Raw genomic sequence first — 57,671 nt, forward strand, 5'->3', positions numbered from 1 at the left:
TCGCTCAGCTAATCATTATCTGAATATCTGGCTTGGTTGTTTGTGTTTAATTCTTTAAAAAAGAATTTTTATAATTAACCTACTGTTTAATTTTCAAAGTTCATTTTTTCTTTTGTGTTTCGTCCGTTTCTTAAGGACAAGTAATACTATATCACCTTTATTAAATACCGTCAACACTTTTTATAATTTTTTTTAAATTATTTTGCAATTTTTTCTTGATAATATTCTCTATTTCTTTTAACCCTAGTATTTGCAACCCTCTTACCTTTAGTATTCGCATTAATTTTTTTAGATTTAATACTATTAAAATCTCTTATAATTTCTGAACTTATATGAATCATAACTTGTACAACCAATCCCATAACAGATAAAAGACACATCCAATTAATTAAATTTTTCATATCAAATCCCCCTAATTTTTTATTAATACTTACTTCTAAATTTTTATTCCATTTTCCTTTATATACTTTTCATCATTACTTCTCATTTTCTAATATTATCTTTCAGTTTTTTTCAGCATTTAATATTTGTTCTCAAAATTATATATCAGTATTAATTTTTTACTGTTGAATTAAACATAAAAAAACCTTTCTAAAATATTATTTAGAAAGGTTTTAATCTATTATTTACTCTTCTATTTCATCTGCAGAGTTTTCTTTTATAGGTTTCATTGTAGGGAATAATATAACGTCTCTTATAGATGGAGCATTTGTTAATAACATAATAACTCTATCTATTCCTATTCCTAGACCACCTGTTGGAGGTAGACCTACTTCTAGTGCATTTACAAAGTCTTCGTCCATATCACAAGCTTCATCGTCACCTAATTCTTTCTTTCTTAATTGATCCATAAATCTTCCTTTTTGATCTATAGGGTCATTAAGTTCAGAGAAAGCATTTGCTAACTCCCACTTATTAGCGAAAGCTTCAAATCTATCTGTTCTTCTAGGATCCTCTACGTTTCTCTTAGCAAGCGGAGAAACTTCTACTGGATGATGAGTTATAAATGTAGGTTGAACTAACTTATCTTCACCAAATTCTTCAAATAAGGCATTGATAACTTCTCCTCTTCTCATACCAGGAGTTATTTCTATACCTTTTTCTTTAGCTACTTCTAATGCTTCTTCATCAGTATCTATAGTAGAGAAGTCTACTCCAGCATACTCTTTTACACATTCTTCCATAGTCATTCTTCTCCATGGAGGTGTAAAGTCTATTTCTGTTCCTTGATAATCTATTTTCATGCTTCCAGTTGCAGCTTCAGCCATATGAGCTATTACATTTTCAGCTATTTCCATCATATCTGTATAATCTGCATATGCTTGGTATAATTCTATAGCAGTATACTCAGGATTATGTTTAATTGACATACCTTCATTTCTAAACATTCTTCCCATTTCATACACCTTATCAAATCCACCAACTATAAGTCTCTTTAAGTATAACTCGTTAGCTATTCTTAAATACATTGGTATATCTAATGTGTTATGATGAGTTATAAATGGTCTAGCATTCGCTCCACCAGCTATAGTGTTTAATATAGGAGTCTCAACTTCTAAGAATCCTCTTTCATCTAAATAAGATCTTAAAGCTTTCATAGCTTTAGTTCTTGTAACGAAAGCATCTTTAACTTCTGGGTTAACTATTAAATCAACATATCTTTGTCTATATCTTAAATCTTGATCTTTTAATCCATGGTATTTTTCTGGAAGAACTTGAAGAGACTTAGTTAATAATTTTACATCATTAGCTTTTATAGATATCTCTTCTTTCTTAGTTTTAAATACTTCTCCTTCGATACCTATTATGTCACCTATATCATATGTAGAGAACACAGCATATTCTTCTTCACCTATTCTATCTAATCTTACATAACACTGTATTCTTCCTTCTTGATCTTGTATGTCTATAAATCCAGCTTTACCTTGTATTCTCTTACTCATTATACGTCCAGCTAGTTTAACAACCTTACCTTCAAAAGCTTCAAAGTCATTCTTTATATCTGTAGAACAGTTAGTTCTATCATATCTACTTATATGGAATGGATTTCTACCCATCTCTTGTAATTTAGCTAATTTTTCTCTTCTTACTTTAAGTACTTCTGTAAGTTCTTCTTTAGCTTGATCATTAACGTTTTGTTGATCATTATTCATTTGTATACCTCCAGATTATCTTCTTATTTCTAATATCTCGAATTTAGCAATACCATCAGGAACTTGAACATCTACAACTTCTCCTTTAGCTCTACCTAAAAGAGCTTTTCCTACAGGTGATTCGTTAGATATCTTACCTTCATATGGATCAGCTTCTGCAGAACCAACTATTGTATATTCTACTTCTTCTTCAAACTCCATATCATTAACTTTTACTATAGATCCTATAGTAACTATATTTGAATCTATTTTAGATTCATCTATTATAACTGCTTTTCTAAGCATATTTTCAAGCTTCATTATTCTTTCTTCAACTTGTGCTTGCTCATTTTTAGCCTCATCATACTCAGCATTCTCTGATATATCTCCGAAAGATATAGCTACCTTTATTCTCTCTGCAACTTCTCTTCTTCTTACTGATTTCAGATGCTCAACCTCATCTTCTAATTTTTGATATCCTTCTTGAGTTAATAATATTTCTTTATTATCTTCCATAACCCCTACAACTCCTTCTCTTTGATTTTTATTTAACATTAAACAAAATTAATTTTATATCGTAATCATTTATGCGCTATATTATAAATTACTATCACCCTTATGTCAAGGAGTGCGATAAGTAGTCACGTAGCTTGTTTACTACTTCTTCATAGCTTTCTATCTTGTTAATTTCATCTCTTAATCTAGCTGAACCTCTAAGCCCTTTTAGGTACCATGCAATATGCTTTCTCATTTCTCTTACCGCTACATATTCTCCGTGTTCATCTATTGCCAATTTAAGATGTTTTAAAGCTGTATTTATTTTTTCTTCACCTGTAGGCTCCGGTAAAATTTCTCCTGTTTTCATATAATGGTTTATTCTTTTGAATATCCATGGGTTACCTTGAGCTCCTCTACCTATCATTATAGCATCACAATTGGTCTTATTTATCATATTTATAGCATCTTCAACTTCAAAAACGTCTCCATTACCTATTACAGGTATGTTTATACTTTCTTTTATTTTAGCTATTATATCCCAGTCTGCTTTTCCTGAGTAATACTGTTCTCTAGTTCTTCCATGTATAGCTAACGCACTTATCCCAGAAGCTTCTGCGATTTTAGCTATTTCAACTGCATTTATATTATTGTCATCCCAGCCTTTTCTAATCTTTAAAGTAACAGGTTTTTTAGAGTTCTTTACAACAGACTTTAAAACTTCTTCAGCTAACTTAGGATTTTTCATAAGCGCTGATCCATCTCCATTTTTTATAACCTTAGGAGCTGGACATCCCATATTTATATCTAGTATTTCATTAGGGTATTCATTTAGTATTTCTGCTGCTCCTCCCATAAAAGCTGGATCAGAACCAAAAATTTGCACTGCTACCGGATGTTCTTCCTCTTCTATTTTAAGCATTTTTTTCGTGTTTTGATCATCATAACAAAGCGCTTTTGCATTTATCATCTCTGTGTATAGCATTCCACAGTCTTGTTCTTTACATATAAGTCTAAAAGGTAAATCTGTTACTCCTGCCATAGGAGATAAAAATACTTTATTGTCTAACGTAACATTTCCTATTTTCATATACGGTCTCCTTTATTAATATATTTTATTATAAATATACCCAATTTATTTAATAATCTTATCATAAAAAAGGAACTGGATGTAAAATCCAATTCCCTGTTACTATTCTTTATTTTTATTGTAAATAATTTTTAATCCCTCTAGGGTTAAATTTTTATCTACACAATCTATACTATCAGTTTCTGATGCTATCAATGATGAAAGTCCTCCAGTAGCTATTACCTTTATATCGTCATTTCCTAATTCCTTTTTCATCATAGCTATAATCTTGTCTACTAATCCTACATATCCATATATTATCCCCGATTGCATAGCTGAAACTGTATTTTTACAAATTGTCATTCCAGGTTTTAACAGTTCAACTCTAGGAAGTTTTGATGCTCTTTGGAATAAAGCTTCACTTGATATCTTTATACCCGGCGCTATAGTTCCACCTAAGTATTCTCCCTTTTCTGATATTGCACAAAATGTTGTAGCTGTTCCAAAATCTATTATTATCATCGGCGATTTATATTTTTCTATAGCAGCTACAGCATTTACTATCCTATCCGCTCCTACTTGTTTAGGGTTATCATATTTAATATTTAATCCTGTTTTTATACCAGGTCCAACTATTAAAGGTTGTTTATTGAAATATTTCACACAGAAATTTTCAAGTGAATGCATAACATTAGGTACAACTGATGATATTATTATATCTTTTATTGAATTTTTGTCTACATTATCATATTGAAATAAATTATTTATTAACATCCCATATTCATCAGATGTTTTTGCTTTATCCGTACTAATTCTCCAATAATTTTTTAACTCTGTTCCCTCATATATACCTAAGACCATGTTTGTATTACCAACGTCAAATACTAAAAGCATCTACTCTAACCTTCTTTCTATTTTTTGCTTTTCTTTAGTATAGCTACAACTCCTGATACTACTAAAGCTCCAATTATAGCTTCGGGGATTCCATTAGTAGTAGCAATACCTAATATTACAGCTCCAGCCGTGGATGTGTCTCCTCCTATAGCTTCTACGTATCTTTGTGCATATAAGAAATATACCATTCCTAAAACACCAAATGTATTTATAAGAGAACCTATCAGTCCCGAAAAAGCACCTGCAACTGATGTTTTTTTCATTATTTTAAACACACCTTTATATACATAGAATGACACAATTCCCATTATAACTCTAGGTAGTATAGATATAAAAGGATTCATAAATACAAATGAAGTTGGTTTTGGCATTGTAATAGCTCTTATAAAGCTTGTAAATCCAAAAATAAATCCTATTATTCCACCTACCACAGGCCCTTCTATTATAGAACCTATTATTACAGGTATATGCATTATAGTTGCATCAATGGGTCCAATTGGTATAAATCCTAAAGGTGTCATTGATAGCATTATCGATATGGCAGATAACATACCTATTATCGCCATTTGTCTAACATTTATTTTCTTTCTTGTTTGAACCTGTGTTTTCATCATAAAATATACCTCCGTTCCAGCTCTTATAGATGCCGGACTTTTTGTTTTTAACTAATCAATTATCTATACAATAAATCAGTCAGGCTCCTATTTTTTTATGGATGCCAGCTGCAACAAAACAATTTTATCAATATGAAATAACATTGTCAATAATTCTTATTTCAAATTAATTTCATTATACGATAGTATGTCATTAGTTTTTGAGGCATTTTTTATTGCGCTTATTACACTTTTTTCCACCACTTCACTTGCAATCGAACCTAATAATGTTATATCTGTTTCAACTTCTCCCGTTGCTAATGTGAATATCGTATCTCCATCATGAGGGGTATGTATAGGAAATATAGATTTAGCAAATCCATTATGAGCCATTTGTGATATTTTTTTACATTCAGCTTTTGATAATTTAGCATTTGTTACAACCGCACCTATAGTAGTATTATCTATATTAAAACCACCCTTATTAACACCTTTTTTCATTAAATCATACGTATTTAAAAAATCATTTTTATCATCATTTAAAACACCAGCTATAACTTGTCCATTTTCATATACATCACCAAATGCATTCACAGCTATAATCGCAGAAACCACCAATCCATTGTCTAATTTAATTGAATAACTCCCTATACCTCCCTTTGTACAAAACTCACTTCCTCTTATCTTTCCAACTGTAGCTCCACATCCAGCACCATAATTTCCTTGCTTAAGTTCAATGTTATTAGCTATTTCGCAAGCTTTATACCCCATTTCTATATTTGGTCTACATTTAGGATTTCCTACTCCTAAATCAAATAAAACCGCACCAGTAACTATAGGAACTTTCGCTACTCCAACATCAAACCCTATTCCTTTTTCCTCTAGATATCTACTAACCCCACATGTAGATTCCAGTCCAAATGCAGAACCTCCTGATAACACAATAGCATGGACTTTCTGAACCATATTTATAGGATCTAATAAATCAGTTTCTCTAGTTCCTGGAGCTGAACCTCTAACATCAACTCCACAAACCCCTCCATCTTCACATATAATAACGGTGCACCCTGTTAATCCTTCTTTATCCTCTACCTGTCCAACTTTTATACCTTTTACGTCTAAAATATTATTAAACATATCCATGCTCTCCTCTTATAGAAACTTCTCCAGATATAATTTCTTTTAATTTTCCATTTTTATCTTTAACTACTAAATCTCCACTTTCATTTATATCTATGCAAGTAACCTGTTCTTTAACATTATTTTTTATGGTATATATTTCTTTACCTATAATCGCAGAGTAATTTTTACACACATCTAGAGTAGAACTTTTATCATTTTCATTTATATACGAATTATACTTTACTTCAAATTCACTAAGTATATTTCTAACAATATCAACTCTGGATATTTCATATCCTTCTCTTTGTATTGATGTTGCAATATTTCCTATCTCCTCAGGAAAATTGATAGTTTTTACATTTATTCCAATCCCTACCACAATATAATTAACTCTCTCTATCTCCGCCGAAAGCTCTGTTAGTATCCCACAAGTTTTCTTTCCATTTAATATAATATCATTAGGCCATTTTATAGTAGCTTCTACCCCTAAGTTTCTTAATGCTTTAACTATACTCGCTCCAGCAACTAAAGTTATAAAAGGGGCATCCATAGGAAGTATATTTGGCTTTAGAATTATACTCATCCATATTCCTTCATGCTTTTCAGAGTGCCAGCACTTTCCTAATCTACCTCTTCCACTCACTTGTTCTTCACTTAAAATCACAGTTCCATCTGTAGCTTCGTTAGCTATTGACTTAGCATAATTATTTGTAGAATCTATAGAATCAAAATGTATTATTTCTTTTCCTATAAACTTAGTTTTAAGATTATGTAGTATATTTTCTTTACTTAAAATATCATTTGGTGATTCTTTTAATCTGTATCCCTTTTTATTAACTGACTCTATTTCATATCCTTGTTCTTTTAAAACATTAATATGCTTCCATACAGCTGTTCTAGAAATTCCCAATTGCTTTGAAATTTCTTCTCCTGATATAAATTCTAAATCACTATTTAATAATAAATTAACAATTTTCTCTCTCAAAATAACACCTCTATCTAATTAATAATTAAAGTAAAGGCTAGGGAAAACCCTAGCCTCATTTTTTATTACTCATCTATTTGATCTTTGTCATTATTTACATTATTGTTATTGTTAACATCTACATCCTGAATTTCATCTTTCTTAGCCTCTTTAAAATCAACTTCAATAGCATCTTCTTTATTGATAGTTTCTTCTGTTGCAGCATTTTCTAATTTAGGATCTAATGATAACTCTTTATTAAATGCTTTTATAAACTGATCTGCATCTAATGTTTCGTATATTAACAATGCTTGAGCTACATATTCTAATCTATCCATATTATCAGTTAATAATTGTTTAGTGTTTTTATAAGCCACATTAACGATGTCTTTTATTTCTTTATCTATTTCAAATGCAACTTCTTCAGAATAGTTTCTCTTGCTACCTATACTATTTCCTAAGAATACTTCTTCTTCTCCATCTCCAAATGTCATAGGTCCTAGTTTAGAACTCATTCCATATTTTGTAACCATTTGTCTAGCAGTTGCTGAAACTCTTTCTAAATCGTTTGAAGCTCCTGTAGATATATCATCTAAAGTTAACTCTTCTGCAACTCTACCACCAAGTAAAACAATTATGTTTTCTTTCATTTCATTCTTAGTAGCATAGAATTTATCTTCAACTGGAAGTTGCATTGTAAATCCACCAGCTCTTCCTCTAGGAACAATTGTCACTTGATGGACAGGACTTACATGTTTAAGAACGTGTGCACATACAGCATGACCTGCTTCATGATACGCTGTTAACTTTCTTTCTGGTTCACTTATAACTCTAGATTTTTTAGCAACACCTGCTATTACCTTAGTTATAGCTTCCTCTATAGTTTCCATATGGATTTTCTTTTCTCTTTTTCTAGCTGTAAGTATAGCAGCCTCATTCATTAAGTTTTCTATATCCGCAGGTGTAAATCCTGGAGTTCTTCTTGCAAGAACTTCAATCTTAACATCCTCAGCTAAAGGTTTGTTCTTAGAATGAACCTTAAATATAGCTTCTCTACCTTTTACATCCGGTGCTCCTACAACCACTTGTCTATCAAATCTACCAGGTCTTAAAAGTGCTGGGTCTAATATATCAGGTCTATTTGTTGCAGCCATTATTATTATACCTTGGTTAACACCAAATCCATCCATTTCAACTAGTAATTGGTTAAGAGTTTGCTCTCTTTCATCATGGCCTCCACCAAGACCTGCACCCCTTTTTCTACCAACCGCATCGATCTCATCTATAAATATTATAGCTGGAGCATTTTTCTTTGCGTCTTCAAATAAAGATCTAACCCTTGAAGCTCCTACCCCAACAAACATTTCAACGAAATCTGATCCACTTATACTAAAGAATGGAACTCCCGCTTCTCCTGCAACTGCTCTTGATAAATATGTTTTACCAGTCCCTGGAGGTCCAACCATTAATATACCTTTAGGTATTCTAGCTCCTAAATCAATATATTTTTTAGGGTTTTTCAAGAAATCAACAACTTCTTGTAAGTCTTCTTTTTCTTCATTAAGTCCTGCTACGTCTTTAAATGTAACTCTTGTTTTATCATCATCCTTATGAACTTTCGCTTTTGATTTTCCAAAGTTCATAACTTTTCCGCCTCCACCTTGAGACTGATTCATAAATACAAACCATAGTATTAATACAAAGAAAAGCATAAGTAGCGATGGTATTATATCAAAGAACCAAGGAGTTGTTGGTTTTGGTGCCCCAATTAATTGTAATTTACCTTCGTTAGCCTGTTTTAATAATTGATCTGCAAGCTTTTCTGATTGAATCTCTTGTGGTATGTATGTTTTAAACTTTTTATTCGTACTCTTTATAGTTCCCTCTATAACCGTGTCTTCTACAATCTTTATACTAGATATGTTTTCTTTCATAAGTTCTCTGTAGACACTTGAAAACTTCATTTCTTCTACTTTCTCTGTTGGACTACCTGAGAACTGTACTATCCCCACGATAATTATAAATATAAGTAGATAGAAACCTGCTCCCTTTAAAATCTTATTCAAAAGAAGCCCTCCTTTCGTAAGTTGTTTTAATTTATAGTTTCTTAAAGGTAATCTTTAAGACTTCTTTTGTATTTGCATCAATTTTATAATTTTCACTAATCTTATAATCTCCAACACAAACTACTTCTTCATTATCTACCAACACAGGAATTTTACTTCTTTCTTCCCTAGGTATCTTCAAATCTATGAATAAACTTTTTAATTTCTTGCTTCCTCCAGCAAGTTTTATTTTATCCCCAGATTCTCTATTTCTTACTACTATCCCTCCTTTAAATTTATCTAAGTCAAATCCTTTAGAGGATTTATCAGCTTTCATACTTTTAAATCTTTCAACACTCATTGTTTTAGTTTCTATAAAGACTCCAGTTTCTTTTATTTTTATAACTCCATCTTTAGGAACGTTATAATTAAATTCGAAATCTTCATATGTTATTTCTTCATTTGTAAATAATATACTATCATTGTTTCTATATACAAACAAACCTCTAGGTAAAACTAATTTTTTATTTATTTTATCTTCATTCTCTAAATCAAATACATCTTCTATATGCTTTTGATCTACAAAATTAGTATCTCCTAAAATATACTTAATAGAATTTCTAATTATTCTACTTTTTATTGCTTTGTGTAAATCAATATATTTATCTAATATGATTTCAACACTTGTATTATTATTTAATTTTGAAACCTCTTTAAACTTTTTATTTCCTTCTTCTTCAATATAATCATTATCTAGCTTTAAGTTATTACCCATCCTACATATAGATTCAATCACATTAGTATTAAAATTTTCTTGCATATACGGAATTAAATCTAATCTTATTTTATTTCTAGTATATATGTTTTCTAAATTTGTACTATCTATTCTCGGATTTAAATTATATTCTTCACAATATGCTTCTATACTACTTCTTTCTATATCAAGAATAGGTCTAATTATAGTTTCATCTCTCTTATATTCAATACCTTTTAATCCTTGTAATCCAGTGCCTCTCATCATTCTCATAAGAATAGTTTCAGCTTGATCGTTTAAGTTATGTCCTATTGCTATTTTATTTGATTTAGTTTTTTGTTTTATCTCATAAAACATTTCATATCTTAATTTTCTAGCACCTTCTTCTATTGATAATCCATTTTTTTTGCAATATTCAGGCACATTTATTGATTTAACAAAAAATTTAACACCTAAACTATCACATAGTTGAGATATATACATAACATCCTTTTGTGCTTCTATACCTCTTATTTGGTGATTTAAGTGTGCTGCATATATGGAAATATCGTATTCTTCCTCTAGTTGCTTTAATATATGCAATAAACACACAGAGTCTGGTCCTCCTGATAGACCTAATACTATTTTATCACCCTTTTGTAATAAATTATATTTATTTATAGTACTTCGTACTCTATCTACTATCATAAATCATACCTCTTATACTTAGTTTTTTGACTCAAGTATACTTTCTATAAAAACTTCTTAAATCCTTGTATAAATTATTTTATTTTAAAACCTTGTTAAATAATATAATACCAAATAAATTAATCCAGGGGTAGTTTTTTTACATACATTTAATTCCATCAATACAAAATTCACATTACTTAAATATAATTAAAATAATATCATACAATAAGAGTATAAAATACCATTTTACAAAATTAATTTTTTATAAGTAAGGAGTAATCAAAATGAAAAAAATTTTATCAGTTTTAATTACATCATTTGTATTTGTATCTTTTATTTCAATTAATTCCCATTGTTTAGAAAACACACAGGTTGATAAAAAGACCGCTTATATTACATTTGACGATGGTCCAAATAAAAATACTCCTGAAATATTAGATTTATTAAGCAAGTATAATATGAAAGCAACTTTTTTTGTCTTAGAAGATAGAATAACCTTATATCCCGACATCGTCAATAGGATGCTTAGAGAAGGTCATTCAATAGGCTTGCATGGTCAAAGCCATGAAAAAGCAGTATTTTATTCTTCTGGTTCATCTGCTTTAAACGAAATTAATAATACAAGACATACACTGAAAGATTTAACAGGTTACGATACTAAACTAGTCAGAGTCCCTTATGGTAGCAAACCCTACCTAACAAAAAACCAATACGATAGTTTAGTTAACTCTGGTTATAATCTTTGGGATTGGAGTATAGATAGCACAGATACACATAAAAATGCAACTGTATCATCTATAGTTTCTAACACTAAGAATTCCCTAAGTGAATCTGGAAATTCAGTTATCTTATTTCATGACAAACAAACAACTGTAAAAGCTTTACCTAGTGTATTGGAGTATTTAAAAAATAATAATTATGAAATTAAAGTCATAGACCAAAATCAAACTCCAATGAATTGGTGGAATAGAAATTTCTATTAATTTTAAAAGCTGACTAATTATTAGTCAGCTTTTAATTAAGCTCTTCTGCGTTTATACTCACTTTATTTATTCCTTCAAACAATCCATCTATACACATATTATACTCTATATTTAACTGTATAGATTTATTTAATTTGTTTATTTCTAGTTTTTGAGTATTTATTTTTATATCAAATAATCCTTGAGGAGTTCTATATTTAGTTATTGTCTCTGATCCTTGAACAAACTTCATATCTGATTTAACAGCTCCAAATCTTTTTATAAAAACTTCATTTTCTGAAATTTTTATCGTAGTTGTTACATGAAGAGAACCCTCTTCTAATTCTTCTTTATACACTATATATATATCATTATTTTTCTCATACATACTTCCTTTAGATGTAACTTCTATTAAATCTTCATTACCTAAATTATCATATTGTTTTGTATGCATAGATATATTTACATCTATCATATTTAACCTCCATAGCAATATAAACCTTAGGGGAAATCCACCTAAAGTTTATACTTTAACTAATATTTTTGAATTTCAACTTGTTCTATATCCGTTATTTCTCGATTAAGAAACTCTTTACCTATAGATGCAAATCTTTCAGGTATATCAGATACATAATATTTATAGTATCCTTCTTTATCTACATTATTATTTAACAAATTATTTTTAGTTAAAACATCTTTTAAATCTTTAGCTGTTTCTCTAGCAGGATTTACCAAAGATATTTTTCCTTCTAATACTTTATTTATAGTTCTCTTTAAAAGCGGGTAATGAGTGCATCCTAAAACTAACGAATCTATATTTGAAGCCTGTAACTCTTCTAAATATTTTTTAGCTGTTAATTCTGCAACTTCAGTATTTGCCCATCCTTCTTCAACTATAGGCACAAATAATGGGCATGCTTTCCCAATTATTTTTATTTTATCGTCTAACTTATGAATTTCGCCCTCATAAGCTTTTGAATTTATAGTTCCCTCTGTTCCTATAACTCCTACAACTTTGTTTTTAGTCGTATAAGCCGCCGTTCTAGCTCCAGCTTCTATAACACCTATTATTGGTATATCATACTTTGCTTGTGCTAGTTCTAAACTTCTAGCTGTTGCTGTATTACAAGCTATTACTATCGCCTTAACACCTTTAGATATTAAAAAGTTAATAGCTTGAAAAGTGTATTTAATAACTGTTTCTTTAGATCTTGATCCATAAGGAACTCTAGCCGTATCTCCAAAATACACTATATTTTCACTAGGAAGTATACTAGTTATTTCTTTTAAAACTGTAAGTCCTCCTAATCCCGAATCAAAAACTCCAATTGAATTATTATTCATCTAACATGCACCTTCTTCTATTGTCTATCCTCTATAGCTAATTTTATTAAATTGTCTATAAGGTCAGTGTATTGTATTCCTGTTGCATCCCAAAGTTTCGGATACATACTTATATTCGTAAATCCTGGTAAAGTATTTATTTCATTTATATAAATTTCTCCATCTTTTTTATCAACAAAAAAATCTACTCTAGAAAGACCTTTACCATCTATAGCTTTAAAAGCATCTATAGCCATTTGTCTTATTTTCATCATAGTTTCTGCATCAATACTAGCAGGTATTTCTAGCTTAGATACTCCATTTATATATTTATCTTCATAATCATAAAAATCTTTTGCAGGTATTATTTCTCCAGCTATTGATGATTTTACTTCATCATTTCCTAAAACAGCAACTTCAATTTCTCTTGCATCTATACCTTGTTCTAATACTATTCTTCTATCATACTTTAAAGCTTCATTTATTCCACTTAAAAGTTCATTTCTATTAGATACCTTTGATATACCTACACTAGAACCCATGTTAGCTGGTTTAACAAATATAGGATAATTTAAAGTTTGCTCTATTCTATTAAGCTCATCATTCTTACTTATATCAAATTGCCATTTAGTTGTATAAGTATAATCTACTTGAGGTAAGCCAATTTGAGTAAATACTTTTTTACATATAAGTTTATCCATACCCACACTAGATGCTAAAACACCGCATCCAACATATGGAATATTACTTATCTCAAATAGTCCTTGTATCTTTCCATCTTCTCCATAAGGTCCATGAAGTACAGGGAATAAAACATCAAAATGCTTAAAGGTTCCATCCTTAAATTCTAGACCTACTTTAGAATTTCCATTAGGTATTAAATTAATTTTAACAGTTTCATCCGCTAATTCTTCCCATTTTCCATTAGCTATATTTTCTGCAGAACCACTATAATACATCCATTTTCCGTCTTTATTTATTCCTATTGTGTGTATATCATATTTTTCTTTATTTATATTCTTAAATATAGATGAAGCTGAAATTCTTGAAACATCATGTTCACCGGATTTTCCACCGAAAATTAATGCTACACTTAATTTTCTCATCTTATTTCACCCTTCTAATTTAATTTGTATTTTTATAATTATATGCGTTTTTATTATCTAAGTGATTATTATAGTTCATTTAACAAAAAAAATAAAGGAGTAGTTACTCCTTTATTTTTAATATTTATCTATTTCGCAAATACATGATTTCCTATTCTTTTATATGGATCTAGTTTTTTAATCCAGTTGCAAGTTGAAATTTCGGGATTCCAAAAATATATTGCTCCACTCGTAGGATCACTTCCATATAAAGCTTCTCTAGCTGCTTTATATGCACTATCTGTTGGATCCTTATAAATTTCCCCATTATCTACTACTGAAAATGCATTTCTTTGATAAATAACATCTTTTATATTATCTGGAAATCTAGGATCTAAAACTCTATTTATTACAACCGCCGCTACGGCAACTTGTCCTTCATATTCTTCTCCTCTAGCTTCACTAGATACTAATTTGGATAATAAATACAGTTCATCATTTGTAATACTTATAACTTCTTTTGGTTCTGATTTATCTTCTTTATTATTGCTAACGAACTTATTACTTTCAATTCTATAGCTATTTTGTGTATTACTATCAGCAAATACACTATTACTATTAAATGTTAAAATTAGCAGAGTATACATCGCTAAAAAGAATTTGGTGTGATACTTCATGTCGTAAAATCCACTCCTTTAAAATATATTATTTCTTATTAGACTTTAAATCCTCTAGTATTTCTAATATTTTAAATTTGATTTTTTTATTAGATGCCTTTTCAATATTTTCTCCTGATATCAACTTATATTCTTCATCTGTTAATACCTTTTTTAATTTTTCATCTGTCTCTTTATCTATAACACCATTATTTTCGTCAACAAAGCATAGAGGAGGAAACATTACACACCACCAATTTCTACCTTGTCCTTCACCTATAATGATTCTTAAAGCTTTATACTCTCCTGCTGGTAAAACTATATTTGAATATTGTTTTGCAGGAAAATTAGTATATTCAAGATTAACCTTCACTTCATAAGTATACCCATTTTCCTCAATAATATTTTTAGATATTTTTTCTAAGTTTTTTTTCTGAGATAAAATTATTTTTTCACTCTCTTTTATACTATTAGATTTTTTTAACATCGGTTGTAAATACTTAATAACTTCATCTCTTACTTTCAACTTTAATGCCTGATCTTCATCACTATCACTATTTGCTAAAACATGAAATCTTATTAATTTATCTTTATAATTGCTTGAAACTCTTTCAACTTTATTTACTTCCCCAAAAATATATATAGTACTCATTATAATCATAGTTATTAATAAAACACTTAACCCCAATATTCTTAACTTTATCCTTTTCATAATATATATCCCCCTAATATATTTTAATATCTTGATTATCTCCTAATATAGATTTTTTATTCTTAAAGTTTTAAAAAAACATAAAAAAATAGACTGTTTAATTTAAACAGTCTATTTTTTATATATTTTTATTATTCATAGCTCTCTCTATTATAAATTGTTCAGCTTTTTCTATATGCTCTATAGCATATTTTTTAGCATCTTCATTATTACCAGATATTATAGCTTTTAAAATTCTCTCATGTTCTTCTACTAAATTATATGATGTGTCAAAATCAGATATATATGTTGCTCTGAATCTATGAACTTGTTCCCAAAGTGAATTTATTATTTGACTTAACTTTTTATTTTTAGTCGCGTTGAATATACATTCATGAAACTCAACATCTTTTTTTAATAGTACATCAATTTCATCTTTTCTTTCGATGCTACGTTTAAAATCTTCTGCTATATCTTGTAATTTTTTAGCATCTTCTTCATGTATTCTCTCTGCCGCTAAATATGCAGCTAAACCTTCTAAGCTCGATCTTATCTCTAATACATCTATTATATCCTTTAATGACATATTAGCTACATATGCACCTTTCCTCGGTAACATAACTACAAGCCCTTCTAGTTCTAGTTTTCTAATAGCCTCTCTTATAGGAGTTCTACTTACACCTAATTGTTCAGCTAATTGAACCTCCATAAGTCTTTGTCCTGGTTTTAATTGCCCCTCTAAAATAGCTTCTCTTAAGTTTTCAAAAACTACATCTCTTAACGGTTTATAATTGTCTAAATTTAATTTTGTTAAGCTATCCATAAATTTCAACTCCTTTATTGCTGCTTTTAACTAGATAAACCTGATTGTACTTAGCCTGTAAGTCTTTTTTGGCTTTAATTGCACAATCTTTATTGTCAAATAGCCCAAAAACTGTAGGGCCACTTCCACTCATCATAGATCCTAATGCTTTATTTTTGATCATTATATCTTCTATTTGTCCTATTTCTGAATATTTTAAAGAAGTAACTTCTTCCAATACATTCACCATATTCTCAGAAATAAATTTGACATCTTCCTTTTGTAAAGCATCTATAAGTTCTTTATTTTTAGGTCTTCTTTTAACTTTGTCCATATTCAAAGATTGGTAAACTTCCTTTGTTGATACAAATATATTAGGTTTACATACCAAAATATTTAAATCTTCAGGTAAACCTTTTATATTAGTTAATTCTTCCCCTATACCTTCTGCTAATGCACTTCCTCCAGTTATACAAAACGGAACATCCGCTCCTAACTTCAACCCAATATCCTTTAATTCACTTTCACTTAACCCCAAGTTCCATAATTTATTTAAACCTACTAAAACTGCAGCCGCATTAGAGCTTCCTCCTGCCATTCCTGCTGCTACAGGTATATTTTTTTCTATAGAAATTTCTATTCCCTTTTCTATATTAAACTGGTCTCTTAATAAATTTACAGCTTTATACATAATATTATCTTCATTTAAAGGTATATCTAAACTATTACTTTTTATTAATATTGAGTTTTCTTCTATTTCAGTTATTTTCAACTTATCATATAGATCTATTGTTTGCATTATCATCTCTACAAGGTGATAACCATCTTCTCTTTTTCCAAGCACATCTATTGATAAGTTAACCTTAGCTCTGCTCTTTAAATCTATAGAGTTCATGCTTTCCTCCTTATTGTGCTATAACGACCATAAATATTTATAGTATACATTATACTACAAAAAATAAAATAATAGGGAACTATAATTCCCTATTATCTTATTTTGTACATAATTTTATACTTCTACTGGAGTTTTTTTCTCAATTATTAAACATTGCCCTACATCTAATTGATCATCTGTTTTTATTTCATTTATCTCAGCTATATCATCTATTGTTGTATTATATTTCTTAGCTATATTCCATAATTTATCGCCTTCTTTAGCAACATATATCGTTATACTAGGTCTTTGAGATAAGTCTATAGGTCCTTGATCTTCTCCCTTAACAATGAAGCTATCTTTTTTCTTATCTAAAACTTCGCAGTATCTTCTAACTTTAACAGTTACATCTATTTGATCTCTATTTAAATCAAACTCTACCCTATCTATATTTACATGATTAAACGCATTAGCACTGTCTTTTACATTTCCAACTTCAACATCATGAGTGAATGGTATTTCTTCTGTTAGTCTATATACTGGTCTTAAACCTTCTACAGGAGTATATAAAACATCAATTAAAACTACACCTTCTACTATACTCTTTCCACCTTCAAATGATGAGTTTTCAACTATTATATTTGAATCTACACTTACTATATCTTTTATTTGTATATCATCACTATTATTTTTTATAGTATCTCTTATATTGAAAAATTCACTTCCACTACTTACAACTTTATTAAGCTCAACATTTCTGCTTTCAAACTTAAGAGTTCTATCAGGTGAATATGCGTCTTGTAATACCTCTCTCGTAACATCTTCTGATACTTTAACTTTAGCTCTTGCTGTACAATCTACTTCTAAAGCACCTGTATTTGTTTCTTCATTTCTCTTGAATATATAGTTTAAGTCAACTATTTCTACCATAGCCTCTTCTTTCATACCTTCGCATGCACCTGGAACTTCTATAAATTGAGTGAAATCTAACCCAACTCTATCTAGTTCTACTAGTTCCCCTTCATAAGTATAAGCTACTGGATTCAATTCTAAAACTCCACCAACTATAACCTTATTGTCAGATACCCTAGTTTCTTTTAATTTCATTCTAGGCCCTATAGAAACTATATTATCTATATCTTCAGTACTTATGTTTATAGTATCTCTAACTACACTTTCAGATTTTTCTATTCCAACTATATCTTCGAACTGAACTTCTTTTCTATGTTTTTGAACATTTTCTATTTGAGAAACATCTTTTACTATATCTATAGTATTTTTTTCAAATAAACTACCTCTTATATTTAAAAGCGCTCCTACTCTTATCTTTCTTTCATTTATAACTGTACAATCTATATGTTCTACATCGTAGAAAAGCATATTTTCCATATCAGCTACTATATTATCTTTTTCTACTACTTCATTTATTTCTATTCTTCCCTCTACATTTGATACAGTGTTTTTATCTTCAGTTAGATAAATCACATTATAATTAAAATTCCCTCTAAATATTATTTTACCATCTAATATCTCTTGTTTCTTTAAAGCTATGTACCCCTCTGTTTTTATTATTTCATATACGTCGTCCTTTTTATCTGATACAACAGCTTCTGTTTCTATAAAAGTTTGAAACCTTCCAAAATCAATTCTGTTGTCAACTTGTAAAATATCTTTTATAAGATTCATATGTTACCCTCCTAAATTAAATATAACTATCACACTATATTTATATTTAGAAAGTAAAAAAAAAATTACACCTATTTTTAATAGGTATAATTTTTTAACTTACATTTAATTTATTTGGTTCTTTAATTACTTTCAATTTAACGTTATCAGTTAATAGGTCTGAATAGCTATATGATACTCTAGAATATCCATTATCCTCATCATCTAGCTTAACAACAAATATACTAGGATATACTTTTTCTAGTACGCCTTTTTTAGTAACTATTTGTTTTCTTCCTTTATTAGCTTTTAATAAAATCTTTCTTCCCAGGTGCTTCTCTAAAGTCTGTCTTATTTTATTCAAAGTTTGAACAGTGGCCATTACATCACCTTCTTTAACATTATATGTTTGTCATTGTAATATTACCACAATCAAACTTTTTTGTCAAACCCAAACTAAATATTTTATATATTTTTTGATAAAAAGTCAATACTGTTTTTTTTTCTAAATTTGGATTATAATCTATATATTTTTTTATACATAAAATCAATACCCATTATATATAGCCAACGGCATGGTTAATCTAAATTTACCTCTGGTTTCTATACCTCCGACACCTTTAATCCCTGTAACTGTATGGTTTAATATTTCATCTAAAGGAACAACTTTATCTATTCTAGAGCAAGCAATTTTTTCTACTACCAATAAAGGATCTAGCGCATGTATCATTACACGACTTGGAGAACTTGCAAAATTAGCTCCTGATTTTATTATTTCTTCATAATTAGATTGGCATGCTCCAGCAAATATAACTAAACTATCTAGTGATGGATCATATTTTCTAGCTTCTTTTACTGTTTTTATAAAATTAGCTGTATTTCTATAATTTTTAATATCTTTAAGATTTCCTTTACTATTAACTATAGCATCGTGTCCTGTTATAACTAATATGGACGGATTATGTTGTTCTAATAAATTTCTAACTTCTTTATATTGAAGGCTTTCAGGTATAGCTTTACCCACTGCCGGAATTCCCAATTTAGTATAAACATCTAAGCAAATTTTTAAATATTCAGGATCTCCGTCTATATGAAGTACTTTCCCTGGCATTCCATATGAATTTTGAACTTGATTTTGACCTTGACCTTGAGCTTGCTTACTATTATTATTTGAGGACTTTTGCATAGCTCTGTTTAGTCTTCTATTTCTCTCTCTAGTTTTTTTTATACTTTTATGCAAAATATTTTCAACATCTTTGTCTATTAATGTATCTTTCATATCGTAAAAGTTTACTTTCTCTAAGTCATCTATTCCTGAATCTGCGATTATTCTAAAAGCAACCCCTTTTAAAATAGCTATCTTTTGATTGTTTTCATCTATTTCAAACCCTATTATTCTAAATATAATATCTTTCTCATAAGACTTTCTTACAACGATGTCTCCTATCTTCATAATATAGTTGTCCTCCTATAAAATTTGTGTTCTTACTTTATAATATGACCGTCGACAAATATTGTTACTATGTACCTTTAATTTGTTTTATATTACTAAGTCTCATTTAAATAATTTACAATATATGATATTTATCATTGAAATCAACTTGTTTAAATGATATTATATTCTTAACAAATGCTTATTTATATAAGCAAATATTTAGATATGGTGATACTAATGACTGATAGAGAAAAAGAAATTTTAGATATTTTAAAGAATGATCCTATGGTTTCACAGCAAACATTAGCTGACATGCTCAATATAACAAGATCTTCTGTTGCTGTACACATAACAAATTTGATGAAAAAAGGCTATATAAAAGGAAAAGGTTATATCATAAGCGCAAGTAAGTTTGTAACAGTTATAGGCGGCGCTAACGTCGATATACAGGGTTCTCCTAGTAATACTCTTACAATGTTTGATTCAAACCCTGGAAAGATTGATATTTCTTTAGGAGGTGTTGCTCGAAATATTTGTGAAAATATTTCTAAACTCGGAGTAAATACAAAACTTATATCTGCTATAGGAAATGATATTTATGGAAGTCGTATACTAACAGAATGTAAAAAACTAAATATAGATGCATCAGATTGTTATATATCTGATTCATTCCCAACATCTATGTATTTATCAATTTTAAACAATGACCAAGATATGCAGCTAGCTATATCTCATATGGATATAATCAATAAAATCGATGTTGACTATATTATTTCAAAACACTCAGCTATAAAAGATTCATTAGCTATTGTATTGGATACAAACTTATCTTTCGACGTTATTGATTATATAAGTAAGACTTACACTGATATACCTATTTTTATAGATACAGTTTCTACTCAAAAAAGTATGAAGATAAAAGATATTATAGGAAGATTTAATACTATAAAACCTAATAAGCTAGAAGCTGAGATACTATCAGGAATAGAGATAAATAACGAAGAAGATTTATATGAATGTGCCAAATACTTCCTAGAAAAAGGTGTTGAAAATGTTTTTATAACATTAGGTAAAGATGGCGTATTCTGTGCTAATAAAGAAAACCACTTATTACTTTCAGGAGTTAAGGTTGACACAATTAGTGCTACAGGTGCTGGAGATGCATTTTTATCTGCACTTGTATATGGATACCTGCATAATTTCAATTTAAAAGACACAGCTGAATTCGCGACAGCTGCTTCTATACTTACATTAATGCATAAAAATACTATTAATCCAAGTATGTCTGTTGATAGTGTTGAAAAAATTTTAAAGGAGATGATCTAAAATGTTAGAAAAATACTTAAATGTACATCCAGAGGTTAAAAAAGCTTTAGCAGAAGGTCTTCCAGTTGTAGCATTAGAATCAACTATAATTTCTCATGGTATGCCTTATCCTAAAAATATAGAAATGGCTAAAACAGTTAGTAAAATAATTAGAGAAAATGGGGCTATTCCAGCTACTATAGCTATAATAGATGGAGTTTTAAAAGTAGGTCTTACTACCGAAGAAATTGAATTCTTAGGAACTAGCAAAGATGTTGTTAAAGCTAGTAGAAGAGATTTACCTTTTATTATATCTAAGAAGTTAAATGGAGCTACTACAGTTGCTACTACAATGATATTAGCTAACTTAGCTGGAGTTAAAGTATTTGCTACAGGAGGTATAGGTGGTGTACATAGGGGAGCTCAAGAAACATTTGATATATCTGCTGATTTACAAGAACTAGCAAATACAAATGTTGCAGTAATTTGTGCAGGTGCTAAATCTATACTGGATATAGGCCTTACTTTAGAATATTTAGAAACTAACGGTGTTCCAGTTGTAGGTTTCGAAACTGAAGAATTCCCTGCATTCTACACTAGAAAAAGTGGATTTGGAGTTGATTATAAGGTTGAATCTTCTTTAGAAGTAGCTTCAGCATTAAAAGCTAAATGGGATTTAAATTTAAAAGGTGGTATGGTAATAGGTAATCCAATACCTAAAGAATTTGAAATGGATTATGATACTATAAACAACGCTATTGAATCAGCTTTAAAAGAAGCTGAGGAAAAAAATATAGCTGGTAAGAAGGTAACACCATTCTTATTAGATAGAGTAAAGACTATCACAGATGGAAAGAGTTTAGATGCCAATATAGAACTAGTTTATAATAACGCTAAGGTTGCAGCTCAAATAGCTAAAGACTTATCAGAGTTAAAATAAAAAAAAGGAGCGCTAGCTCCTTTTTTTATTCTTCTTTTAAATTAGGAATTACTTTTTTTACTTCTTCCACTTGATGCCACGTCTTATCGATGTCGTTATCCTTAACGTAATCCTTTAAAGAATTTAATGATGTAAATTCTTTTATAGATAGATTATCATCTTCATCAATGAATTTTAGTAAAAACATTTTATCTCCTTATTTTCCACAACATTTTTTGAATTTTTTACCGCTTCCGCATGGACAAGGCTCATTTCTTCCTATCTTGTCATCTTTAACTACTGTTTTTGTAGCTTTAAAAGCTTTTTGTAATTCTTTTTTCTTATCTTCTGATAATATTCCATTCCATCCTTCTAAGTTATATAACCAGTGAGCTTCTACTGCTACCATATTGTAGTATAACTTTTCCCAGTCTATTTCTAATTTTATTTCTGTATCAGCTTCTATAGTTTCTAATTTTTCTTCTGAAAATTCTTCTTTTAAACTTTCACTTATTCCGTCTATGAATCCCATCATGTATTCAACAGATGTATTGTGAGCATCTGCTAAATCGCTAACTTTTCCTTCTATAACATCTTTTTTATTGTTTAATATTTCATTGTATATTTCTGTTTCTTTCTTTAAGTACTCTTCCCAGAACTTTATTTCTTCTTCTTGGCTATTGTGGTTTTCACTTAATGATCTCCATGTAGTATATAAACTCATTTTAATTTCCTCCTAGTTCATGAATAACTCATGCTTAATTATAAATATCTAACTCTTATATTATATCATAATTGAATAATTCTTTTAATACTTTTATAGCATAGTCCTGTTCTATAAAAAACGGGCTACTTGCAATAGTTATAACCTTAGCTCTATCTATATATTCTTTTATCTTATTTACTCTTAAATCATAGGATATATATTCCATATCTTTAGAAAATATATCTAAATCTATATCTAATACTATTTCACCATCAACATCTAAGTCAAATCCATAAGTGCTATCTATTATTACAGCTTCTGAAAATATATCGTGATGTAATGCAGGTTTTATAAAGTTCCCTACATTTAAAACATAGTTTGTGTACCTAAATACGTCATCCATATTATTTACATCAACGTTATAATCTTCGGGCTCTCTCATGTCTTTATGTTGGTCTATGTGAACTAATTTGCATCCTTTATTAAACATTCCTTTTTTTAAACTTTTAATCCAAAAGTAAAAGGAGTGATTATGGTTATCAAAAATATAGATATCTTTATCTTCATAGTTAAACTTAACCATATTTTCTAATCCTATAGCATTTATTTCTTTATCAAAATCAATTTCACTAAATACTATTTTTTCTCCAACCTTTACAGAATCCAAATTTCCTTCTATCAACTTAGGAACAAATATTTTTTTATTTTTTCTTTCATCATAAGAAAATATATTATTTCCAACAGGTTCCTCTATATAAAATCCATTGTACTTTTCCATATTTAAACCTCAAATAAATTCCAAGGATATTCATTAGGCGGTTCGCAGATAAATTCCATTTTTTCCTTAGTAGTTGGATGATCTATTTCAATTTTATAAGACCATAATGCTATTTGATCTCCAACTTTATTTATATTTTGACCATATCTTTGATCTCCAAATAGAGGGTGTCTTCTGCTTGAAAATTGAACTCTTATTTGATGAGATCTTCCAGTTTTTAAATCAACTTCAACTAAGCTAAATTTATCTTTTTTACCTAACGTAGTATAACTTAATTCTGCATTTTTAGCCTCTTTATGATCTTTATTAACTACACTGACCATATTAGTCTTTTTATTTTTATAAAGAAAATCTTTTAAAGTATCTGCATCTTTTTTCATACTACCGTTTAATACAGCCCTATAGGTCTTTTTAAATGTTTTATTTCTGACTTGTTCCGATAGTCTAGATGCAGCTTTAGATGTCTTTGCAAACACCATCGCTCCACCTACAGGTCTATCTAGCCTATGTACAAGTCCTATAAACACATTTCCAGGTTTATTGTATTTAACTTTTACATATTGCTTCAAAAGATTAACCATATCTTTATCATTAGTATCATCACCTTGCGATAATATATTTACAGGCTTTTCTACAACTAATAAATGATTATCTTCATATAATACTTTTACCATTATTTAGACTCCCATCTTCCAAATATACCACAAGGAAGAACTTTCCCATCTTTTGATGTAGGTAATCCTATTTCTCCTCCATATATATTTCCACCTTTAGCATGCTTAGCAACTGTTGCATCTAATATATGCTCAAGTATAATTGGGGATAATCCTGTTGTGTATGAGTTTATTAAGAAGAATAAAGGCTTATCTGATAAAACTTTTGTGCATAGTTCAACTAATCCATATAATTTTTCTTCTATTTGCCATACTTCACCTTTAGGACCTCTTCCATATGAAGGTGGATCCATTATTATAGCATCATATTTATTTCCTCTTCTAATTTCTCTTTCTACAAACTTAACAACATCATCTACTATAAATCTTACTTTTCTATCTCCTAATCCAGAAGTTTGTAAATTTTCCTTTGCCCAAGTTACCATACCTTTAGATGCATCTACATGACATACTTCCGCTCCAGCAGCTGCACAAGCAACAGTTGCTCCACCTGTATATGCAAATAAGTTTAAAACTTTTATAGGTCTACCAGCATTTTTTATCATATCCATTGACCAATCCCAGTTAGCAGCTTGCTCTGGGAATAATCCTGTATGCTTAAACCCAGTTGGACTTATATTGAATTTAAGGTTTTTATAACTTATTGTCCACTTTTCTGGATATTTCTTTTTATGTTCCCATTGACCTCCACCTCTACTACTTCTGTGGTAATGTCCATGTGGATTTTTCCATAATCCTTTTTCTTCAGCAATTGGCCACATAACTTGAGGATCCGGTCTTCTTAAAACAATATTTCCCCAACGCTCTAATTTTTCTCCGTTACCCATATCTATAAGTTCATAATCTTTCCATTTATCAGCTAATAATAACATTGATTTCCTCCTAAAAAATTAATCTCAATTTATGTATTATATCATATTATTACTTGATATTTTGAGTATTTTAAAGAGTTTATATACTTATTCTTAAAATTTGGTAATACTATTGTATAATAGTATTGTATTAAAATTTTAAATGTTTACTTAGGAGGGGTTTTTTATGGCAAGTCAAAAAATATTAGATGCATTAAACAATCAGCTTCAAATGGAGTTCTTCTCTGAATATTTTTATATGTCTATGGAGGCATACTTCATGGATAACAATTTAGATGGTTTTGCAAATTTCTTTAATGTACAGGCTAAAGAAGAAAGAGACCATGCTTATAAGTTATTTAATTACATAAGTAGAGCTGGTGGAAAAATAGTTTTACAAGCTATTGAACAACCTAAGAGTGACTTTGAAAGTCCTTTAGAAGTTTTTGAATTAGCTTTAAACCACGAAAAACTTATAACTAATTCAATTCATGAGTTAACTGATTTAGCAATATCTGAAAAAGATCATACAACATCTTCTTTCTTAAGATGGTTTATAGATGAGCAATCTGAAGAAGAGGAAAGCATGGAAAAAATAGTTAGAAAGTTAAGATTACTAAAAAATGATCCTGCTGGTCTTTTAATGATTGACCAAGAGTTAGCTCAAAGAACTTACGTACCAATAGCTCCAAATGCTTAAAATAAAAAAAGCTGTTTAATAAATTTATTAAACAGCTTTTTTATTATTAATTTAGTTAGTTAACATTTAAAGTTTCTCTTCTAGAATTGTACCTCTTATATATTATTAAGTCCCTTCTATTTCGCATATCTAATTTAGAAAGAATATTAGTTACATGTTTTTTTATAGTATGTTCACTTACGTATAATTCCTTTGCAATCTCTTTGTTTGTTAATCCAATAGATACTTTATCTAAAACTTGATTTTCTCTATCAGTTAACATATTGCTATCTTCAACATTATTGACTGTTCTATCATTTATCATTTCTTCTAATAAATCTACATCATAATATTTTTTACCCTTGATAACAGTATTTAATATATGAGTTAATTCATCTTTTTCTGGTATATCTACTATATAACTATTAATTCCATTTTTAAAACATTCTATAAAAATTTCTTTATTTTTATCCTTATTAAAAACCATTATTTTTGAATTGCCGAAAACCTCTTTTATATCACTTATAGAATCTTTGCTTTGTTCTATGTCCACAAATACAAAATTCATATTTATTAAGTCATGATGTTGAACCTCATTTAAATCTTTTGCACACCTGACTTTATAATCTTTAAATCTGTTACTAAAAAATAGAGCTAATGCTTCTCTAATTATAAAAGATTTTGATATTATTAACACTTCCATATATCACCCCTATATAAATTTTATAAAGATACAAAATTGGAAGCCGGTTGCACTACTAACTCCATATATTCCAAGTGCCCAGATACAGAATATACTTCTACGTTTCTTTCATAATGTAATAAAATTGTTACACCTTTAGACTATATAATATCATATACTTTAGTGTAAATTAATAGATTTCGCCCTACATTTTTTCTGAAAATTCTATATATTTTTACATCATAATTCTTTTTTCTTCAAAATAAAACAAATTGAGACATTTCAATTATTTTAATTAATATAAATCATTATTTAAAATAATTTCTTTTCTACTTTTGTAATTCAATTTACTCATAACGTGGCTTAAATGTTTTTTTACCGTGAATTCTGTTATATTTAATTTTTTAGATATCTCTCTATTAGATAACCCCTTGCTAGCCTCTATCATTACCTCTTTTTCTCTATCAGTAATAATGTATTTAAAATCTTTACTTTTCATTTTTCCTATAAGTTTATATACTACTTGAGAGTCATAAAACTTACTTCCATTTAATAATTTACTTATTATGTACTTAAATTCATATTCATCTTCAAAGTCAACTACATAACCATCTACATTATTATTCATACATAATTTAAGAACACTCTCGCTTTTTAACTGATCTAAAACCATTAAGTATCTACTATAATCTTTTAATTTAAATATATTTTTTATGTTATTAAGTTTCTCATTATAAATATGACATATAGATAAATCATATTTTTTATGTTCATTTATTTTTTTATAACCATCGATATAAAATATATCTATATTTATATCTCCATATATTTTTATTATTAAGTTCTTTATTATCTCTCTTATAATTGCAGAATTTGATAAAATTAGTATATTCATATTTGCCCCCCTAGAACTTGTAATATACTTTTTATTATTATTAATAGTTAAGTATATTACACTTTTTGCATACTACTTTATATACTCTCCTTTAACTATTAGCCTATGACTTCCTATATATTTAGGCGTACATGTTACTAGAGTTATTTCTTTTTTATTTTTATCAGTTGAATCCACTACATCTACTTTATCTGGTGTAACAACTTCTATATTATTCACTTTATACTTAAATTTTTCGTTTCCAGATAAAACATTTATCTCATCTCCTACTTGTAGTTCATCTAAGTTTGAAAAAAACTTATTACTTGTATATGCCCTATGACCCGCAACTGAAAAATTTCCATATTCTCCTGGCATAGATGTATTTTCAAAATGCCCTACTGCATCTTTTAATATCTCGTTATCTATACCTCTTTTTATTGCTACTTCTAAATCTATTTTAGGTATATTTAAAACTCCTATTACATCTCCTAAATTATATTCATCATTTTTAATATCACTAGTGATTATAGTTTCTTTATAATCTTCTACCATCTTATTATTTATTTTAGATGTTGTGTAATTTAAATATAAAACTCCACATATTACACATGCCCCAAAAGCTATGAGTAACTTTCCAAAAATACGCTTCATATTATCACATCCTCTTTTTAATCTTTATAATAAAAGAATATAAATACTGCTAAAAGAATCATTTCAATAGCTATTGCTTTTGGATTAGATAGTAAGTTCATTACATATCCTACTTTAGGAATACTAAATTTAACTTCTCCTATTATATTTTCTTTTTTTAAAATATCCGCATCATTTACATTATTATTATCACCTTTTGTTATGTATCCTTGATCTGTTTCTTCTATTATTCTGTGAGTTATTATTACTCCTTCATTATCTTTGTACGTTACGATATCATTTACTTTTATATCAGCTTTGTCCTTGTGTTGAGTTATAACCATATCTCCTGGATAAAATTTAGGTTCCATGCTTCCAGATAATACTGTGTAACTTCTAAATCCAATTAATTTAAACATTTTATCTGATTTAGTTGTAATTAAGTTTAATGCTAATACTGTAATTAAAAATACAACTACTATATTTATTATTTTAGATTTATCGAATTTCTTAACTTCTAATTTTGATTCTCCCATTCTCATTCTCCTTATATAGTAAAAGTGGTACCTCTTAGAGATACCACTCTTTGAATTATTCTTGTATTTCTATTTCTTCTTTTGATGGTTCTATTATATCTGTTTTACTTGGTACCACTACTTCTTCCTTTGGTGGTTTTATTTCTTCTGGTACCTGAGGTTTATCTACATCTTCTTCAGGTTTTTGTTCAACACCCGGAAGTTCTATATCTTGTGTTGGTTGATTTTCATCTCCAGTAGGTGGTATTACATCTGAAGATTCTGGTTCAGCTTCTCCTTCTTCCAGTATGTTCATGATAGTTCTGTGCCCATTAGTCACTATATCAACATGACACATTTCACCTCCATCAGTTGGATGATCTGTTCTATCACAATTATTACCTGCATTTGTTATTGTTACATTACATTCTAGATCATAACTTTCTTCATTTGTACCACTTATCACCTTAACTGTTATTGTTATATTTACAACTCCTTGAAATTCAATTGAGCCGTTCTGGTTTTTTGGTTGTATTAAAATATAATCTTCATCTCTATATTTATAATGTTTTGCATCATACTCTCGTGAATTATTTCCACTAGATACTTTTGCCGATAATTCAAATTTATTATCTGTTCCTTTAATTTCAACTGGAACATATGAGTTTGTAAATGTATTCCCATGTTTGCCTGTAAAGTGTGCATTTTTACCTGTAGATATAGTTATTATTTCTCTTTGAGCTAAACTTATAGTATTTTTCTGGATAGCTACATCACGGAATCCATTCTTAACCAAAGTATTATCTTTATTTACCTGTGCAGATTCTATAGCTAAATTTAAATTTAGTGGTTTTCCAGCTAAGCTATTTTGTACTTCTTTATCAATCCCAGCAGATACAATTATATTTATACTCCCAGTTATACTACTTCCTGGAGATAATACAAACAATTTTGTATCATTGTACATAACTCCATCTTTAACATTAATATCGCCAAAATCAAACGGTTCTGGTTCTAAATATGATTTTATTTGATCAGATATATCTAGTTTCAGACTTATATTTTGTTTTAAGGTTCCTTTGTTAGTTATAGTAACAGGTATTTCTATTTTTTGTCCTGGTTGCACATCTGTAAAATCTAAACCTTTACTAACTTCTACATCAATATCTCCAGTGCTTATTGATAAATCACTAGCCATATCTTCAACATCAGTAAACAGAGCATAAGTTCCCATAATTTGAGTACTTCCTATAGCTAAAGCAAGAGCTAAACTAACCATAGTAGTTTTTATTGTTTTTTTTCTTATTTTTTCTTTTAAACTTTTTAATCTACTCATGGTGTTTACCTCCTTTTTCTTTTGATGATTTTTTGTTTAATATAAATCCTGTTCCTATTGCTACACTCCCGAGAACTACTAAACTAGCTCCATTTATAATTCCACCTGTTTGTGGTAATTTACCTGATTGACTTCCATCAACATCAGTTCCTGGTTTATCCGGATCTTTTGGATTATTTATATCTGGATTAATAGGTGGAGTTGTATTTTCATCCATTTTATATGAAACACCTATGTTAAATACATTATCAAGCGCTTGTGCATCATTATTCATTTCTAAATTCATATCTATTGTCATATTTAATAGTTCTTTACTATTTGATTTGATATATATATCTTTTGATAAATTTATTCCATCTTTAGATAAAAGATTTTCAAACTTATCTTTGAATAATACATTATTGTTATGCTTTAATGTAACTGTACTATATTTAGCAAATTCTTTAAACTTACTACTATTAATATCTAACTCCTCGCCTGTTTTCCAGTATTCAGATGATTTTAAACTCATATACAGTCTGTCTATGCTTATATCATTTTCTTTATTATTGTTTATATAAAAATCTTTTGATTCTAATCTTCCTGGATACCAAGTACCTTGTTCTTCTATAAATATTTGATCTATAGTTATACTACTATCTGCATAAGAGTTTTTAGAACCCATTAATATAATCGATGTTATAATTAATATTCTAATAATCTTTTTTCCTATATTCATTCTAATCACCTACTTCTAATTAAAGCACTCTCATAGAGAGTGCCTTAACTAATCTAATAATCAAATATTATTTTATACCTTTAGGATTTTGTTGTACTGCATTTACTATATAAGCATCTTCTAAGTCTATAAATGTTTTTTCTTGATCATCTGTATTTAGAGAATTTTCTTGATTATGTAATCCTCCTCCCGTAACATCTATTGTTAAATCTACTATCGCAAATTCTTCAGAAGCAAATGTTTTTTCGCTATCTATAACATTTCCCTTTGAATCCTTAAATTCTGCTTTAAGGTTTATACCATCTGGCAAGCTTTCTGTAACTTTAGTATTTTGATTTAAAGACACTATAGTACTCAAAGTACCCTTATTTGTAATTTTTATTTGTTTACTAATAACATCTCCTGTTTTTAAGTTATCAAATATTTTTGGCTGCCCTTTTTCATTTCCAGTTCCAACATTAGCTTCTTCTCCATTACGAACTATACTCCATTCTTTTACAACCTCAGCATCAATATCTACATCTCCTGTACTTATGCTTAATTCCCCAACTGTGTCTATCTTATCTGTAAATAAAGCTTTTGTTCCTAAAAAAGTTCCTCCAACTAATAATGTAGCTGCTAAAGCATATGCTACTGTTTTATTTTTTTTCATCCGAAAATTTCCCCCTATAAAGAATTTTAATTATTACATAATTTATTTTATATTCAATCGCAAGTAAAATATATTGACCTCTATTCCCATTTTTGACTCTACTTTTCTACATATATACTTATCTTTTTTTCTACCTCTCTCTTTTCTCCATTGGTATACTACACCTTATACTACTTAAGTTTAATTTGTATAAATTCCTATTATTAAACAATAAAAAAAGCTGTTTAATAAATTTATTAAACAGCTTTTTTTATTATTTATTTATGTAGTAAGTTTCGTTACCTGTAAACACTTTATTCACATCTTGTTGTTGTATTACTTTTCCATTTGCTATTAATTTGAAGTTATTTAACTCCCAATCATCACTTATAGATGTTAATTTTTCTTTTCTTATCCAATAGTTAGATATATTATTTATATCTACTTCTTCTCCATCTTTTGTTTTTAATATATAATTGTCTACTTGATTTCTTTCAAAGTCATTTCCTGCATTGTCTAATTTCCATTCAAATTTCTTACCTTCATTTGTTTCAAATCCGAAATATACATTATCATCAGTTCCTGCGTATTTATTATCTGCAGTCTTTAATACTATATTAAATTCATTAGTTAATGAATCATTATCTCCTGTATTTACATTAGATACTTCATTCATGAATCTATATAAAAATCCAGCAGTACATACTTGAGAATTTTTTATAGCTTCTCTTCCAGAATAATCCCAATCATCCCAACTATGACTCATAGTTGAATGACTATAATATAAATCTTTAGCTATCTTAGCATATTTGATAGAGTTTTGTGTCATCCATTTATTGAAACTTGGATTTTCCATAGCTTCTTTATATACCCCTGATTTAGTATCATTTCCTGAAGTATTTAAAGCATAGTTATCTTTTCTTTCTTCTACAAAAGTTTCATATTTAACATGTCCAGGACTATCTACCGCAGTTACATTTGAAGCATGATATGGAGTGTTTAAATCCCCTAAATAATGTAATCCTTGTCCTAAAAGGAATGTAGCTTCTTTGAAGTTCCCCTTTTCCCATTCATTTTTAGCCAATGTAGTAAACTTTCTTACTTGAGTTTCTGCAGTATCATATATAGGATATGATGCATACCAACTGTTATCTATAGTAAAATTGTTTCCAGTATCAGGATCATAGAAATGATCTTGATATAAGTCATATGCATTAGGATCGTAATCTGGATATGTAGACCCTAACTTTAAATCCCCTATATATTCATTTAATATTTTAATATTGTCCTTAACTTGCTGAGATTCATTTCCACTTAAATCATTATTTAGCATAGTTAACCCATGCTCTGCTATTAATGAATGTGTTCCTGTTCCATCTTTTTTACCATCCCATGCATAAGAAGTCCCCCCCATAAGAGTACATAACCCTAATATGCACAGTATATTCGATACTTTTTTTAAAGCTTTCATGTATTGACCTCCCTAATATCCTCTTGTATTACATTTCTTTCATGTCAAATATTATCATTTTTTATTTTTTTAACAATGTTTTTGGACTAAAATATCGATATAAGGGAGTAAAATTAGAATTTTAAAAAAATATGGAGTTGTTTTAATTATCTAAAAACAACTCCATAATCTTTTAATCTGCTATATTGTAAACTGCTAATCCATCTCTATTTATTTCTTTTTTCTTAACTTCTACTAAAGCTTTTAATGTATCTAACGAAGTCATTACTTCTGTTGAAAATTCCGTAGCTGTTCTTCTTATCTTGAACCCATCTCTAGTTGAGTCATTTCCTTTAGTAGGCGTATTTATTACTATATCTACTTGCTTGTTTCTTATAACGTCTAATATGTTAGGTCTAGCTTCTTCCACTCTATTTACTATTGTAGCTTCTATTCCATTTTCTCTTAAAGATTCAGCCGTTCCTTCTGTTGCTACAAATGTATATCCTAACTCATTCATGTCTTTAGCTATTTCTATAAACTCATCTTTATCATAATTATTTATAGTTGCTAAAACAACACCTCTTTTATTAGACATCTTTTTACCAGCACCTAAGAATCCTTTGTATAAAGCTTCTTCTAAAGTTTCTCCTACTCCTAAAACTTCTCCTGTAGATTTCATTTCAGGCCCTAAGCTTACATCTACCTTGGCAAGCTTTGACATTGAAAATACTGGAACTTTTACAGATATTAACTTAGGCTCTTTATAAACTCCTGTTCCATATCCTAAATCTTTTAACTTAGACCCTAACATACATTTAGTAGCTAAATCCACTATAGGCACCTTACTAACCTTACTTATATATGGAACTGTTCTACTAGCTCTTGGGTTAACTTCTATTATATACAGTTCTCCATGGAACTCTATAAACTGGATATTAACCATTCCTAATACATTTAACTCTAAAGCAATTTTTTTCGTATAATCTAATATTTTTGCTTTTATTTCGTCACTTATGTTTTGGCTTGGATACATTGTTATACTATCCCCAGAGTGAACTCCAGCTCTCTCTAAATGTTCCATTATACCTGGTATTAATATTTCTTCTCCATCACATATAGCATCTACTTCTATTTCTCTACCAGTTAAGTATTTATCTATAAGTACAGGATTTTTAGTATCTCTTAAAAATGCATCTTTTAAATATTGAGCTAACTTGTTTTCATCATAAGTTATTTCCATTCCTTGACCACCTAGAACATATGAAGGTCTAACAAGTACTGGGTACCCTAAATTTTTAGCTTCTTCGATACCTTCGTTCACTGACCATATAGCTTTACCTTTTGGTCTATTTATATCTAGTTTTTCTAATAACTCATCAAACTTCTCTCTATCTTCAGCTGCATCTATATCTTTGCAACTAGTTCCTAATATCTTTATTTTCTTTTCATCTAGGAATTTAGCTAATTTTATAGCTGTCTGTCCTCCAAATTGAAGTATAACTCCATCTGGATTTTCTTTTTCTATTATATTTAAAACTTCTTCTTCTGTTAGTGGTTCAAAGTATAATTTATCAGAAGTATCGAAGTCTGTACTTACTGTTTCTGGATTGTTATTTACTATTATAGTTTCTATTCCTTGTGCTCTTAAAGATTTTACACAATGAACTGAGCAATAATCAAATTCTATACCTTGACCTATTCTTATCGGTCCAGACCCTAAAACTATTACTTTTTTCTTATCACTTACTACTACCTCATCGTATTGTTCGTAAGTTGAGTAGTAATATGGAGATAAAGCATCGAATTCTCCTCCACAAGTATCAACCATTTTATATGATGGGTTTATATTGTATAAGCTTCTTAACTCATAAACTTTAGCTGGACTTATTTTCATTAAATCAGCTATTCCTTTATCTGAGAATCCTTTTTTCTTTAACTCTAGTAAATATTCTTTATTTAAATCTTCAATATGCATTCCTCTTAACTTTTCTTCTTGTTCTACTATCCACTTAAATTTATTTATAAACCACTTATCAACCCCGGTGATTTGTTCTATCATTTCTATCTTATAGCCTCTTCTTATCATTTCAGCTAAATCGAATAGTCTTTCATCATCAGGAACTACTACCCTTGCTTTTAGTTCTTCTATACTTCTATCTTCAGATGCCTTATGAACTAATGAGTATTTTCCTATTTCAAGAGATCTTATTCCTTTAAGTATAGCTGCTTCAAAATTACTTCCTATACTCATTATTTCTCCTGTAGCCATCATCTTTGTTCCTAACTTTCTGTTAGCTTGTTTAAATTTATCGAATGGCCATTTAGGTATTTTTACAACTACATAATCTAATGTAGGTTCAAAACATGCATAAGTCTTTTTAGTAACAGCATTTTGTATTTCATCTAATGTATATCCTAATGCAATTTTAGCTGCAACCTTAGCTATTGGATATCCTGTAGCTTTTGATGCAAGTGCAGAGGATCTACTTACTCTTGGGTTTATTTCTATTATTGCATATTCTAAACTGTGAGGATTTAAAGCTATTTGAACATTACATCCACCTTGAACTTCTATAGCATTTATTATATCTATTGATGCTTTTCTAAGCATTTGATATTCTTTATCACTTAAAGTTTGGCTCGGTGCTACTACTATACTGTCTCCTGTATGAACTCCAACTGGATCTATATTTTCCATATTACATACTGTTATACAGTTACCATTAGAGTCTCTCATTACTTCATACTCTATTTCTTTCCAACCTTTTATACTTTTTTCAAGTAGTACTTGGCTTACTGGACTTAACTGTAATCCTTGAGAAAGTATTTCTGTTAGCTCTTCCTCATTATCAGCTATACCTCCTCCAGTTCCTCCTAGAGTATATGCAGGTCTTACTACTACCGGATATCCTATTTTCTCTGCAAATGCTAATCCATCATCTAAGTTAGTTACTATATCACTAATAACTACTGGTTGGTTTATTTCTTTCATTACTTCTCTAAATAAATCTCTATCTTCACCTTTTTTTATAGAATCTATAGAAGTTCCTAAAACTCTTACATTATATTTATCAAGTATTCCTGCATCATGAAGTTCAACAGCTAAGTTAAGTCCTGTTTGACCTCCCATTCCTGCTAATATACTATCTGGTCTTTCTTTTTCTATTATTTTTTCTATAAATTCTATTGTTAATGGTTCTATATATATCTTATCTGCTACTTCTCCATCAGTCATTATTGTAGCTGGGTTACTATTTATTAAAACAACTTCTATTCCCTCTTCTTTTAACGCTTGGCAAGCTTGTGTTCCTGAATAGTCAAACTCAGCTGCTTGTCCTATTATTATCGGTCCTGAACCTAATACTAATGTCTTTTTTATATTATCTATTTTAGGCATAATTTATTTCTCCTTATCTAAGTTAATTTAAACAATCGCTTATATTAGTGCTAAAAACTTATCAAATATATAATCATTGTCTTTTGGCCCTGGACAAGCCTCTGGGTGGTACTGAACACTATATATTGGTAGTTCTTTGTGTCTCATACCTTCAACAGTATTATCATTTAAATTTATATGTGTTACTTCCATGTTTTCTGGCATTCTAGATACATAATATCCATGATTTTGAGATGTTATATATACTTTCTGGTCTTCTAAATCTTTAACTGGATGATTTCCACCTCTATGTCCAAACTTAAGTTTTCCTGTTTGACCTCCAAGTGTTAAAGCTAGTAATTGATGTCCTAAGCATATACCTGCTATAGGTTTTTTACCTATTAATTCTTTTATATTTTTTATAACATCTTCTAAATCTTCTGGATCTCCAGGTCCATTAGATAAGAATATTAAATCGGGATTTTCCTTAAGTATTTCATCAGCACTTGTTGTTGCTGGGAATACAACTAAATCGCATCCTCTTGCTTTAAATGATCTTAATATATTTTGTTTAACCCCAAAGTCCATAACTGCTACTTTAGGTCCATTTCCTTTTATATATTCTTTCTCTTTTCTAGTAACTGTTTTAACAGCTTCTGTATTTGAGAATTTTCCTATTTTAGAAACAACATCTTCTAATGTAAAGTTTTCTAAAGTTATTATTCCTCTCATAGTTCCATTATTTCTTAAAATCTTAGTTAATGCTCTTGTATCTATTCCTTCAAGTCCTATAATTTTATTTTGTTTCAAATAAGTGTCTATATCCATTTCACATCTAAAGTTATTTGGATTATCTGATTTCTCTCTTACTATGAACCCCTTCACATGAACTCCTGATGACTCTACATCCTCTAGATTTATTCCATAGTTTCCTATTAGCGGGTAAGTCATTGTTACTATTTGACCATAGTATGATGGGTCTGTTAAAACTTCTCCATATCCTGTCATTGAAGTGTTAAAAACTACCTCTCCTACACTATCCTTTAAATATCCAAAAGCTTTACCTTCAAATATAGTTCCATCTTCTAATATTAATCTAGCTTTCATAACTTACCTCCCTTTAAGCATTTTCTATTTCATTTATTATTTTTTCAGCAGCTTCACTTGGATTTTCTGCCTTAGTTATAGGTCTTCCAACAACTAAATAGTGAGCTCCTTTATTTATAGCATCTTCTGGTGTAACAACTCTTTTTTGATCTCCAGCATCAGCTGTCTTAGGTCTTATTCCTGGACATACTGTAACAAACTCACTTCCACAAGCCTCTACTATTCTATCAACCTCTTGAGCAGAACAAACTATTCCATCTATACCAGCTTCTTTAGCTAGCTTAGCTCTTTTTATTGCTAACTCTTGAGTTGTCATATTACATCCTATGTCTTGTAAATCTTTATCGCTTAAAGAAGTTAATACTGTAACTCCTACTATTATTGGTTTTTCTATTCCTAACTTTTCAGCTTCTTCTTTTGCAGCTAATGCACACTGTCTCATTCCTTCAATGTCTGAAACATGGATTGTCATTAACCATACGTTATCTCTTACAGCTGCTCTTACTGCACTTTGCATTGTGTTTGGAATATCATGAAACTTTAAATCTAAAAATATTTTTTTCCCTTTTTCTTTTAAATAATCTACAGTTTTCCCTCTTGTTGCTACATATTGTTCTAACCCAACCTTAAATATATCAACACTATCCTCTAGCTTATCTATTAATTCCTTAGCTTTATCAAAGTCGTTAGTATCTATAGCTACAATCAGCTTATCTTTTCCATTTATCATTTTACTCTCTCCTTTTTATATAAAGCCCCTAATATCAGAAAAATCCTTACACCTATAGAGGTGTAAGGATTCAATATTTCATAACAATTTTTTGTTATGACGATATCTTTCCCAGCCTCTCTGGACTAGTTTAAAAGACTTTATTATTTGATTTTTATATTAAAAAAACCTCTAACTAATCCAGTTAGAGGTTATATGTACGCAAATTAAACATATCTTCATATATAACCTTACTAGCCTCTCTGGACTACTTTCAAGGAAGTTTTATTTTCATTTTTTATCAAACTCGCTTAATATCCTCTCGGGATAATTTAAAGCTTTCTCTTTTTTATAATTATTACATTTATTTATAGTCATGTCAACTATTTTTAAACCTTTACATAATAAACTAAACTAAGATACTATCTATAGTTTTTTTCAACAGTAATAAAGATACGTAGCATTTATTACCACCTTCCATAGTGATAATTCTCTGTTTTTTATCTATACTTTTAACTTTTAATTTGTTTATTATATAAGATTTATGACATCTGATAAATCTATTATCTAACTGGGATTCTAGCTCTTTTAAAGTGCCACTAAACTCTATATAACTATTCTCTGTTCTAAGAGCTATAAATCTTTTTTTACATGTTTCAAAATATAAAATATCATCATATTTAACTTTTTCTATTTTATCTACTTTATCAATAAAAAAACAATCTTCTTCTAATTCATTCTTTATCTTTTCATTTGCAACTAATATACATTCCTTGACTCTTTTACTTACTTCTTCAAAATTTTCTTTAACTATATAATCTATAGCCCCTATATGATATTTAAAAGTAAGATGACTCATATCTTTATGTGATGTAATTATAACTATAATCGCTTTTGTATCTATTTCATTTATTTGTTTAGCTAGTTGAATTCCATTCACATCTCCACCAATATTAATATCTAAGAAATAGATTCCTCTATCCTTAAACTCTGATATATGACTTAAAATTTCTTGTGACGAATCAGTAGATAATGTTATTTCTCCACCTATATCTTCAATTTCTAAAATAGATAATATAGACTCTTCTAGCTTACGCCTTTGCTCTTTATCATCCTCACATATAAATATCCTCATCCTAACTCCTCCTTATTTATATATATCTAACTGTTGAATAAACTCATCTTCAATTTTTATATTAAAAAATGCATTCTCATAATTTTTTAATATATCTTTTAGATTGCTTAAACCCATTCCTCTTTCTTCTCCCTTTGATGAAAATCCTTTTTCAAATAATAACGATATATCTTCAACCTTTTTCTTATATGTATTTGAAATAATTATAGATGTAAGATTTGTTTTTTCTAAAATTAAAATATTTAGAGACGGGTCTTGAGACTCCAAGCAAGCCTCTATACTATTATCTAAAAGGATTCCTAATATCCTACATAAATCCAATATATTAAAATTGACTTCTGATATGACATGTGGAATATGTAAGTTTGTTTTTATTTTGTTTTTTTCAGCTTGTATTAACTTAGAAGCTACTACCCCTTTAACTTCTATACACTCTATATTACCTATTGATGACCACGTTAAATTAAATAAATCTAATTCCTTACTTAAGCATTCAATATGTGAATAAAAAAACTTTTTCAATCCGTCTAAATCATTAGATTCTATATGTCCACACATAGATAACATTATATTTTTATAATCATGTCTAAATTTTTTCATTTCGTTAGTTGCATATTCTAACTTTTTATTATATTCATCAATTTCTTTAATTCTTTTTTGATTATTTATTAACATAATTAGAAATATAGTACATAAAAAAGTTATAAAATATAGAAATGGTAGTACACCGTTTCTATCCATTTCTAATCCCAAGGTACAAACCACATTTGTTTGTCTATTTGCTTCAAAGTATATACAAATAGACAATATACTCGTTAATATAATTAATACTTGAAGTTTAAATCTATCTAATATACTAATTTCTTCTATGTTATTTATAAATGTATTATTTAAAAATCTAGAAACCATTACAATTATTATATATGTAATAATATAATAACAAATTAAATAAATGTAGTTTCCTAATTTATATATATTTACCCCTGTTAAAAAGGCAATCATATTATAACAAAATATATTAACCGTTATGTATAGAACTGTGGACATAAGAGGTATTGCTATAGTTAACAATGTTTTTTTCGTTATTTTATAAACTACAATAGCATTTATAATATTTAATCCATATAATGGTGAGATTTTTAAATACCTAGCGGTTACAGACAATCCTATATATAAAACAATAAAATAAGCAGTTAATTTTATTTTATTTCTCTTGAAATCGTAAAGATTTGTGAAACTTAAATAGACCCCTATACTTGTCAAAAGCATATAAAAATGAAACATATCCCCATATACCTTTCTATTAAATTTTACAAAATTAAAGAGTAACCCTATATAAAAATAGAGTTACTCATTAATTATACGACACTTATATAATATTCTTTTCTTAATTTGTCTTTAACGTCTAATTTTACATATTCAAAATCTATATTATGATATTTACATCCAATTTCAAAATGCTTTAAAGCTATCCCCATATTAACTTGATTCATATTTTCATCAGAATCTTTTTTCATATATATATCAAGAGATCCATTATTTTGATAAAATCTCCATGGTTGCGAATTTTTGTATGATGGCGCTATTCTTACACATTCAATTATATTAGTCCACTTTTCATCTACATTTTTAGCAATTTTTTTCATTGGTTTTCTATCTATATTTTCATTTTCTTTTCTAAACAATTCATTTCCATCTGGAAACCCTATAGCTATTAACATTACTGGTTTTTCATTTTCTTCTAAATGTACAAAGTCTAGTATAGACTCTTTATTAAAATTGTCATCTAACCAACTCGTTGCCAATCCCATTTCTGTTAATTTTAAGATTAACTCTTCTCCAGCAAATCCCACACTATCTAAATATTTTATTGGAGCTGGTTTTTCACCTTCCCCATCTTCTGTTTCTTCTACTTCAGGAAATTGAACTGTTAAAACTATATAGTGAGGAGCAACTAGCCTATGTCTCTTTTTTATTATAAATTTCAAGCTGTCCCCTTTTAAAATAGGATGGGCCTTAATCTTTATTTCTTTATTTAAACTATCCATATCTTCACATAAATTTCGAACTTCTTCAAACATATTTATGCTTAATCTTTTTGTAGAGTATTTTTTTATAGATTTTCTATAAAAAATAGCATCATATAACTGCAATCTAATTCCTCCTGTCTACAAATATAATAAATATTATTATATCAAAATATATAGTTTTATACTATCTTTCATTGTTCTCAAAATAGTTACATTATTTACTTTATTTTTTAAAATCAATCCGTTTTTAAAATTTAAATTTATGGGTATTTAAAAATAATATTGTTAAAATAATAAGTTTGAATAGTCTTTTATTTTAGAATAGTACAACTTTTTTAAATCAAAAAAAAACTATAAATGTATTACCAAAATGATGTTATACTAGGCTAAGAAAGACTTATTCTTATTTTAAATACAATTATTTTGAAAGGATGTGCCTTTATGAATTTAGAAAAAAACTTAGAAAAATATGCTGAGCTATCTGTTAAGGTAGGAGTTAATATACAACCTGGACAAACGTTATTAGTTAGATCTCCTATTGAGTGTGCTCCATTTGTAAGAAAAGTTGTAAAACAAGCTTATGACCTAGGAGCAAAGGATGTACATATAGAATGGTCAGATGAAGAGTGTACTCTTATAAAATATTTAAATGCTCCAGATGAAACTTTTAATGAGTTCCCAACTTGGGTTTCTGATCAATACGTAAAAATAGCTAAAGAAGGTGGAGCTTTCTTAACTGTTTATGCTCAAGATCCAGACTTATTAAAAGATGTAGATCCTCAAAAAGTTGCAAACTTCCAAAAGGCATCTGCTGAAGCTTTACAAGAGTGGAGATCTTATACTTTATCTGATAAATCAAAATGGAGTATAGTTTCTGTTCCTACAGCAAACTGGTCTAAAAAAGTATTCCCAGGAGTTTCTGAAGAAGAAGCTATAGATAAAATGTGGGAAGCAATATTCCATTGCACAAGAGTTGACCAAGAAGATCCAATAGAAGCTTGGAATCAACACAATAAAAACTTAAAAGTTAGAATGAGCTTCTTAAATGATAGCAAATTTAAAACTTTATACTTCAAATCTGGTAAAACAGATATAACTATGGAATTACCTGAAGGCCATATATGGGCAAGTGGAGCTTCAAAAGATCCAAACGGAGTAAACTTCAACCCAAATATACCAACAGAAGAAGTATTTACTTTACCTCATAAATTTGGTGTTAATGGTGTAGTTGCAAGTACTAAACCTCTTGTTTACGGTGGAAATGTTATAAACAACTTCACATTAACATTTAAAGATGGAAAAATAGTAGACTTTACTGCTGAAGAAGGATATGACACTTTAGCTAAATTAATAGATACAGATGAAGGTTCTCACTACCTTGGAGAAGTTGCTTTAGTTCCATTTAAATCTCCTATATCAGATACAAATATAGTATTCTATAATACTTTATATGATGAAAATGCTTCTTGTCACTTCGCTATAGGTACAGCTTATAAGAGTTGTGTTGAAAACGGAGTTAACATACCACAAGAAGATTTAGATAAGCATGGTATAAACTTCAGTATAACTCATGTTGACTTCATGATAGGTTCTGCTGATATGAACATAGTTGGTGAAAAAGCTAACGGTGAAAAAGTTCAAATATTCCAAGATGGAAACTGGGCATTCTAGTTAATGCATAAAAAAAGGGCTATCTATTTTAGATAGTCCTTTTATAATTCTAATATATTTTTTCCGTCCAATTAAGCTTTTCTATATGTTCTAAAACAACATCATCGCTCATTTCTGGGTGTATAGTATCTTCATGAGCTATAGTTAAAACAGACATAGCTACTGCATATTTAACTGTATCTTTTAAACTTACGTTTCTCATGTAACCATATCCTAGCCCAGCTACAAATGAATCTCCAGCTCCTGTAACATTTACAACAGGAACATTATTTGCCTTTATAGTTCCTTCTTCAGTTCCGTTATTATAATATATACCATCTTCATCTAAACTTATAAATACATTTTCTATTCCTAAGTCTATAAAGTGTTTACCAGCTTTTCTTAAATCATCTTCTGATTTTATTTCAAATCCGCACATTATTTCTGCTTCATATCTATTAGGTTTTATTGTATGGAAATATTTTATTAAATGTTTTATATGCTTAGCTTTACAAGCAGACACAGGGTCTAAAATAAACTTAGTTTGCCCTTCAAAAGTTTTTAATATATATTCAACAATTTCAGGTTTATCTGAGTCTAAAAACATATATTCAGCATTTTTTATTATCTCTGATTTTGAATCTATAAACTCTGTTGTAAACATGTCAGTTACTTTCATATCAACTACTGCTGATTCAAGTTCTCCTTCATGATTTAAAACAGCCATGTATGTAGGTGTACTTCCACCTTTAATTATTAAAGAATCTTCCATATCGTAGTTCATAACTTTAGAATGTTCCATCATTCTTCTTCCTGTTTCGTCATCACCTAATATTGATATGAACCTTGTATTTATTCCTACTCTAGCCATATTTTCTGCTATGTTTCTACATACTCCACCAAAAGAAGTTTTAACTTTTCCTGGATTTGAGTCGTTACATCTATAATTATCATTTGTAAATCCGATTATATCAAATATTGATACTCCAAAAACTAAAGCGTATGGTTGTTTATTATTTGCCATTTTTATCTTCGACCTCCCATAAGAATCACTTTCATATTTTAACATAAAAATATATGCCTTTTCTAGACAAAAAAGCACATATTTTGACGTTTTGCAATATTTTCTAAAAATTTTTTCAAATAAAATATATTAATATCGTTTTCTTAGTTTATTTATTTTTTCAATTTTATCAGTTCTCTTATATATTTTATTATCTAGTTTTGTTACTAAAAAAATACTTTTTATTTAATGCAAATTATTACAATTGTTATAAAAATTCTAGTTTGATATAATAAATGCTTAAGTACTATTATGCTTTTAGGAGGCATCCATATTATGAAAAAGTTATTAAGTAAAGCAAGACAAGCTATAAATGATTTTGATATGATACAAGATGGAGATAAAATCGCAGTTGGGTTATCTGGAGGTAAAGATAGTTTAACGCTTCTTCATATTTTAAATAATTATAAAAAATTCTCACCTCAAAAATTCGAACTTATAGCTATAACATTAAACCCAGGTGGTGTTGATAATTCACCTTTATATGATTTATGTTCAAATTTAGGTATTGAATTCCATGAGGTTCAAACAAATATAAAAGAAATTATATTTGATATAAGAAAAGAAAAAAATCCATGTTCTTTATGTGCAAATTTAAGACGTGGTGCCTTAAATGATACAGCAAAAAAACTTGGATGTAATAAAGTTGCTTTAGGACATCATAAAGATGATGCTGTTGAAACTTTTGTAATGTCTATGTTCTTTGAAGGAAGAGTTAGTTGCTTTTCTCCAAAAACTTATTTAGATAGACAAGATTTAACTATAATAAGACCTATGGTCTATATTGAAGAATATATGACTAAAAAAGCGACTAAGGATTTCAATTATCCTGTAATTAAAAATCCATGCCCAGCTGATGGTCACACAAATAGACAAAATATTAAAGAACTAATACAAAAACTTAACTTAGATATTCCTAATGTTAAAAGAAATTTATTTAACTCTCTAAATAACTCAGATCAGTTGTTTATATGGAATAAAGATACAATAAAGAATATATAGAAATCAAAAAAGCTACTCAAAATGAGTAGCTTTTATTTTTAATATTTTACATTGCAGGAGCCATTATAGTCTTTACTATAGTTCCTATTGCAAATATCAATGTTAAAATGTATAAAATCGTTGGAAGTATTTTATGTAGTTTTTTAGTTTGTAAATAATATTTAAATATTCCATATAGGAAATATGTAGCCCATAATTTTATAAGTATATTATTTAACTGACTAGCTATTGTTTGTGCTTGTATATCACTTACAACCAATGTTGTTATTAAAGATAAAATACATAAAACCATATAAAAAGCTATAAATCTTAAATACAACAAGCTTTTAAAATATTTCTTATCTTTTATTTCTTCATTTTCAACAAATCCCATAAACATTTTACTTACAAAGTATAATATATTAACACATATTAAAGCATATATTAATGGTCCTACAATATATGACGCCCATTGAAATGCCATAAATCCGGTTTTTTCCATACCTTCAAGGCCTAACTCACCTACTAAGTCAGACATCTGTGAATTTATAGCTACCCCACTTAAAATACTTACAGCTACAAGAGCTATAAACCAGTATCTTAGTTTTATAGGTTGTTTACTTTCATATTCTTCCTTTGTAAAATCTTTGAAATATTCTTTTGGTTGTATTATTAATGTTTTTAAATCCCTCATATATATTCTCCTTTTTATTTTTTAATTATATATAGCCTTTATAGGATCCAGTCTAGATGCTTTGTATGCAGGTATTATCCCAAATATAATCCCAACTATTACAGATGTAGCTGATGCACCTATAAATGTTTTTATAGTAACCACAGGCTTAAATGGCATGAACATACCTGCAATTTGTGATAAAACAAATCCTATTAAAATTCCTAATAGTCCCCCTATTAAAGTTACAAACATAGCTTCAAATAAAAATTGCAACATTATAGAATTCGGAGTAGCTCCTATTGCTCTTCTTATTCCTATCTCTCTTTTTCTTTCCGTAACTGAAACATACATTATATTCATTACCCCTATACCTCCGACAAATAGTGATATAGCTGTTATAAGAGTAATAAACATAGTTATACTTGAAATTATTTTAGTAAATGCTTCCGTTATACTTCCTGGATTGAAAACATCATATGTTCCATGTATTTCTGGATGATTTTCTTGTAACATTTCCTTAACTTGCTCTGAAACAGCATCAAAATCATATCCAGGTGATATGAAAACATCTAAAGAAGTTATTTCATTTCCCTTATTCTTGTTTTGTAATTCATTTATTCTATCAATAGACGCTTTTTGTATTAAATCTTCATTAGCTGAAAATAAGCTCTCCCCTTTTTCTTGAACGCCAATAACTTCAAACATTGTTCCATTTAAGTTTATAGCCTTCCCTACAGCTAACTTAGGATCATCAAATAGCTTTTTTGCATTTTGATATGTTAATACTATTACATCATTTTTTATATCACTTTTTTCGAAGTATCTTCCATATTCAACTTTATCTGATTTTTGAGTCGGAATTAAGCTCATACTATCACTGTCGTCATCATATGGAGTAGCTCCTATAGATGTATGTCTATCTAAAAAATTAACCTCTCCATATAATCCATTTCCAAAACCAAAGCTTTCCTGTTCCTTTGGTTTTTCAACCTTTTCAACCCCATCTATATGTTTTAAATCATAAATATCATTTTCTATAAACGGTTCAACAGACGATAAATCTGCTTCAGGGCTTTCAGAGTAAAAACTTACAGTAACTTTATTTGCATTTACTTTTCCTGTTGTTTTAGAAACTTGCTCTTTAAGTCCATCCCCAATAGATAATACAACTACAACAGAACTTATACCTATAATAATTCCTATCATAGTTAAGAAAACTCTTAATTTGTTAGCTTTTAAGCTTAGCAAAGAACTTTTGATTAAATTTTCTATACTCATATCTATCCCTCCTCAATAAAAACACCGTCTTTAAGGTATACCACTTTTGTTGCATATTTTTTTAGGTCTGGATCATGAGTAACCATAACAATAGTTTTTCCTTGTTTATTTAGTGAGCTTAATATGTTCATGATTTCATTACTTGTATTAGTATCCAATGCACCTGTAGGCTCATCAGCAAATATTAATTGAGGATCATTAATAAGCGCTCGTGCAATAGAAATACGTTGTTGCTGACCTCCAGATAACTCATTTGGAAATTGCTTTATTTTATCTAATAATCCAACCATTTGTAAATTATTTTCAACTCTTTTTAATCTTTCTTTTTTTCCCAATTTATTATCATAAAGAAGAGGAAGTTCTATGTTCTGACAGATATTCAAATTATTTATCAAGTGAAATTGTTGAAATATAAACCCTATATTTTTGTTACGAAAATGAGATCTTTCAACTTCCGTTAAATTTGTAACATCTTTTCCATCGAAAATATATTCTCCTTCATCAAACTTATCTAAAAAACCTAAAATATTTAACAAGGTTGTCTTTCCACTCCCTGACTTACCCATTATCATTACAAAATCTCCATGCTTAATTTCCAGGCTTAGCGACTTTAAAACATGCAATCTATTTTTTCCTAGTCCATAGTATTTTTGTATATTGTTAAGTTCGATAAAGCTATTCAATTTCCTGACCTTCTTTCATCTCACTATTTATAACTTCTACAATTTCATCTTTTTCTTTTAAGCCTGATGATACTATTGTTGATTTCCCTTTTTCGCCTTTTGTTTTTATATCTTGCTTAACAAGTTTATTATCTTTTATTAAATAAACATATTTTTTACTTCCTTCTGTCTTAACAGCTGAAGTAGGTATCTCTATCAATTTTTCAGTATCTTTTAATTTAACTTGAACATGATATCCATTTACTACATTTTCTTTAGAGTCTAAACTTATTGTCACTGGATAATTAGCAACTTGAGATGTTGATACTGCTCCCTCTGTTGGGACAACTTGTTCTTCTGGATCGTAGGAAATATCAAGTATTTCACCTTTTACATTTTTGTCATTTGCTAATACTAGTATATCTACATCTTGATTTAACTTTGTCTTTTCTAAATCTCTCTCTGATACTTGTGCTTTTACATATAAATCATTACTTCTTAACTTTAATAAAACTTGGTTTTCACCCTCTGCTGCTTTACTTGGAACACTAACTTTTCCTGCAAATGGGGCATATTCATGTGTATATTCTTTTTTCTTAAGTTTCTCTATTTGTTTTTTATTACTTTTTATTTGATCTTCTATTGATGCTCCTACATTTGGATTCATAGCATCTGTATTGTTTTGAATTTCATTATTTTTAGGTTCACTACTTTTATTTTTTTCTTTTTTTAAGTCTGATATTTGATCTTCTAAATCTGATATTTGATTTGCTATTTCTTCATTTTTATATGTTATAAGCAAACTTCCTTTACTTACAATTTCACCATTTTTCTTGTTTATTTCATAATCTGAACCCTTACTTATGTCTTTATAGAAAATTTTAGATTTTGACGGTTCTACAACTCCACTGAAAAAAGTTTTTTTATTTTCAGGAATTATATACCTTTTAATGGCTTGCTCTTCCTTAGCTTTTTTATCTTTGCTTTTGTAAGCTAAGAAACCTATGGCTCCTCCCCAAATAACTACTAATGCTAACCCTATAGCTATGTGCTTTTTTTTCATTTTTCCCTCCTACTATTAACTTTACAATTTAAATCCCCATTTTTTAAATCTACATAAATCTTTAAATTTCATACTACCATATACATTTTTATAAAAGTAGAAAGTGGACTAAAACGTGGTTTTAATGGAGTAAAATGTATATTTTTGTTATTTCACTCCACTAAACCTTAATGTTAGTCCACTTTCTACTTTTATATATACTTTTATGTTAGCATTCATGTAAAGTAATTCTAATTTCTAAGGTATATTATTTAACGTTCTTAAATAGCAGTGCCGCTTATATGCTAATTTATTCAAATTAGCACTACCCTTAAATTGAAATTACTTTTTTTGTGTAGATTTTTAATCTTACTTTTAGCAAACATACTATCGTTAAAAAGTGAGATAATAAATGAGTATCTTAAGAAAAAATTTATCTTAATTGAATTCAGCGATTATCTCATACGAAGTTCTAAAATTAGAACACATAATGTTCTAATTTTAAAAATTTAATAAAAAATAGTTAGTCATATTAATATAACTAACTATTTTTTATTATCTCATCTGCAATTAATTTACTTCCTTTTACTATTACGGACGCTCCGTTACCTGGATGAGTTGAAGACCCTATAAAATATAAGTTTTTAACACTTTTTGATTTTATATGTGGTCTTAAATACCCTATCTGACTAATGTTATGAGCTATACCAAATGCACACCCTTTATAGGCATTAAAATTAGTTTCCATATCCTTAGGAGTTAAGTATTTTTCGTAAATAATATTTTCTTCTATATCCTCCATCCCCTTAATTTTAGTTATCGATTGCATAACCTTATCTCTAAAATTTTTTACTAATCTTTCATTCCATTCAATATTCTCATACTCTAAATTAGGAACTCTAATCATTATGTTTAAAATCTCCTTAGAATCTCCACATACACTATGATCTATTCTGCTAGGACAATACATATAAAAAGAAGGAATTTCAGGTAAGTTACCTTTAAAAGCTGCTTGTATATTTTCTTTAAAATCCTCTCCAATATATATATTATTAACTTTTAAATTTTTATATTTTTTATTTAATCCTAAATATATGATTAACGTGGAACATGAAAGTTTAAGTTTTTCAATTTTTTTATCTTTATAACTATCTTTATTAACATCTTCCTTTATTAATTTATTTATTGCATATGGAAAATCTGCATTACATACTACTATATCTGATAAATACTTTCTATCACTAGTACTTACACCTTTTACTACTCCTTTATCTATTAAAATTTCATTTACGTCTTTATTTATGTATATTTTCCCACCCATTTCATAAAATAATTTCTCTAAAGATTTTATATACGAATACATTCCTCCCTTAATATACCAAAGCCCATATAGTTGTGATATAGCTGGAATTAAAGTATATAAATTAGAATTTTCATATGGATCTATTCCTATATACATACATTGAAACAGTAAAAAATCTCTTATTTTATTATCTTTTATATATCTACACGTATACTTATATGAACTTGGAATTGGATTTAATTTGATTGCAGTTTTTACAGATTCAAAGTTTAAAATTTCTTTTAAATTTTCCATAGGTTTATTTAAAAATTTTTCATTTGATAAAATATATTTGTTGTATGAATTTGATATGTACTTTAAATAATCTACTCCTAAGTTACAATCTATAGATTCTAAGAATTTTATAGTTTTAGAAATATCACTATAAAATTCATAATTAGTATTATCTTGATAAAAAACTTTATACATAGTATCTAATTTCACTAAATCTATATACTTTGAATAATCTTTATTTACATAATTAAATATCTCAATATAATTTTGAGGTGTCATCAGTATGCTAGCTGTTAAATCAAATTTATCACCCTTATTTTTAATTTGATTTATTTTTCCACCCACCGTACTTTCTTTTTCTAAAATAGTAACTCTATAACCATTTTTTAATAATCTTATTCCTGTTGTTAGTCCACCTATTCCTGCTCCAATTACTGTAACTTCCTTCATATTTTTCCCTCCTTACTTTACTTAATATTATTTCCATTAATTTGAACTTTATAATTATGTATTTATATATAAATTTATATTTCCCAGGAAACTTTAAATTTATTTTTTTCTAATGAGCATAATATCAATTAGGAGGTGATTTTTATTAAAACAAAAACGATTCTTTTTAGCTTTTTAGCTTTTTTTACGATTTTTTTCATTAATTCCTATGCCGATACTCCTGATAATAAAGAGTTCACATTAGAGCCACTACCTTATTCTTATGATGCTCTTGAACCTTATATCGATAAGGAAACTATGATTTTACACCATGATAAACATCATCAGTCATATGTAGATAATTTAAACAAAATACTTTCCACTCATCCAGAAGTTAAATATAAAAGCTTAGAACATCTTTTATCTAATCCAACTACACTTCCCCGCGATGTAAGACAAAGTATTATTAATAATGCTGGTGGAGTTTACAATCACAACTTTTTTTGGACTATAATGAGTCCTAACAAAGGTGGTCAGGCTAAGGATGAACTATTAAAAGCTATAGAAAAAGATTTTGGTTCCTTCGAATCTTTCAAAGAAAAATTTGATAAATCAGCATTAAATACATTTGGGTCTGGGTGGACTTGGTTGGTTTCTAATGATGAAGGTGAGTTAGCTATAATGTCTACTTCAAATCAAGATTCTCCAATTACATCAGGAATAAAACCTATACTAGCTATAGATCTTTGGGAGCATTCATATTATCTTAAATATAAAAATGAGCGTAATAAGTATATAGAAAATTGGTGGAATGTAGTTAATTGGGAACAAGCAAATAAAAACTATTTATCTAAATAAAAAAGAAGTAGCATTAATTATGCTACTTCTTCTAATTTTTCTTCATTCTCTTGTTCTTTAATATTTTTCTTTTTCTCTATTTTTTCTATTACTCTATCTATCAATACTCCATTTAAAACTATAACTAACATAGAATATATTCCTTTTTGAAGTCCAAAAGTGAATCCTCCCATTATAGCAACAAATAAATCTACTATTAAAAGTGATATTCCTATATTAAATGTAGTGTATTTATTTAATATCTTAGCTAAAATGTCTGTACCTCCAGTAGATGCGTTCGTTGCAAAAACCATGGCTAGACCTATAGCTGTTACTAATGTCCCTACTATTACAGCCGCTAGTAAATTTGTAGTTAAAGCTGTTGAGTTTAAAATTTTATCCATAAAATCTATTACTACAGACAACATAAAACTTGCATATATTGTTTTTAATCCAAAATCTCCACCTATTAAAATAAATGATATTGCAAACAGTATTAAGTTACCTATAAATATTATAATCCCCATAGATACACTAGGTACGTAATGATTTATTATAAGAGCTAAACCACTAAGCCCTCCTCCAGCTATATCATTAGGTGCAAAAAAGTACTGTATCCCAATAGCAACTAAGATTACTCCTATCGTTACAACAATATATTCTTGTAATCCTTTAATAAAATCTGATTTTTTCATGTTTAAGACCTTCCTTCGTTGTCAATGTTTTTAAACGCAATTATTAGAATATCAAATTTTTAATGTTTTTGGTAGTAAAAGTCTTAGCATTTTTGTATATTTTTTTATATTTTATAAAAAAACTCCCATTTATAATGCATGCTGTTTATTTTTGTTATTTTTTTAGAAAATTTGATTTTCGATTATCATTTACAATCTTTAATATTGAAACTTAAAATTATATTAGTACAAATTTATATTAGGGGGATAAATTATGAGTTTAGATATAAGTTCAAAAAGTAAGGCCCTATCCACTTTTCTTAACGAAAATCTTAATGATTTAAAATCTAAGGGTCTATATAACAAAATCGATTCTCTTCAAAGTTCTAATGGTCCTATCATTCAAATAAATGGAAAACATCTAATTAACCTTTCATCTAACAATTATCTTGGACTAGCTACAAATAAAAAATTGATAAATGCTACCATTGAGGCTACAGAAAAATATGGAGCTGGGGCTGGAGCAGTAAGAACTATAAATGGTACTTTAGAAATCCATGATATTTTAGAAAGTACTATAGCTAAATTCAAGGGTACAGAATCAGCTATAGCATTCCAATCTGGATTTAACTGCAATATGGGAGCTATTCAAGCTGTCATGGATAAAAACGATGCAATTTTATCAGATGAACTTAACCATGCATCAATAATAGATGGATGCAAACTTTCTGGATCTAAAATAATAAGATTTAAACACTCAGATATGAATGATTTAAGGGAAAAAGCTAAACAAGCTCAGGAAAGCGGATTATATAAAAAGATAATGGTTATAACTGATGGAGTTTTTTCTATGGATGGAGATATAGCTAAACTTCCTGAAATAGTTGAAATAGCTGAAGAATTTGACTTAATTACTTATGTTGATGATGCTCATGGTTCTGGAGTTACGGGAAAAGGAGCTGGAACTTGCAAGCACTTTGGTCTATCAGATAAAGTTGACTTCCAAATAGGAACACTATCTAAAGCTATAGGTGTTGTCGGTGGATATGTTGCAGGTTCTAAAGATTTAATAGATTGGTTAAAGGTGAGAGGTAGACCTTTCTTATTCTCAACATCTCTTACTCCTGGGGCTGCTGCTGCTTGTACCGAATCTATAAATATACTTATGAACGATGATACTTTAGTTCAAAAAGTTTGGGAAAATGGAAATTACCTTAAAGATGGATTAAAATCTTTAGGATTTAATATAGGAAATAGTCAAACACCTATAACTCCATGTATTATCGGGGATGAAGCCAAAACTCAATTATTTAGTAAAAGGCTCCTAGAAGAAGGTGTTTATGCTAAATCAATAGTATTCCCTACTGTTCCTAAAGGCACAGGAAGGGTTAGAAATATGCCAACAGCTGCTCATACAAAAGAAATGTTAGATGATGCTTTAAGTATTTATGAAAAAGTAGGAAAAGAATTAGGAGTTATTAAATAAATTTTTTAATTTTGTAGGGGGTAATTATATGAAAAAAATTCTTATTACTGGAGCTCTTGGTCAAATAGGTTCTGAGTTAACATCAAAACTTCGAAAGGAATATGGAGTGAGCAACGTTTTAGCTACTGATGTTCGCTCAATAGAAGAAAGTGAAGTTGTAAATAATGGTTTATTTGAAACTTTAGATGTTATGGATGTTGAAGCTATGGGAAAACTAGCTAAAAAACACAATGCAGATACTATAATACATCTTGCATCTTTATTATCTGCAGTAGGAGAACAAAAACCTCAATTTGCATGGAAATTAAATATGGGTGGTTTAGTAAATGCTTTAGAAGTTTCTAAAGAAACTAGCGCTACACTATTCGCTCCTAGCTCTATAGCTGCATTTGGACCTAACTCTCCAAAAGATTTAACTCCTCAAGATACTATACAAAGACCAAATACTATGTATGGAGTAACTAAGGTTTCAGGAGAATTATTATCTGATTACTACTTCCATAAATTTGGGGTAGACACAAGAAGTGTAAGATTCCCTGGACTTATCTCATATGTAACTCCTCCTGGTGGTGGAACAACTGATTACGCTGTTGATATATACTACGAGGCTTTAAAAAATAAGAAATATGAATCATTTATAGCTGAGGGTACTAAAATGGATATGATGTATATGCCAGACGCTCTTCAAGCTGTTGTTGACCTTCTTGAAGCTGATAGTTCCAAATTGATTCATAGAAATGCATTCAATATAACAGCTATGAACTTCTCTCCTGAAGAAATAGCAGCTGAGATTAAAAAGAATATGCCTGAGTTTGAATTTAGCTACAATGTTGATCCAGTTCGTCAATCTATAGCTGAGTCTTGGCCTAACTCTATAGACCCATCTTGTGCTGTTAATGAATGGGGCTTCAAGTTTGAATATGATTTAAGAAAAATGACTATAGATATGCTACAAAAATTAAGTGAAAAGGGTATCGGTAAAGAACGTGTTCATAACGTTTAGAATATAATTAAATAAGCTGCCTCTAAATTTTTATAATCAATATTACATATACTTAGGCAGCTTATATTTTATTTACTTAATATTTTCCGTTCTATATCCAATATCCTTATTAGCTAACTTGTATCCTTGTTCTATCATATCTTGCTTACTTTGCCCTTTTCCTATTAAGCTATCTATGCTAATTTGATTTCTATCTTCAAAATACTTATTAAGTAAATCTTCCTCTATATCATCTTGGGTAGCTAAAGTTCCTTCATGTAATATGTACTTAACATCTAAGCCCTCATTTTTTAAAAATCTACCTACCATAATACTTCTATGACATCTTATAGGTTCTTGCATTGCTCCTAATAATACTATTCTATATCCCTTATCTATTCCGTTTTTGATTCGTTTTACTCCGCTCAAAAATATATCCTCTTTTACAACTTTATCAAAATCTGCATATCCTTCATTGTTATATGATTCCTTACTTCCTCTTTTAGCTCCAAATTCTTCACCCATATAAATATATGTATATCCATCTTTTTTTAAGGTTTCTCTAAAATATTCTTTGTTGTACTGTACATTATATTTAGAATATGGTGTTTCCCTTATATCAACAATACAGTTAATATTATACTTTTTAATCATCTCAATAAATTTTCCATAAGGGTAGTTTGAATGTCCAATTGCAAAAATTTCCATAACTTCATCCTCCTTAGGCATAATCTAATAAAATACTATTTTAAATATATTAGTGCTTAATACATCTGCATTCACATAATTTTTTAGTAAATTGCTTCTATGCTCATAATAGATACTGATTCGCACTTATTTTTTAATATATAGTCAATTTTTATACTTACTAAATTTAACATCCCTTTAGTTAATCTATAACTCTATCTTCTGTAATTATAGCTGTTATTTCTTCTAAAGTTGCAAATTTATAAAACTCATCATAGTTAAATTTTTCTTTTTCCATAACTAAATATATTTTCGTTGAACATTCTATTATTGTTTTCTTTGTATCTCCATCTTCTAAATATATTGTACTTACATATCCAGTTTCTTTATTAATTCCACCTAATCCTATAAAAGCTTTATCGTATGCAAATTTTCTAATATATCTATCAGCTGCCGCTCCTACTATAGCTCCTATTTCTTTATTAAATTCTCCTCCAATACAAATAACTTTTATATTATTATTCATTCTTAGTTCTAGCACAATTTCTATCATGTTTGTTACAACAGTAATTGTTTTATTAGTATTATTTAACTCTTTTGCAATTTCTAAGTTAATTGTTGAAACATCCAAAAAAACTATATCTTTATTTTCTATTAAATCAATTGCCTTTAATGCAATTAATTTTTTCTCTTGAGTATTTATATTTTTTCTTTCATCAATATTCTTGATATCTATATGGTTTTTTTGAGCAATTGCCCCTCCATATACTCTTATTAAATAACCTCTAGATTCTAATTCTTTTAAATCTTTTCTTATACAATCTTCTGTAACCTCGAATAATTTCGATAACTCTTTAACCTTTACTCTTCCATTCTTTTTAATTATACTTACAATGTTTTCATATCTTTCCTCTAGAAACAAATGTTTTCACCTCTTTATTTTACTTATTATTATTATTTATTATTTATTATTATTTTTTATTGATTCTTATTTATTCTTATATTATACTAAAAATATAATATTAATGATATAAATAGCGTTATAAGTTAATTCTTAGCGTGATATTTTTATTATTATATTTATAAATTAAAAAGCACTAATCTTAAAAGATTAGTGCTTTTTAATTTTAACTATGCTTTTTTAACAACGCTAGATTTTAATTTCATAGCTCCGAAACCATCTATTTTACATTCTATATCATGTCCATCTGCTGCATCTGGAACTAAACGTATACTCTTTACCTTTGTTCCTATTTTTATAGAAGATGAACTTCCTTTTACTTTAAGATCTTTAACTACTGTTACAGCATCTCCATCGTTTAATACATTTCCGTTTACATCTTTTATAACAACTTCTTTTTCAGCAGAATCTTCTGGATTCCATTCATGTGCACATTCTGGACAAACTAAAAGACTTCCATCTTGATAAGTATATTCTGAATTACATTTTGGGCAATTTGGTAAATTTTCCATATTTATTCCTCCGTTCACAATTTTATTCCTAATCATTCATAGGTATATATAATATCATAGTCTTATCATATTTACAAATTTTCATCCAATTTAACCTTAAAAAACGATATATTCGGTTATTTAACTCATAAATTCATTATATTTCTAAATATACAAATCTATTTAAAGATATTATATAAATTTAATAAAATTATAGATAAAGTTACACTATTAAAAATTTTAATTATAGATTTTTCAGAAACAGCTTTATTTATTTTATATCCAATAATACCTCCCAATACTCCTCCTACAAGCATATATGGTAGCATGTCCAAATTATAACTTGAAAACCCTGTAGTTACTGCAATTGAAATAATTTTAGATCCTTGAGAGAAAAATATAACTAAAATTGAATTTCTAGCAGCTTCATTAGCTGTCATAGAAAATAGTATTGTAAATGCAGCTACATTTATTGGTCCTCCTCCAATTCCTAAAAATGCAGATATTGCACCTAAGAATAAACCTAACAACCCAATTGCTAAGATATTATTGATTTTATAAGATTTTATATTATCTTTATTTCTCATATATAAAAATACTGATATTAATAATATTATTATAATTATACTTTGTATATTATTAATTAAACCTATATTAATATCTTTTGATAATATAAAACTCATAAGCTTTTGACCTATTATTCCTCCTCCTACAGATCCAGTTGCAACTACTATAGTATTTTTAGGATTTATTTTATCTTTTTTCTTTAACTGGTAGAATACAGTTACTATAGACATTATAAATATTGTTGAAGATGATAGTAAATTTATTGTTGGAAGTGCATAATCTCCTAGT

The 57,671-nt window shown here is 28.5% G+C and carries 59 protein-coding genes and 1 riboswitch (1 of these 60 running past the window's edge); of the genes, 9 read left to right on the forward strand and 50 right to left on the reverse strand.

Features of this window, described 5'->3' with window-relative positions:
- Positions 1–197 precede the first annotated feature (197 nt).
- The 10 genes from RWY47_RS03125 to tilS all read right to left on the reverse strand — a co-directional run bounded on the left by RWY47_RS03125 (position 198) and on the right by tilS (position 10,755).
- Positions 198–401, reverse strand: coding sequence for a hypothetical protein (locus tag RWY47_RS03125; protein ID WP_021429479.1), 204 nt, complete (start codon positions 399–401; stop codon positions 198–200).
- Between the two features lie 225 nt (positions 402–626).
- Entirely contained in the window at positions 627–2,153 is a 1,527-nt protein-coding gene (gene lysS, locus RWY47_RS03130) for a lysine--tRNA ligase (protein ID WP_021429433.1), read from the reverse strand.
- 15 nt (positions 2,154–2,168) lie between these two features.
- Positions 2,169–2,648, reverse strand: coding sequence for a transcription elongation factor GreA (gene greA, locus RWY47_RS03135; protein WP_021429468.1), 480 nt, complete (start codon positions 2,646–2,648; stop codon positions 2,169–2,171).
- A 100-nt stretch (positions 2,649–2,748) separates the two neighbouring features.
- The gene (gene dusB / locus RWY47_RS03140) at positions 2,749–3,717 is read right to left on the reverse strand and encodes a tRNA dihydrouridine synthase DusB (RefSeq protein ID WP_021429462.1); all 969 of its coding nucleotides are present in this window, start codon (positions 3,715–3,717) and stop codon (positions 2,749–2,751) included.
- A gap of 102 nt (positions 3,718–3,819) precedes the next feature.
- Entirely contained in the window at positions 3,820–4,590 is a 771-nt protein-coding gene (locus tag RWY47_RS03145; RefSeq protein WP_021429492.1) for a type III pantothenate kinase, read from the reverse strand.
- Between the two features lie 17 nt (positions 4,591–4,607).
- Positions 4,608–5,204: an ECF transporter S component gene (locus RWY47_RS03150; protein ID WP_021429522.1), complete on the reverse strand. Its 597-nt coding sequence runs from the start codon at positions 5,202–5,204 to the stop codon at positions 4,608–4,610.
- A 156-nt stretch (positions 5,205–5,360) separates the two neighbouring features.
- Entirely contained in the window at positions 5,361–6,320 is a 960-nt protein-coding gene (locus tag RWY47_RS03155; RefSeq protein WP_150841684.1) for a P1 family peptidase, read from the reverse strand.
- Positions 6,313–7,290, reverse strand: coding sequence for a biotin--[acetyl-CoA-carboxylase] ligase (locus tag RWY47_RS03160; RefSeq protein ID WP_224171055.1), 978 nt, complete (start codon positions 7,288–7,290; stop codon positions 6,313–6,315). The genes RWY47_RS03155 and RWY47_RS03160 overlap by 8 nt, the downstream gene beginning before the upstream one ends.
- 65 nt (positions 7,291–7,355) lie before the next feature.
- Positions 7,356–9,335, reverse strand: a complete 1,980-nt coding sequence (ftsH, locus tag RWY47_RS03165) for an ATP-dependent zinc metalloprotease FtsH (RefSeq protein WP_150841686.1) — start codon at positions 9,333–9,335, stop codon at positions 7,356–7,358.
- Positions 9,336–9,366: 31 nt separating this feature from the next.
- Positions 9,367–10,755: a tRNA lysidine(34) synthetase TilS gene (tilS, locus tag RWY47_RS03170; RefSeq protein WP_168932568.1), complete on the reverse strand. Its 1,389-nt coding sequence runs from the start codon at positions 10,753–10,755 to the stop codon at positions 9,367–9,369.
- Between the two features lie 266 nt (positions 10,756–11,021).
- Between tilS and RWY47_RS03175 the strand changes: the two genes are divergently transcribed.
- Positions 11,022–11,720 (forward strand): polysaccharide deacetylase family protein, encoded by a 699-nt coding sequence (locus tag RWY47_RS03175; protein WP_150841687.1) that lies wholly within the window; start codon positions 11,022–11,024, stop codon positions 11,718–11,720.
- 31 nt (positions 11,721–11,751) lie between these two features.
- Here the strand turns inward: RWY47_RS03175 and RWY47_RS03180 are convergent, their stop codons facing one another.
- The 10 genes from RWY47_RS03180 to yabG all read right to left on the reverse strand — a co-directional run bounded on the left by RWY47_RS03180 (position 11,752) and on the right by yabG (position 20,248).
- A complete protein-coding gene (locus RWY47_RS03180) occupies positions 11,752–12,174 on the reverse strand; it encodes a DUF1934 domain-containing protein (protein WP_021429472.1) in 423 nt (140 codons plus the stop codon).
- 59 nt (positions 12,175–12,233) lie between these two features.
- Positions 12,234–13,043, reverse strand: a complete 810-nt coding sequence (gene murI / locus RWY47_RS03185) for a glutamate racemase (RefSeq protein ID WP_150886710.1) — start codon at positions 13,041–13,043, stop codon at positions 12,234–12,236.
- A gap of 17 nt (positions 13,044–13,060) precedes the next feature.
- On the reverse strand, positions 13,061–14,128 hold the full coding sequence (locus RWY47_RS03190) for a D-alanine--D-alanine ligase (protein WP_150841688.1): 1,068 nt from the start codon (positions 14,126–14,128) through the stop codon (positions 13,061–13,063).
- Positions 14,129–14,256: 128 nt separating this feature from the next.
- Positions 14,257–14,784, reverse strand: coding sequence for a cell wall hydrolase (locus RWY47_RS03195; RefSeq protein ID WP_224171054.1), 528 nt, complete (start codon positions 14,782–14,784; stop codon positions 14,257–14,259).
- Between the two features lie 28 nt (positions 14,785–14,812).
- Entirely contained in the window at positions 14,813–15,475 is a 663-nt protein-coding gene (spoIIR, locus tag RWY47_RS03200) for a stage II sporulation protein R (protein ID WP_021429503.1), read from the reverse strand.
- Positions 15,476–15,593: 118 nt separating this feature from the next.
- Positions 15,594–16,277 (reverse strand): GntR family transcriptional regulator, encoded by a 684-nt coding sequence (locus tag RWY47_RS03205; protein WP_021428109.1) that lies wholly within the window; start codon positions 16,275–16,277, stop codon positions 15,594–15,596.
- On the reverse strand, positions 16,270–17,151 hold the full coding sequence (gene ispE, locus RWY47_RS03210; protein WP_150841690.1) for a 4-(cytidine 5'-diphospho)-2-C-methyl-D-erythritol kinase: 882 nt from the start codon (positions 17,149–17,151) through the stop codon (positions 16,270–16,272). Before ispE ends, RWY47_RS03205 begins: the two co-directional genes overlap by 8 nt.
- Before the next feature lie 114 nt (positions 17,152–17,265).
- Entirely contained in the window at positions 17,266–18,816 is a 1,551-nt protein-coding gene (locus RWY47_RS03215) for a DUF3794 and LysM peptidoglycan-binding domain-containing protein (protein ID WP_021428051.1), read from the reverse strand.
- 94 nt (positions 18,817–18,910) lie between these two features.
- Entirely contained in the window at positions 18,911–19,177 is a 267-nt protein-coding gene (locus tag RWY47_RS03220) for a Veg family protein (RefSeq protein WP_021428036.1), read from the reverse strand.
- 165 nt (positions 19,178–19,342) lie between these two features.
- Entirely contained in the window at positions 19,343–20,248 is a 906-nt protein-coding gene (gene yabG / locus RWY47_RS03225; RefSeq protein ID WP_025161786.1) for a sporulation peptidase YabG, read from the reverse strand.
- A 219-nt stretch (positions 20,249–20,467) separates the two neighbouring features.
- Between yabG and RWY47_RS03230 the strand changes: the two genes are divergently transcribed.
- Positions 20,468–21,556: a PfkB family carbohydrate kinase gene (locus RWY47_RS03230; RefSeq protein ID WP_021427987.1), complete on the forward strand. Its 1,089-nt coding sequence runs from the start codon at positions 20,468–20,470 to the stop codon at positions 21,554–21,556.
- Position 21,557: 1 nt separating this feature from the next.
- Positions 21,558–22,475 carry a pseudouridine-5'-phosphate glycosidase gene (locus tag RWY47_RS03235; protein WP_021434250.1) on the forward strand — a complete coding sequence of 306 codons (918 nt, stop codon included), beginning with the start codon at positions 21,558–21,560 and terminating at the stop codon, positions 22,473–22,475.
- Between the two features lie 25 nt (positions 22,476–22,500).
- On the opposite strand, the gene RWY47_RS03240 is transcribed toward RWY47_RS03235, so the two are convergent.
- The 5 genes from RWY47_RS03240 to RWY47_RS03260 are packed head-to-tail and all read right to left on the reverse strand — an operon-like array spanning position 22,501 to position 25,484.
- A complete protein-coding gene (locus tag RWY47_RS03240) occupies positions 22,501–22,662 on the reverse strand; it encodes a hypothetical protein (RefSeq protein WP_167402725.1) in 162 nt (53 codons plus the stop codon).
- Between the two features lie 9 nt (positions 22,663–22,671).
- The gene (locus RWY47_RS03245) at positions 22,672–23,178 is read right to left on the reverse strand and encodes an SEC-C metal-binding domain-containing protein (protein ID WP_150841691.1); all 507 of its coding nucleotides are present in this window, start codon (positions 23,176–23,178) and stop codon (positions 22,672–22,674) included.
- A 55-nt stretch (positions 23,179–23,233) separates the two neighbouring features.
- Positions 23,234–23,938, reverse strand: a complete 705-nt coding sequence (locus RWY47_RS03250) for a UPF0489 family protein (RefSeq protein WP_150841692.1) — start codon at positions 23,936–23,938, stop codon at positions 23,234–23,236.
- 2 nt (positions 23,939–23,940) lie between these two features.
- Positions 23,941–24,612 (reverse strand): RluA family pseudouridine synthase, encoded by a 672-nt coding sequence (locus RWY47_RS03255; protein ID WP_150841693.1) that lies wholly within the window; start codon positions 24,610–24,612, stop codon positions 23,941–23,943.
- The gene (locus tag RWY47_RS03260) at positions 24,612–25,484 is read right to left on the reverse strand and encodes a class I SAM-dependent methyltransferase (RefSeq protein ID WP_150841694.1); all 873 of its coding nucleotides are present in this window, start codon (positions 25,482–25,484) and stop codon (positions 24,612–24,614) included. Before RWY47_RS03260 ends, RWY47_RS03255 begins: the two co-directional genes overlap by 1 nt.
- A gap of 166 nt (positions 25,485–25,650) precedes the next feature.
- Between RWY47_RS03260 and RWY47_RS03265 the strand changes: the two genes are divergently transcribed.
- On the forward strand, positions 25,651–26,163 hold the full coding sequence (locus RWY47_RS03265; protein ID WP_021428066.1) for a ferritin: 513 nt from the start codon (positions 25,651–25,653) through the stop codon (positions 26,161–26,163).
- 55 nt (positions 26,164–26,218) lie between these two features.
- On the opposite strand, the gene RWY47_RS03270 is transcribed toward RWY47_RS03265, so the two are convergent.
- The 14 genes from RWY47_RS03270 to RWY47_RS03335 all read right to left on the reverse strand — a co-directional run bounded on the left by RWY47_RS03270 (position 26,219) and on the right by RWY47_RS03335 (position 41,464).
- Complete coding sequence (locus tag RWY47_RS03270) at positions 26,219–26,845, reverse strand: response regulator transcription factor (protein ID WP_224171053.1); 627 nt, start codon at positions 26,843–26,845, stop codon at positions 26,219–26,221.
- 32 nt (positions 26,846–26,877) lie between these two features.
- A riboswitch (cyclic di-GMP riboswitch) is annotated at positions 26,878–26,961 on the reverse strand.
- Positions 26,962–27,119: 158 nt separating this feature from the next.
- The gene (locus tag RWY47_RS03275) at positions 27,120–27,719 is read right to left on the reverse strand and encodes a response regulator transcription factor (RefSeq protein WP_224171052.1); all 600 of its coding nucleotides are present in this window, start codon (positions 27,717–27,719) and stop codon (positions 27,120–27,122) included.
- Positions 27,720–27,791: 72 nt separating this feature from the next.
- Positions 27,792–28,352, reverse strand: coding sequence for a class D sortase (locus RWY47_RS03280; RefSeq protein ID WP_150841698.1), 561 nt, complete (start codon positions 28,350–28,352; stop codon positions 27,792–27,794).
- Between the two features lie 17 nt (positions 28,353–28,369).
- Positions 28,370–28,867, reverse strand: coding sequence for a signal peptidase I (locus tag RWY47_RS03285; RefSeq protein ID WP_168932578.1), 498 nt, complete (start codon positions 28,865–28,867; stop codon positions 28,370–28,372).
- A 55-nt stretch (positions 28,868–28,922) separates the two neighbouring features.
- The gene (locus tag RWY47_RS03290) at positions 28,923–30,182 is read right to left on the reverse strand and encodes a CalY family protein (RefSeq protein WP_224171051.1); all 1,260 of its coding nucleotides are present in this window, start codon (positions 30,180–30,182) and stop codon (positions 28,923–28,925) included.
- Positions 30,175–30,900 carry an LPXTG cell wall anchor domain-containing protein gene (locus tag RWY47_RS03295; RefSeq protein WP_224171050.1) on the reverse strand — a complete coding sequence of 242 codons (726 nt, stop codon included), beginning with the start codon at positions 30,898–30,900 and terminating at the stop codon, positions 30,175–30,177. The genes RWY47_RS03290 and RWY47_RS03295 overlap by 8 nt, the downstream gene beginning before the upstream one ends.
- A 67-nt stretch (positions 30,901–30,967) precedes the next feature.
- Positions 30,968–31,552 carry a hypothetical protein gene (locus RWY47_RS03300; RefSeq protein WP_150841702.1) on the reverse strand — a complete coding sequence of 195 codons (585 nt, stop codon included), beginning with the start codon at positions 31,550–31,552 and terminating at the stop codon, positions 30,968–30,970.
- Between the two features lie 253 nt (positions 31,553–31,805).
- Complete coding sequence (locus tag RWY47_RS03305) at positions 31,806–33,002, reverse strand: phospholipase C (RefSeq protein WP_224171049.1); 1,197 nt, start codon at positions 33,000–33,002, stop codon at positions 31,806–31,808.
- A 172-nt stretch (positions 33,003–33,174) separates the two neighbouring features.
- Entirely contained in the window at positions 33,175–36,381 is a 3,207-nt protein-coding gene (gene carB / locus RWY47_RS03310; RefSeq protein WP_224171048.1) for a carbamoyl-phosphate synthase large subunit, read from the reverse strand.
- Positions 36,382–36,420: 39 nt separating this feature from the next.
- Positions 36,421–37,467, reverse strand: coding sequence for a glutamine-hydrolyzing carbamoyl-phosphate synthase small subunit (carA, locus tag RWY47_RS03315; RefSeq protein ID WP_021428028.1), 1,047 nt, complete (start codon positions 37,465–37,467; stop codon positions 36,421–36,423).
- Positions 37,468–37,480: 13 nt separating this feature from the next.
- Positions 37,481–38,197 carry an orotidine-5'-phosphate decarboxylase gene (pyrF, locus tag RWY47_RS03320; protein WP_021428110.1) on the reverse strand — a complete coding sequence of 239 codons (717 nt, stop codon included), beginning with the start codon at positions 38,195–38,197 and terminating at the stop codon, positions 37,481–37,483.
- Between the two features lie 388 nt (positions 38,198–38,585).
- A complete protein-coding gene (locus tag RWY47_RS03325) occupies positions 38,586–39,311 on the reverse strand; it encodes a LytR/AlgR family response regulator transcription factor (protein WP_021428081.1) in 726 nt (241 codons plus the stop codon).
- Between the two features lie 12 nt (positions 39,312–39,323).
- A complete protein-coding gene (locus RWY47_RS03330; protein WP_150841705.1) occupies positions 39,324–40,595 on the reverse strand; it encodes a sensor histidine kinase in 1,272 nt (423 codons plus the stop codon).
- Between the two features lie 74 nt (positions 40,596–40,669).
- Complete coding sequence (locus RWY47_RS03335; RefSeq protein WP_167402728.1) at positions 40,670–41,464, reverse strand: nitroreductase family protein; 795 nt, start codon at positions 41,462–41,464, stop codon at positions 40,670–40,672.
- 318 nt (positions 41,465–41,782) lie between these two features.
- On the opposite strand from RWY47_RS03335, the gene RWY47_RS03340 reads away from it, so the two are divergent.
- A complete protein-coding gene (locus tag RWY47_RS03340) occupies positions 41,783–43,012 on the forward strand; it encodes an aminopeptidase (protein ID WP_021428103.1) in 1,230 nt (409 codons plus the stop codon).
- Between the two features lie 49 nt (positions 43,013–43,061).
- Here RWY47_RS03340 and RWY47_RS03345 read toward each other — a convergent pair whose 3' ends face one another.
- The gene (locus RWY47_RS03345; RefSeq protein ID WP_025161801.1) at positions 43,062–44,015 is read right to left on the reverse strand and encodes a carbohydrate kinase family protein; all 954 of its coding nucleotides are present in this window, start codon (positions 44,013–44,015) and stop codon (positions 43,062–43,064) included.
- 315 nt (positions 44,016–44,330) lie between these two features.
- Between RWY47_RS03345 and RWY47_RS03350 the strand changes: the two genes are divergently transcribed.
- Entirely contained in the window at positions 44,331–45,056 is a 726-nt protein-coding gene (locus tag RWY47_RS03350) for a tRNA 2-thiocytidine biosynthesis TtcA family protein (protein WP_150886720.1), read from the forward strand.
- Between the two features lie 46 nt (positions 45,057–45,102).
- Here RWY47_RS03350 and RWY47_RS03355 read toward each other — a convergent pair whose 3' ends face one another.
- The 5 genes from RWY47_RS03355 to RWY47_RS03375 form a co-directional block, all read right to left on the reverse strand.
- Positions 45,103–45,729, reverse strand: a complete 627-nt coding sequence (locus tag RWY47_RS03355) for a YIP1 family protein (protein ID WP_025161803.1) — start codon at positions 45,727–45,729, stop codon at positions 45,103–45,105.
- Between the two features lie 21 nt (positions 45,730–45,750).
- On the reverse strand, positions 45,751–46,989 hold the full coding sequence (locus RWY47_RS03360) for an ABC transporter permease (protein WP_021428039.1): 1,239 nt from the start codon (positions 46,987–46,989) through the stop codon (positions 45,751–45,753).
- Positions 46,990–46,991: 2 nt separating this feature from the next.
- Positions 46,992–47,672, reverse strand: coding sequence for an ABC transporter ATP-binding protein (locus RWY47_RS03365; RefSeq protein WP_224171046.1), 681 nt, complete (start codon positions 47,670–47,672; stop codon positions 46,992–46,994).
- Complete coding sequence (locus tag RWY47_RS03370; protein WP_224171045.1) at positions 47,665–48,714, reverse strand: efflux RND transporter periplasmic adaptor subunit; 1,050 nt, start codon at positions 48,712–48,714, stop codon at positions 47,665–47,667. Before RWY47_RS03370 ends, RWY47_RS03365 begins: the two co-directional genes overlap by 8 nt.
- Before the next feature lie 520 nt (positions 48,715–49,234).
- Positions 49,235–50,719, reverse strand: coding sequence for a phytoene desaturase family protein (locus RWY47_RS03375; protein WP_224171044.1), 1,485 nt, complete (start codon positions 50,717–50,719; stop codon positions 49,235–49,237).
- A 198-nt stretch (positions 50,720–50,917) separates the two neighbouring features.
- Here RWY47_RS03375 and RWY47_RS03380 point away from each other — a divergent pair, with 198 nt between their 5' ends.
- A complete protein-coding gene (locus RWY47_RS03380) occupies positions 50,918–51,556 on the forward strand; it encodes a superoxide dismutase (RefSeq protein ID WP_051391443.1) in 639 nt (212 codons plus the stop codon).
- Positions 51,557–51,573: 17 nt separating this feature from the next.
- On the opposite strand, the gene RWY47_RS03385 is transcribed toward RWY47_RS03380, so the two are convergent.
- Positions 51,574–52,230, reverse strand: a complete 657-nt coding sequence (locus tag RWY47_RS03385; RefSeq protein WP_224171043.1) for a YitT family protein — start codon at positions 52,228–52,230, stop codon at positions 51,574–51,576.
- 253 nt (positions 52,231–52,483) lie between these two features.
- Between RWY47_RS03385 and RWY47_RS03390 the strand changes: the two genes are divergently transcribed.
- Positions 52,484–53,695, forward strand: a complete 1,212-nt coding sequence (locus RWY47_RS03390; protein ID WP_025163034.1) for a glycine C-acetyltransferase — start codon at positions 52,484–52,486, stop codon at positions 53,693–53,695.
- Positions 53,696–53,723: 28 nt separating this feature from the next.
- Positions 53,724–54,698, forward strand: a complete 975-nt coding sequence (locus tag RWY47_RS03395) for an L-threonine 3-dehydrogenase (protein ID WP_142729605.1) — start codon at positions 53,724–53,726, stop codon at positions 54,696–54,698.
- Between the two features lie 72 nt (positions 54,699–54,770).
- Here RWY47_RS03395 and RWY47_RS03400 read toward each other — a convergent pair whose 3' ends face one another.
- From RWY47_RS03400 to RWY47_RS03415, 4 genes are all read right to left on the reverse strand, one after another.
- The gene (locus tag RWY47_RS03400; RefSeq protein ID WP_025163036.1) at positions 54,771–55,385 is read right to left on the reverse strand and encodes a DUF488 domain-containing protein; all 615 of its coding nucleotides are present in this window, start codon (positions 55,383–55,385) and stop codon (positions 54,771–54,773) included.
- A gap of 181 nt (positions 55,386–55,566) precedes the next feature.
- A complete protein-coding gene (locus tag RWY47_RS03405; protein ID WP_021428022.1) occupies positions 55,567–56,286 on the reverse strand; it encodes a DeoR/GlpR family DNA-binding transcription regulator in 720 nt (239 codons plus the stop codon).
- A 209-nt stretch (positions 56,287–56,495) separates the two neighbouring features.
- The gene (locus RWY47_RS03410; protein WP_021428057.1) at positions 56,496–56,837 is read right to left on the reverse strand and encodes a zinc ribbon domain-containing protein YjdM; all 342 of its coding nucleotides are present in this window, start codon (positions 56,835–56,837) and stop codon (positions 56,496–56,498) included.
- A gap of 158 nt (positions 56,838–56,995) precedes the next feature.
- Positions 56,996–57,671, reverse strand: partial view of a sulfite exporter TauE/SafE family protein gene (locus tag RWY47_RS03415; protein WP_224171042.1) — the 3' portion only. 98 nt of this gene lie beyond the right edge of the window; only the last 676 of its 774 coding nucleotides appear in the window; its start codon lies off the right edge, out of view; its stop codon occupies positions 56,996–56,998.

The sequence above is a fragment of the Paraclostridium sp. MRS3W1 genome, from assembly GCF_032465715.1.
GTDB lineage: Bacteria > Bacillota > Clostridia > Peptostreptococcales > Peptostreptococcaceae > Paraclostridium > Paraclostridium dentum.

Bases quoted from the DNA above. Each gene is read 5' to 3' on its own strand.
- RWY47_RS03125 (WP_021429479.1), bottom strand. From the start codon at position 401: ATGAAAAATTTAATTAATTGGATGTGTCTTTTATCTGTTATGGGATTG.
- lysS (WP_021429433.1), bottom strand. From the start codon at position 2,153: ATGAATAATGATCAACAAAACGTTAATGATCAAGCTAAAGAAGAACTT.
- greA (WP_021429468.1), bottom strand. From the start codon at position 2,648: ATGGAAGATAATAAAGAAATATTATTAACTCAAGAAGGATATCAAAAA.
- dusB (WP_021429462.1), bottom strand. From the start codon at position 3,717: ATGAAAATAGGAAATGTTACGTTAGACAATAAAGTATTTTTATCTCCT.
- RWY47_RS03145 (WP_021429492.1), bottom strand. From the start codon at position 4,590: ATGCTTTTAGTATTTGACGTTGGTAATACAAACATGGTCTTAGGTATA.
- RWY47_RS03150 (WP_021429522.1), bottom strand. From the start codon at position 5,204: ATGATGAAAACACAGGTTCAAACAAGAAAGAAAATAAATGTTAGACAA.
- RWY47_RS03155 (WP_150841684.1), bottom strand. From the start codon at position 6,320: ATGTTTAATAATATTTTAGACGTAAAAGGTATAAAAGTTGGACAGGTA.
- tilS (WP_168932568.1), bottom strand. From the start codon at position 10,755: ATGATAGTAGATAGAGTACGAAGTACTATAAATAAATATAATTTATTA.
- RWY47_RS03175 (WP_150841687.1), top strand. From the start codon at position 11,022: ATGAAAAAAATTTTATCAGTTTTAATTACATCATTTGTATTTGTATCT.
- RWY47_RS03180 (WP_021429472.1), bottom strand. From the start codon at position 12,174: ATGATAGATGTAAATATATCTATGCATACAAAACAATATGATAATTTA.
- murI (WP_150886710.1), bottom strand. From the start codon at position 13,043: ATGAATAATAATTCAATTGGAGTTTTTGATTCGGGATTAGGAGGACTT.
- RWY47_RS03190 (WP_150841688.1), bottom strand. From the start codon at position 14,128: ATGAGAAAATTAAGTGTAGCATTAATTTTCGGTGGAAAATCCGGTGAA.
- RWY47_RS03195 (WP_224171054.1), bottom strand. From the start codon at position 14,784: ATGAAGTATCACACCAAATTCTTTTTAGCGATGTATACTCTGCTAATT.
- spoIIR (WP_021429503.1), bottom strand. From the start codon at position 15,475: ATGAAAAGGATAAAGTTAAGAATATTGGGGTTAAGTGTTTTATTAATA.
- RWY47_RS03205 (WP_021428109.1), bottom strand. From the start codon at position 16,277: ATGGATAGCTTAACAAAATTAAATTTAGACAATTATAAACCGTTAAGA.
- ispE (WP_150841690.1), bottom strand. From the start codon at position 17,151: ATGAACTCTATAGATTTAAAGAGCAGAGCTAAGGTTAACTTATCAATA.
- RWY47_RS03215 (WP_021428051.1), bottom strand. From the start codon at position 18,816: ATGAATCTTATAAAAGATATTTTACAAGTTGACAACAGAATTGATTTT.
- RWY47_RS03220 (WP_021428036.1), bottom strand. From the start codon at position 19,177: ATGGCCACTGTTCAAACTTTGAATAAAATAAGACAGACTTTAGAGAAG.
- yabG (WP_025161786.1), bottom strand. From the start codon at position 20,248: ATGAAGATAGGAGACATCGTTGTAAGAAAGTCTTATGAGAAAGATATT.
- RWY47_RS03230 (WP_021427987.1), top strand. From the start codon at position 20,468: ATGACTGATAGAGAAAAAGAAATTTTAGATATTTTAAAGAATGATCCT.
- RWY47_RS03235 (WP_021434250.1), top strand. From the start codon at position 21,558: ATGTTAGAAAAATACTTAAATGTACATCCAGAGGTTAAAAAAGCTTTA.
- RWY47_RS03240 (WP_167402725.1), bottom strand. From the start codon at position 22,662: ATGTTTTTACTAAAATTCATTGATGAAGATGATAATCTATCTATAAAA.
- RWY47_RS03245 (WP_150841691.1), bottom strand. From the start codon at position 23,178: ATGAGTTTATATACTACATGGAGATCATTAAGTGAAAACCACAATAGC.
- RWY47_RS03250 (WP_150841692.1), bottom strand. From the start codon at position 23,938: ATGGAAAAGTACAATGGATTTTATATAGAGGAACCTGTTGGAAATAAT.
- RWY47_RS03255 (WP_150841693.1), bottom strand. From the start codon at position 24,612: ATGGTAAAAGTATTATATGAAGATAATCATTTATTAGTTGTAGAAAAG.
- RWY47_RS03260 (WP_150841694.1), bottom strand. From the start codon at position 25,484: ATGTTATTATTAGCTGATAAATGGAAAGATTATGAACTTATAGATATG.
- RWY47_RS03265 (WP_021428066.1), top strand. From the start codon at position 25,651: ATGGCAAGTCAAAAAATATTAGATGCATTAAACAATCAGCTTCAAATG.
- RWY47_RS03270 (WP_224171053.1), bottom strand. From the start codon at position 26,845: ATGGAAGTGTTAATAATATCAAAATCTTTTATAATTAGAGAAGCATTA.
- RWY47_RS03275 (WP_224171052.1), bottom strand. From the start codon at position 27,719: ATGAATATACTAATTTTATCAAATTCTGCAATTATAAGAGAGATAATA.
- RWY47_RS03280 (WP_150841698.1), bottom strand. From the start codon at position 28,352: ATGAAGCGTATTTTTGGAAAGTTACTCATAGCTTTTGGGGCATGTGTA.
- RWY47_RS03285 (WP_168932578.1), bottom strand. From the start codon at position 28,867: ATGGGAGAATCAAAATTAGAAGTTAAGAAATTCGATAAATCTAAAATA.
- RWY47_RS03290 (WP_224171051.1), bottom strand. From the start codon at position 30,182: ATGAGTAGATTAAAAAGTTTAAAAGAAAAAATAAGAAAAAAAACAATA.
- RWY47_RS03295 (WP_224171050.1), bottom strand. From the start codon at position 30,900: ATGAATATAGGAAAAAAGATTATTAGAATATTAATTATAACATCGATT.
- RWY47_RS03300 (WP_150841702.1), bottom strand. From the start codon at position 31,552: ATGAAAAAAAATAAAACAGTAGCATATGCTTTAGCAGCTACATTATTA.
- RWY47_RS03305 (WP_224171049.1), bottom strand. From the start codon at position 33,002: ATGAAAGCTTTAAAAAAAGTATCGAATATACTGTGCATATTAGGGTTA.
- carB (WP_224171048.1), bottom strand. From the start codon at position 36,381: ATGCCTAAAATAGATAATATAAAAAAGACATTAGTATTAGGTTCAGGA.
- carA (WP_021428028.1), bottom strand. From the start codon at position 37,467: ATGAAAGCTAGATTAATATTAGAAGATGGAACTATATTTGAAGGTAAA.
- pyrF (WP_021428110.1), bottom strand. From the start codon at position 38,197: ATGATAAATGGAAAAGATAAGCTGATTGTAGCTATAGATACTAACGAC.
- RWY47_RS03325 (WP_021428081.1), bottom strand. From the start codon at position 39,311: ATGAGGATATTTATATGTGAGGATGATAAAGAGCAAAGGCGTAAGCTA.
- RWY47_RS03330 (WP_150841705.1), bottom strand. From the start codon at position 40,595: ATGTTTCATTTTTATATGCTTTTGACAAGTATAGGGGTCTATTTAAGT.
- RWY47_RS03340 (WP_021428103.1), top strand. From the start codon at position 41,783: ATGAATTTAGAAAAAAACTTAGAAAAATATGCTGAGCTATCTGTTAAG.
- RWY47_RS03345 (WP_025161801.1), bottom strand. From the start codon at position 44,015: ATGGCAAATAATAAACAACCATACGCTTTAGTTTTTGGAGTATCAATA.
- RWY47_RS03350 (WP_150886720.1), top strand. From the start codon at position 44,331: ATGAAAAAGTTATTAAGTAAAGCAAGACAAGCTATAAATGATTTTGAT.
- RWY47_RS03355 (WP_025161803.1), bottom strand. From the start codon at position 45,729: ATGAGGGATTTAAAAACATTAATAATACAACCAAAAGAATATTTCAAA.
- RWY47_RS03360 (WP_021428039.1), bottom strand. From the start codon at position 46,989: ATGAGTATAGAAAATTTAATCAAAAGTTCTTTGCTAAGCTTAAAAGCT.
- RWY47_RS03370 (WP_224171045.1), bottom strand. From the start codon at position 48,714: ATGAAAAAAAAGCACATAGCTATAGGGTTAGCATTAGTAGTTATTTGG.
- RWY47_RS03375 (WP_224171044.1), bottom strand. From the start codon at position 50,719: ATGAAGGAAGTTACAGTAATTGGAGCAGGAATAGGTGGACTAACAACA.
- RWY47_RS03385 (WP_224171043.1), bottom strand. From the start codon at position 52,230: ATGAAAAAATCAGATTTTATTAAAGGATTACAAGAATATATTGTTGTA.
- RWY47_RS03390 (WP_025163034.1), top strand. From the start codon at position 52,484: ATGAGTTTAGATATAAGTTCAAAAAGTAAGGCCCTATCCACTTTTCTT.
- RWY47_RS03395 (WP_142729605.1), top strand. From the start codon at position 53,724: ATGAAAAAAATTCTTATTACTGGAGCTCTTGGTCAAATAGGTTCTGAG.
- RWY47_RS03400 (WP_025163036.1), bottom strand. From the start codon at position 55,385: ATGGAAATTTTTGCAATTGGACATTCAAACTACCCTTATGGAAAATTT.
- RWY47_RS03410 (WP_021428057.1), bottom strand. From the start codon at position 56,837: ATGGAAAATTTACCAAATTGCCCAAAATGTAATTCAGAATATACTTAT.